38 protein-coding genes and 3 tRNA genes are annotated in these 41993 nt (G+C 62.5%); 20 read left to right on the top strand and 21 right to left on the bottom strand.

The annotated features are described in order from the left end of the window. Positions 1-2309: 2309 nt before the first annotated feature. The 8 genes from RTN46_RS02960 to rpmH form a co-directional block, all read right to left on the bottom strand. Complete coding sequence (locus tag RTN46_RS02960) at positions 2310-3710, bottom strand: ParB/RepB/Spo0J family partition protein (protein ID WP_312178933.1); 1401 nt, start codon at positions 3708-3710, stop codon at positions 2310-2312. A 101-nt stretch (positions 3711-3811) separates the two neighbouring features. Beyond that, the gene (locus RTN46_RS02955; RefSeq protein WP_396157240.1) at positions 3812-4945 is read right to left on the bottom strand and encodes a ParA family protein; all 1134 of its coding nucleotides are present in this window, start codon (positions 4943-4945) and stop codon (positions 3812-3814) included. A 113-nt stretch (positions 4946-5058) separates the two neighbouring features. After that, entirely contained in the window at positions 5059-5688 is a 630-nt protein-coding gene (gene rsmG, locus RTN46_RS02950) for a 16S rRNA (guanine(527)-N(7))-methyltransferase RsmG (protein ID WP_312178931.1), read from the bottom strand. A gap of 41 nt (positions 5689-5729) precedes the next feature. Continuing rightward, positions 5730-6269: a R3H domain-containing nucleic acid-binding protein gene (locus RTN46_RS02945; RefSeq protein ID WP_312178930.1), complete on the bottom strand. Its 540-nt coding sequence runs from the start codon at positions 6267-6269 to the stop codon at positions 5730-5732. Beyond that, entirely contained in the window at positions 6266-7228 is a 963-nt protein-coding gene (gene yidC / locus RTN46_RS02940) for a membrane protein insertase YidC (RefSeq protein ID WP_312178929.1), read from the bottom strand. The genes RTN46_RS02945 and yidC overlap by 4 nt, the downstream gene beginning before the upstream one ends. A gap of 9 nt (positions 7229-7237) precedes the next feature. Further along, positions 7238-7627 carry a membrane protein insertion efficiency factor YidD gene (gene yidD / locus RTN46_RS02935; protein ID WP_312178928.1) on the bottom strand — a complete coding sequence of 130 codons (390 nt, stop codon included), beginning with the start codon at positions 7625-7627 and terminating at the stop codon, positions 7238-7240. A gap of 27 nt (positions 7628-7654) precedes the next feature. Then, positions 7655-8002: a ribonuclease P protein component gene (gene rnpA / locus RTN46_RS02930; RefSeq protein ID WP_312178927.1), complete on the bottom strand. Its 348-nt coding sequence runs from the start codon at positions 8000-8002 to the stop codon at positions 7655-7657. Positions 8003-8063: 61 nt separating this feature from the next. After that, on the bottom strand, positions 8064-8201 hold the full coding sequence (gene rpmH, locus RTN46_RS02925) for a 50S ribosomal protein L34 (RefSeq protein WP_022892375.1): 138 nt from the start codon (positions 8199-8201) through the stop codon (positions 8064-8066). Between the two features lie 462 nt (positions 8202-8663). Here rpmH and dnaA point away from each other — a divergent pair, with 462 nt between their 5' ends. The 12 genes from dnaA to RTN46_RS02865 all read left to right on the top strand — a co-directional run bounded on the left by dnaA (position 8664) and on the right by RTN46_RS02865 (position 21777). Next, the gene (gene dnaA / locus RTN46_RS02920; protein WP_312178926.1) at positions 8664-10082 is read left to right on the top strand and encodes a chromosomal replication initiator protein DnaA; all 1419 of its coding nucleotides are present in this window, start codon (positions 8664-8666) and stop codon (positions 10080-10082) included. A gap of 589 nt (positions 10083-10671) precedes the next feature. Next, entirely contained in the window at positions 10672-11796 is a 1125-nt protein-coding gene (dnaN, locus tag RTN46_RS02915) for a DNA polymerase III subunit beta (RefSeq protein WP_312178925.1), read from the top strand. A gap of 68 nt (positions 11797-11864) precedes the next feature. Beyond that, entirely contained in the window at positions 11865-12827 is a 963-nt protein-coding gene (gene gnd, locus RTN46_RS02910; RefSeq protein WP_312178924.1) for a phosphogluconate dehydrogenase (NAD(+)-dependent, decarboxylating), read from the top strand. A gap of 100 nt (positions 12828-12927) precedes the next feature. Beyond that, the gene (gene recF, locus RTN46_RS02905) at positions 12928-14112 is read left to right on the top strand and encodes a DNA replication/repair protein RecF (protein WP_312178923.1); all 1185 of its coding nucleotides are present in this window, start codon (positions 12928-12930) and stop codon (positions 14110-14112) included. After that, positions 14096-14635: a DUF721 domain-containing protein gene (locus RTN46_RS02900; protein WP_396157235.1), complete on the top strand. Its 540-nt coding sequence runs from the start codon at positions 14096-14098 to the stop codon at positions 14633-14635. Before recF ends, RTN46_RS02900 begins: the two co-directional genes overlap by 17 nt. A 282-nt stretch (positions 14636-14917) precedes the next feature. Continuing rightward, on the top strand, positions 14918-16975 hold the full coding sequence (gene gyrB, locus RTN46_RS02895; RefSeq protein WP_312178922.1) for a DNA topoisomerase (ATP-hydrolyzing) subunit B: 2058 nt from the start codon (positions 14918-14920) through the stop codon (positions 16973-16975). Between the two features lie 109 nt (positions 16976-17084). Further along, entirely contained in the window at positions 17085-19718 is a 2634-nt protein-coding gene (gene gyrA, locus RTN46_RS02890; protein ID WP_312178921.1) for a DNA gyrase subunit A, read from the top strand. Next, positions 19715-20218 carry a DUF3566 domain-containing protein gene (locus RTN46_RS02885; protein ID WP_312178920.1) on the top strand — a complete coding sequence of 168 codons (504 nt, stop codon included), beginning with the start codon at positions 19715-19717 and terminating at the stop codon, positions 20216-20218. Before gyrA ends, RTN46_RS02885 begins: the two co-directional genes overlap by 4 nt. A 111-nt stretch (positions 20219-20329) precedes the next feature. Then, positions 20330-20403, top strand: a tRNA-Ile gene (locus tag RTN46_RS02880). Between the two features lie 44 nt (positions 20404-20447). Beyond that, entirely contained in the window at positions 20448-20567 is a 120-nt protein-coding gene (locus RTN46_RS02875) for a DLW-39 family protein (RefSeq protein WP_312178919.1), read from the top strand. A gap of 66 nt (positions 20568-20633) precedes the next feature. Continuing rightward, positions 20634-20706, top strand: a tRNA-Ala gene (locus RTN46_RS02870). A 138-nt stretch (positions 20707-20844) separates the two neighbouring features. Continuing rightward, complete coding sequence (locus RTN46_RS02865) at positions 20845-21777, top strand: DMT family transporter (RefSeq protein ID WP_312178918.1); 933 nt, start codon at positions 20845-20847, stop codon at positions 21775-21777. A 69-nt stretch (positions 21778-21846) separates the two neighbouring features. Here RTN46_RS02865 and RTN46_RS02860 read toward each other — a convergent pair whose 3' ends face one another. After that, on the bottom strand, positions 21847-22791 hold the full coding sequence (locus RTN46_RS02860) for a hypothetical protein (protein WP_312178917.1): 945 nt from the start codon (positions 22789-22791) through the stop codon (positions 21847-21849). Between the two features lie 153 nt (positions 22792-22944). Here RTN46_RS02860 and RTN46_RS02855 point away from each other — a divergent pair, with 153 nt between their 5' ends. Continuing rightward, positions 22945-23487 carry a peptidylprolyl isomerase gene (locus tag RTN46_RS02855; protein WP_312178916.1) on the top strand — a complete coding sequence of 181 codons (543 nt, stop codon included), beginning with the start codon at positions 22945-22947 and terminating at the stop codon, positions 23485-23487. Positions 23488-23562: 75 nt separating this feature from the next. After that, the gene (locus RTN46_RS02850; RefSeq protein WP_312178915.1) at positions 23563-24405 is read left to right on the top strand and encodes a rhomboid family intramembrane serine protease; all 843 of its coding nucleotides are present in this window, start codon (positions 23563-23565) and stop codon (positions 24403-24405) included. Between the two features lie 628 nt (positions 24406-25033). On the opposite strand, the gene RTN46_RS02845 is transcribed toward RTN46_RS02850, so the two are convergent. After that, the gene (locus tag RTN46_RS02845) at positions 25034-25291 is read right to left on the bottom strand and encodes a cell division protein CrgA (RefSeq protein WP_312178914.1); all 258 of its coding nucleotides are present in this window, start codon (positions 25289-25291) and stop codon (positions 25034-25036) included. Positions 25292-25510: 219 nt separating this feature from the next. Here RTN46_RS02845 and RTN46_RS02840 point away from each other — a divergent pair, with 219 nt between their 5' ends. Genes RTN46_RS02840 through RTN46_RS02830 form a run of 3 tightly spaced genes read left to right on the top strand, consistent with a single transcriptional unit; the run spans position 25511 to position 27153 of the window. Then, positions 25511-26332, top strand: a complete 822-nt coding sequence (locus RTN46_RS02840; protein WP_396157231.1) for a class E sortase — start codon at positions 25511-25513, stop codon at positions 26330-26332. Position 26333: 1 nt separating this feature from the next. Beyond that, entirely contained in the window at positions 26334-26504 is a 171-nt protein-coding gene (locus RTN46_RS02835; RefSeq protein ID WP_312178913.1) for a hypothetical protein, read from the top strand. Positions 26505-26508: 4 nt separating this feature from the next. Next, on the top strand, positions 26509-27153 hold the full coding sequence (locus RTN46_RS02830) for an aminodeoxychorismate/anthranilate synthase component II (RefSeq protein WP_312178912.1): 645 nt from the start codon (positions 26509-26511) through the stop codon (positions 27151-27153). Here RTN46_RS02830 and pknB read toward each other — a convergent pair. The 7 genes from pknB to RTN46_RS02795 are packed head-to-tail and all read right to left on the bottom strand — an operon-like array spanning position 27150 to position 36485. Continuing rightward, on the bottom strand, positions 27150-29054 hold the full coding sequence (gene pknB, locus RTN46_RS02825; protein WP_312178911.1) for a Stk1 family PASTA domain-containing Ser/Thr kinase: 1905 nt from the start codon (positions 29052-29054) through the stop codon (positions 27150-27152). The two genes, RTN46_RS02830 and pknB, sit on opposite strands and share 4 nt — an antisense overlap. Before the next feature lie 5 nt (positions 29055-29059). Further along, a complete protein-coding gene (locus RTN46_RS02820) occupies positions 29060-30853 on the bottom strand; it encodes a protein kinase domain-containing protein (RefSeq protein WP_312178910.1) in 1794 nt (597 codons plus the stop codon). Further along, positions 30850-32292, bottom strand: coding sequence for a penicillin-binding protein 2 (locus RTN46_RS02815; RefSeq protein WP_312178909.1), 1443 nt, complete (start codon positions 32290-32292; stop codon positions 30850-30852). The genes RTN46_RS02820 and RTN46_RS02815 overlap by 4 nt, the downstream gene beginning before the upstream one ends. After that, the gene (locus tag RTN46_RS02810) at positions 32289-33716 is read right to left on the bottom strand and encodes an FtsW/RodA/SpoVE family cell cycle protein (protein WP_312178908.1); all 1428 of its coding nucleotides are present in this window, start codon (positions 33714-33716) and stop codon (positions 32289-32291) included. Before RTN46_RS02810 ends, RTN46_RS02815 begins: the two co-directional genes overlap by 4 nt. Then, positions 33716-35227 (bottom strand): protein phosphatase 2C domain-containing protein, encoded by a 1512-nt coding sequence (locus RTN46_RS02805; protein ID WP_312178907.1) that lies wholly within the window; start codon positions 35225-35227, stop codon positions 33716-33718. Before RTN46_RS02805 ends, RTN46_RS02810 begins: the two co-directional genes overlap by 1 nt. 44 nt (positions 35228-35271) lie before the next feature. Next, positions 35272-35697, bottom strand: a complete 426-nt coding sequence (locus tag RTN46_RS02800) for an FHA domain-containing protein (protein ID WP_312178935.1) — start codon at positions 35695-35697, stop codon at positions 35272-35274. Between the two features lie 59 nt (positions 35698-35756). Then, positions 35757-36485: a DUF3662 and FHA domain-containing protein gene (locus RTN46_RS02795; RefSeq protein WP_312178906.1), complete on the bottom strand. Its 729-nt coding sequence runs from the start codon at positions 36483-36485 to the stop codon at positions 35757-35759. 539 nt (positions 36486-37024) lie between these two features. Between RTN46_RS02795 and RTN46_RS02790 the strand changes: the two genes are divergently transcribed. Beyond that, positions 37025-37107 (top strand) — tRNA-Leu (locus tag RTN46_RS02790). Between the two features lie 286 nt (positions 37108-37393). Here RTN46_RS02790 and RTN46_RS02785 read toward each other — a convergent pair. Next, complete coding sequence (locus RTN46_RS02785; RefSeq protein ID WP_312178934.1) at positions 37394-37753, bottom strand: DUF5997 family protein; 360 nt, start codon at positions 37751-37753, stop codon at positions 37394-37396. A gap of 148 nt (positions 37754-37901) precedes the next feature. On the opposite strand from RTN46_RS02785, the gene RTN46_RS02780 reads away from it, so the two are divergent. Next, on the top strand, positions 37902-38618 hold the full coding sequence (locus RTN46_RS02780) for a LysR family transcriptional regulator substrate-binding protein (protein WP_312178905.1): 717 nt from the start codon (positions 37902-37904) through the stop codon (positions 38616-38618). Positions 38619-38634: 16 nt separating this feature from the next. On the opposite strand, the gene RTN46_RS02775 is transcribed toward RTN46_RS02780, so the two are convergent. Next, positions 38635-39405 carry a metal-dependent hydrolase gene (locus RTN46_RS02775; RefSeq protein WP_312178904.1) on the bottom strand — a complete coding sequence of 257 codons (771 nt, stop codon included), beginning with the start codon at positions 39403-39405 and terminating at the stop codon, positions 38635-38637. A 145-nt stretch (positions 39406-39550) separates the two neighbouring features. Then, a complete protein-coding gene (locus RTN46_RS02770; RefSeq protein WP_312178903.1) occupies positions 39551-40069 on the bottom strand; it encodes a gluconokinase in 519 nt (172 codons plus the stop codon). 163 nt (positions 40070-40232) lie between these two features. Between RTN46_RS02770 and RTN46_RS02765 the strand changes: the two genes are divergently transcribed. Further along, positions 40233-40952: an FCD domain-containing protein gene (locus RTN46_RS02765; protein WP_312178902.1), complete on the top strand. Its 720-nt coding sequence runs from the start codon at positions 40233-40235 to the stop codon at positions 40950-40952. A gap of 78 nt (positions 40953-41030) precedes the next feature. On the opposite strand, the gene RTN46_RS02760 is transcribed toward RTN46_RS02765, so the two are convergent. Next, complete coding sequence (locus tag RTN46_RS02760; protein ID WP_312178901.1) at positions 41031-41528, bottom strand: DNA starvation/stationary phase protection protein; 498 nt, start codon at positions 41526-41528, stop codon at positions 41031-41033. Between the last annotated feature and the right edge of the window lie 465 nt (positions 41529-41993).

Genomic DNA, 41993 nt, shown 5'->3' with positions numbered 1-41993 from the left:
GCTCAGGGCTCAGGGCTCAGGGCTCAGGGCTCAGGGCTCAGGGCTCAGGGCTCAGGGCTCAGCATAGGCATGGACATAGGTGCAGCGCACGGAAGGGAACCCCCGATCTGAGAACCGCAGTACCTCCCAGAAAGTCGAGTACGTGGAAGCTTGTGTTTCACGTGAAACGCAAGCAGAGGGCCCTGGCGCGGCGCTAAGGATCAGACATCGCCTTGCCATTCCGGCGGCACAAGAATCCCTCTGTGCTGCCGGATGCCCGGATCATGTGAATCTTGCGACCAAACACTCGCCGAAGTGCTCGGTCATCGCTGATGGTCGAGCTGTGCAGCGATCCTATGAAACTAGGCCCCGGAGCAGAAGTACGGCATCCATGGGAGCCGGGCATCACCGGCACTTCCGCGGCTACCGTTTCACGTGAAACAAACGCGGCATGGCAGGCACATAAACAGTCGGGTGGAGCAAGCCGGCAATGCCTGGACCTGGGGAGGTAACCCGCCAGAAGGACTGTCCTCCGGGACACCGACCCATCACGTACCTCGGCACAAAGACCCAAAGACGGCTGCTCCTCTTTTCCTCAGACATTCCGTGATGCCCCCTCAACTGATACGCTGATGCACCACGGTTCCTCCGATTCCTCCGATTCCACCAAAAATATAGCTCCCCGGCTCTGACCGGGCTTTTTGTTTGTTCTGAATCCTGATTCTTCTTTGTTGCGCACAGCGCTCCAGTTCAGGCCGGCGGTACTGTGTGGCTGATTCGCCAAACGATTACACGTGCATCCAATGGAGAGGAAACTGGTGTCCGCACTGCCAGCCATCTAGCCATTCGACCATCCGTTCTTCGGATGCCCCCCACCCCCGGCTCATCTGGCGTGACCGCGGGTGGTGCCGCCGTCATTCCATGTAGCACCGGGCCCCTGGAGAACGTATACCGGTGTCGCACCCAACGCCTGCGGGAACAGGCTGCAGTGCAACCTGCCAAATTCGTGCTTCAACATGGAGAACACCTGCCATTTGCAGAAGCGTTCTGAGTGTCTGCTTGGCCGGAGGATTGGGAGTTCAAATGAAGGAAGGCCGCTGCCGTTTCACGTGAAACGGACCGTCCGCGTCTGTCCCGGATATGCTGCGCCCCTGTTCTTATGCCCGTGAAGGCTTTGCGCCTGGTAAGTCCGCCAGCGCGCAGGTTCTACGTCTTTCCGTCATCGGCGGATTCCACAACTATTCCTGGTTGCCAAAGGGTTGTTGTGACCATCGATCGGAAGTAGTGCAATCCAGTGAGCTGCCCCCAGTAGGTCGCAATCACACCCATCTAGGTCGCAATCACACCTATCCGAACGAACATGCATCCACGTAACGCGGTATGTGCGGTCAGGTATCGACACCACTTGGCCCTTTCCGGCTCCGCACAACGAGGTGTTTTACTTATGTGTTCCACGTGAAACGGACCTCCTGAGCTAGCCGTAAAGTCCCTACTGATGTCGGAATGGCATTCCACCCCGTCAGCCAGACACTTTGGAGACACTGTGCGGGCTTTGATCCCTTGGAACCCAGGACAAGAGTAGCCACAAAATTCGAGGCCCCTCTCAGTGCGGGGCACTAGGAATAAGCAGACCACGGGTTCTACCGATAAGCCGAGCAGTCTTGCCCTGTCGGCATTTCACGTGAAACGCCCTGTTCGGCTATGAGTGTTTCACGTGAAACGCTCCTAGTCGTACGTCAGTGGGAGCCAGACAGGGATGCGCGGAAGACGAACATCGAGGTTCGGTTCAGGGCAGACTTTCTAGTTTCCGCTCTCGCATTTGGTGGGTGGGCTGGCATCGCCACGTGCCCCTAGCTGTCCAGGCAAGGAGCTAGTGGAGATACCGTCTCACGATCTGCGCACGATTGTTCTGTCGAAGAGAAGACTAATGGGACGAGACTTGAGCCTTACACACAACTCGTATCAATTGCTCAGAGCCTTGAAGTTGGGCGTCCGCCTACGCTCTGAGCCGCGCGCCGACAGGTACTCACCACCTAGACAATTTTTGGGGAACAGTGGATCAGGGAAAATATCGGTTTCACGTGAAACATGGCCGTGTTTCGCGAGTGTTTATTCAATCCAATGTCCTGGATCACTCCCGTAAAAGCCAGAAGGCGCTCAAAGCGGGCTTGTTGCTTACCCAGGCAGGCAAAGGCGCATCACCCACCAAGTAAACGGCACCACCTACGGCCCCGAATACAGCAACAGTCCAGGAGTTGGCATGGCTAGTAGACCCATCCAAAAAAGAAGGGCGCCTGTTTCACGTGAAACAGGCGCCCTTCCCGAGAAGACTACTCAGCAGGAGTGGGATTCAAGACAGTCATGATGCGGTTCAGGTCATCGACGCTGGCGAACTCAATGCTGACCTTACCCTTCCGGGCCCCCAGTGTGATCTTCACATTGGTATCCAGGCGGTCTGAGAGCGAGTTTGCCAGGTAGTCCAGGCGTTCGTGGCGTGCACCAACGTTTGGCTTGGCGTCTTTCGCGGGACGGCGCAGGCCGTCAGACATTGACACAACTTCTTCGGTAGCCCGGACGGACATACCCTCCGCCACAATCTTCTGTGCCAGTTTTTCCATCTCGGCGGGATCATTGAGACCCAGCAGTGCACGGGCATGTCCAGCGGACAAAACCCCGGCCGCCAAACGGCGCTGCACCAGCGGCGGAAGCTTCATCAACCGAAGAGTGTTGGAAATCTGCGGACGCGAGCGACCAATGCGCTCCGCCAGCTCTTCGTGCGAGCATTCGAAGTCATCCAGAAGCTGCTGGTAAGCCGCTGCCTCTTCTAGCGGATTCAGTTGACTGCGGTGCAGGTTCTCCAGCAGTGCATCACGGAGGAGGTCTACGTCCTGGGTAGACCGAATGATCGCCGGCACAAAAGCAAGACCGGCTTCACGGCTTGCCCGCCAACGCCGTTCACCCATGACCAGTTCATAGGGGTGTTCCGCGTCGCCTTCGGCAGAGGGCCGCACCACAATCGGCTGGAGTACGCCGATCTCACGGATGGAGTGCACAAGCTCGGACATGTCCTCTTCATCGAAGACACTTCGCGGTTGCTTTCGGTTGGGGTGGATGGAATCAATGGCGAGCTCAGCGAAGCTGGCGCCCGGCACTTCCATCAACGTTTCACGTGAAACATCCGATTCAGGGGCGTCCGGAACCTCAGGTACAGCCGAGGGCTCAACAGGTGCCTCCTGAGCCATAGGCCCTGCTTCAGCGACGTCAGCTGCAGAAGCCGGGGTATCCGATGCAACGGAGCGCTTGCGGGCCGCAGCGGGCTTGCTGACAGGCCTAGCGGCGGCCTCCTCAGCAGTCTTGTCGACCTTCCCCGCCGGCTTCACGGGTGCATTGGACGCTTTCTTCGCCTCAGGCTCTCCGGATACGGGGAGCAGCGCAGCGTCGTCGACCGCAGCCTTGGCTTTTGACCGCGACGTGGTTGAGCGGGCGGATGCAGCACGGCCGGCAGGCTTTTTAGGCGCCGGAGCGCGGAGAGCCTCCTTGTTGATCCCGGCACCACGTCGGGCACCAGCGGCGCGGCCAGGCGCCACCTCATCGCTGGCGGCAGCGAAGAACAGATCTACAGGCCGTCCGCCGCGCACATTCTGGGAGGTATCAGTTGTCTCAGGAGTCTCGGCACTACTGGGAATCAATGCGCCCAGACCCCGGCCCAAACCCCGACGCTTCTCGGTCATGGGTAAGTCCTTCCCTTATGCACACAGCAAGCGGCATGGATTGATTGTGAGAGTATTCTACGGTTCGTCAGTTGGAACACCCGGCATCCCTGTCGGGGTGTCTAGGCTGAACGCTGGGCGATTTCAGCGGCAGCTTCCAGATAGGACAGCGCACCACTGGATGACGGGTCGTAGGTCATCACGGTCTGCTGGTAGCTGGGAGCCTCTGAGATGCGGACAGAACGCGGTACGACGGCGTTGAGCACCTGCTCCGGGAAGTGTTCGCGGACCTCGGCTGCGACCTGTGCTGCCAGGTTGGTGCGGCCGTCATACATCGTGAGCAGGATCGTGGAAACAACCAATTCAGCATTCAGGTGCTTCTGGATCATCTCAATGTTCTTCAGCAGCTGGCTCAGTCCCTCAAGCGCGTAGTACTCGCACTGGATCGGGATGAGGACTTCTTTCGCGGCGACAAAGGCGTTGACAGTCAACAGGCCAAGGCTTGGCGGGCAGTCAATGAAGATGTAGTCCAGCCGCTCTTCTCCGGCCTTCTTGCGCTCCGCGGCATAGACGTCGATGGCGCGGCGGAGCCGCTGCTCCCGGGCCACGAGCGAAACCAGTTCAATTTCCGCACCGGCCAGGTGGATCGTCGCCGGCGCACAGATCAGGTTCTGGATATCCGGGCATTGGGCAACAACCTTGCCCAAGGGAAGGTCATCGATCAGCACATCATAAATGCTCTCAACCTCGGCCCGGTGATCGATTCCGAGAGCCGTGGAGGCATTGCCCTGCGGATCAATGTCGATGACGAGCACGTTAAGGCCGGCAGTTGCCAGGCCCGCAGCCAAGTTGACCGTGGTGGTCGTCTTGCCCACGCCACCCTTTTGGTTACTAACCGTCATGATGCGGGTTTCGGCCGGGCGCGGCAGTACTCGTCCGCGGAGCCGCTCACGGCGCCGGTTTTCGCTGGCGAGCTCGCGGGCCAGTGGTGTGCTCTCGTCCATCAGATCCATAACGTCTACCGACTCCGACGGAACCACCGCCTGGCCGGCTACACCACCTTCACTGGTCTCGGGAACAGGCACAAGGGATGCGCCGGCAGACAACGTTGCAACAGCATCGCCTGTTTCACGTGAAACAGGCAAGGGAGCCTCTGGTTCTGAAACTTTTTCCGGTTGATTCCTTGAAAACGGGGAAGAGAACGCAGAACCCAGTGCAGCAAAGGGGGGAATTCGTTTTGCGGCAGAATCGCGCACACTCACCTGGACATGCTCACTTTCACAACATAAGGCATCACTGCCACTAGCCTATCGGCTGCCCCGCCAAAACCCCGGATCGGTCGGGGCATGTATAAAAACGCGTTCAGGCCCTACACCACAATCCGGACGACGGTGGTGTGTTCTTCAAGCACATCCTCGCCGGCCGTGACCACCGAGGTTTCCTTTCCACCCAGCCGGCGGATCTGCTTCGCGGCCTTTGCAATTTCTTCCGCGGCGCTGCGGCCCTTGATGGCCAGCACTTCACCGTGCCCGTTCAGCAGCGGAATCGTCAGCCCCGCAAGGCCGGACAGTGCGGAGACGGCACGGGCGGTTACGACGTCGACGTCGACTGTCCCAACCACCTGCTCGGCACGTCCACGGATCACCACTACGTTTTCCAGTCCCAGGTCATCAATGACCTCGTTGAGCCAGATCACCCGGCGTTCCAGGGGCTCAATCAGGGTCATCTGCAGGTCGGGACGGGCAATCGCCAGGCACAACCCTGGAAGACCCGCACCGGAACCGACATCGGCTACCTTGCTGGAGTCCGGGATCAGGTCCGCGACGACCGCACAGTTCAGCACATGCCTGCTCCAAAGACGCGGAACTTCGCGCGGACCCAGCAGCCCGCGTTCCATCCCGGACGTGGCCAGATGCTCCACATAGCGCTCAGCCAGCGGCAGCCGCTGACCGAATACCTTGACCGCCGCCTCGTGCTCGGCAGGCGTAATTTCAACCACGAAAACAGATCCTTGTCTTAGCGAAAATCCGGCCCTATGACCTAGGAATCGGTGAGGGACACCACAATATGGCGGGAGGATCCTTCACCCTCGGACTCGCTCAGAAGACCAAGCTCCGCAACGGCGTCGTGGACGATTTTCCGTTCGTAGGCGCTCATCGGAGCCAGGGCGATGTCCGTACCGGACGTCTTGGCCCGGGAAACCGCGTCTTCGGCGATCCGGTGCAGTTCCTCGCTGCGCTCCTTGCGGTAGCCGGAGATATCCAGCACCAGGCGCGAGCGGTTGTCCGTTGCTGTCAGCACCGAGAGCCGGGTCAGCTCCTGGAGGGCTTCGAGGACCTCACCGTCCTGGCCAACAAGTGACTGGAGCCCCGAGTCACCGCCGTCTTCGGAAACCACGGAAATGTAGGTGCGGCCGCTGCGGACTTCGATGTCGATGTCACCATCGATGTCGGCGATGTCCAGCAGCTCTTCGAGGTAGTCAGCGGCGACGTCGCCCTCTTCCTCCAGGCGGCCGGCAGCCCCGCTCTCAGTGGGCTCCGGCAGTTCTTCCACAGACTCTTCGACGTGCTCAGTGCTCATCTTTTCTTCCTGTTCTTGCGCTGGGGCTGCTGACGCTGGGCCTTGGACAGTGCGGGGACTTCTTCAACCGGCTCGGACTTCTTCTCGCCCAGCAGGGGAACCATCGGCAGTCCCTTGCGGGCGCGCCGCTCGGCGAGAGCCTTCGCTGCCGGGGAACCCGGCGTGGGCATCCGGCGGATGACGAAGAACTGCTGCGCCATGGTCCACAGGTTTGTGGTGGTCCAGTAGATGAGGACACCAATGGGGAAGTTGATGCCGCCGATGCCGAAGACGAGGGGCAGTACATAGAGCATCATCTTCTGCTGGCGCATGAACGGGCTCTGCAGCGCCTCTTCAGACATGTTCTTCGACATGATCTGCTTCTGCGTGATGAACTGCGACGCCGTCATGGCGATGATCATGATGACCGAGAGGACGACGACGGACACGTGGCCTTCGGTGCCGAAGCCGTGCAGCAGCGAAGAGGAAAGCGGCGCGCCGAGAATGGTCGCTTCATCGAACTGCGTGATGGCGGCCGGGGTCAGGGCACCAATACCCTCTCCGCCTGCGCTGGCGCTGGAGACGCCGTTGAGCACCTGGAACAGTGCAAAGAAGAACGGCATCTGGATCAGCATGGGCAGGCAAGCCGCGAACGGGTTAGTCCCGTGCTTCTTGTACAGCGCCATCTGCTCCTGCGTCATTGCCTGGCGCGATAGCTGGTCTGTCTTGCCCTTGTACTTCTGCTGGAGCTTACGCAGGTCCGGCTGCAGGGACTGCATGCCCCGCTGGGCCTTGATCTGCTTCACGAAGACAGGAATCAGCGCGGCCCGGATAACGATCACCAGGCCGATGATGGACAGTGTCCAGGTCCAACCGGATGCGGCATCCATTCCGAGGAATACGAATCCCTCGTGGAAGATCCACATGATCCATGACACCACCCACTTGAAGGGGAACAGTATCGTTTCGAAGAAACCCATTTACTCTCCTCAAGCCGCCGAGCGGCTGTCTTCGTCTGCTGGAATCACGGGATGATTCAGCACAATAATCCTGGGGACCGATTCCTGCGGCCAGGTCCGGTGGCCTTCGGGCACATGGTCCACTCCGCCGTCGTTCCAGGGATGGCAGCGGATAAGCCGCCGCGCAGCGAGCCACGAGCCCTTGACGGCACCGTGGACGGTGACGGCTTCAAGGGCGTATGCCGAACATGATGGAAAGAAGCGGCACACAGGACCGTAAAGCGGGGACACCACCTTGCGGTACGCGATCAGAAGTCCGATTAGAACAGTCCGGGGAAGGTGCCAGAAAAAACGCACAAGTGAAAGGAAAATGGCAGCGGTAAAAGACGCCTTCGCCGGTTTGCTACCGGTGCGGCCCATCTTTTGCCCCCTCCCTCACCTTTGTGGTCACTGCCGAGAAAGCTTGCCGATGCATGCAGAGAGGGCACCAGCGTAGTCGGCACTCAATTGCGCCCACGATGCCGATGCCGCCGACGGCAGTGCCCTGACAACAATGTCCAGCCCCGTGGGGTGGTCGGCCAGGCTCTGCGCTGCTGCTTCCCTCAGTCTTCTCTTAACGAGGTTACGTGTCACGGCGTTCCCGACGGCTTTCGACACAATGAACCCGACGCGCGTGGGCGCGGCCGGGTTAGGCACTGCGTATAAGACTACGTTCCGGCGCCCACTTCGGGCACCGGAACGTACAGTATGGGAAAAATCCGCCGACGAACGCACCCGGTTCCTCGCGGCCAACATTCAGGACGCCAGGACGGGGGGACAGAGCTGCGGAGGCAGCATCGGCAAACCTAAGGCAGTTTTATGCCGACAGTTCGGTACGGCCCTTGCCACGGCGTGCGGAAAGAATGGCACGGCCGGCACGGGTGCGCATGCGAAGGCGGAAGCCGTGCTTCTTGGCACGACGGCGGTTATTCGGCTGAAAAGTCCGCTTGCTCACGGTGGTTACTCCAAGACAATCTGCGCTGGCGCTTGCTGCATCAAGGGGGAAAGCGCAAGCGGCTGCTCATTTCATGTGACTGACTACGCTCAACCCGGACCTGGACCCTGATTCCCAGAACCCTGAAGGGCATGAATGAGTGCAGATAGCAGACACAAAGGACTACTCAACGTTAGGTGAGACCCCGTTGCCAGTCAAACTGGGAGTGCACGGGTTGTTCATACCGTTTCTTCCACACCTGTGGACAAGTGCCGCAGCCGGTTCCCCGAAGCGTAGTGTGAGTCCCGCCCCAAGTCACGCAGGGGCGCCGGATTCCAGCTACCGACAGCCGAATTGATGCTCTAGGCTTGGCGCTGGGTCATTTATCCACGACTGTGCATAACTCTGTGGATGAACCTTCGGGATCCAGGCCTGGATTCCGGTTTCTTAGAACTCCCTTCAGGGGCGTCACGAGAGGTTTTTGTGGGTACGGACGAAATCAACGATGTCGGCAGCTCCTGGCGCAAGGTCATCAGGACGCTGGAATCCGATGACAGGGTTTCTCCCCGCCAGCGCGGATTCGTGGTCCTGGCCCAAGCTCAGGGCCTGATCGGTACCACCCTTCTGGTCGCCGTTCCCAATGAACTGACCCGCGAGGTCCTGCAGACCCAGCTGAAGAACATCCTCGACGAAGTCCTTAAGACCGTCTTTCAGGCGGACATCCAGTGCGCCTTCGTGATCGACGCCGATCTGACTCCCGTGGCCAAGGCAGAACCGGAGCCCGAGCCCGAAGAACCTGCGCCGTCCCCCGTCCCGACCGGCGAGAGCGCACCGTCCCCGACTCCGCCGAGCACTTCGCATGAGTTTGGCCGGCTGAACCCCAAGTACGTTTTTGAGACTTTTGTCATCGGTTCCTCTAACCGGTTTGCCCACGCCGCTGCCGTGGCCGTGGCCGAAGCTCCGGCGAAGGCCTACAACCCGTTGTTTATTTACGGCGATTCTGGACTGGGCAAGACCCACCTGCTTCACGCCATCGGACACTATGCCCGGCACCTCTATACCGGCATCCGGGTGCGGTACGTAAATTCCGAAGAGTTCACCAATGACTTCATCAACTCCATCCGCTACGACGAGGGCGCCAGCTTCAAGCAGCTCTACCGCAACGTCGACATCCTGCTTATTGACGACATCCAGTTCCTGGCGAACAAGGATGCGACGCAGGAAGAGTTCTTCCACACCTTCAACGCGCTGCACAACCACAACAAGCAGGTGGTCATCACCTCCGACCTGCCCCCCAAGCAGCTTTCCGGCTTTGAGGAACGGATGCGTTCACGTTTCGAGTGGGGCCTGCTGACAGATGTGCAGCCGCCGGAACTGGAAACGCGTATTGCGATTCTGCGCAAAAAGGCCATCGGCGATTCCCTCAGCGCACCGGACGATGTCCTTGAATACATCGCATCGAAAATCTCCACGAACATCCGCGAACTGGAGGGAGCGCTGATCCGGGTCACGGCGTTCGCCAGCCTGAACCGGCAGCAGGTCGACGTCGGCCTCGCGGAGATTGTCCTCAAGGACTTGATTACGGACGACGGGGCCCAGGAAATTACTGCGGCTTCGATCCTCGGTCAGACCGCCGCGTACTTCCAGATCAGCCTGGAGGAACTGTGCAGCAAGTCCCGCACCCGGACCCTGGTCACCGCCCGGCAGATCGCCATGTACCTGTGCCGTGAACTGACGGATATGTCGCTTCCGAAGATCGGCCAGGAACTTGGCGGCCGTGATCACACCACCGTGATCCATGCCGACCGTAAAATCCGTGAGCTCATGGCTGAACGCCGAGCCATCTACAACCAGGTCACTGAGCTGACCAACCGCATTAAGCAGCAGCAGCGCGAAGCATAAAATCCGCGTCATGGCGCGGATGTAAGGGCCCCGAAGGGGCTCGAAATTAACACATGTGGACAAGGGTGTGGATAACCCGGTGGACAACTCCCAGTGGCGGGGATTGGCCTGTGGATACGCGGAATTACAAAATAGTTCCCAACAGCTGCACACGGCGGGTAGGCTGAGCGTCCACAGGTTATCAACAGGCTTAAAACGCCGGACCGCCACGATGAGACGACTTATCCACAGTATCCACAGGCGTTATTAACACTACGAATCTTAAGAATTTGGGTTCCACCAAATAACATCCGACCTTCTGCGCCAAACATCCGACGTTCCCTTCGGGCCGTCCTTCGTCCTGGAAAAACCTCCTGGACCGCCGTTGGTCCCTCCGTCAAAAGCAGCTGTGTCCCTTCCCAACGCGGGTGCTCTGCAGCTCTGTCTCCGCACCCCTGCGGAGACTGCCTGCCGGCGGTAAGCTGACACAGGGTATTGTTGTGATTCCCAACGGGCAGCCCGGGCGTCCTGGCCGCCCGAGATGCTCCCTCACGTGTTCATGAAATTTCAGTAGTACTGATAAGTACGTTGTGAAAGGCGGCACCCTGCAGTGAAGTTCAGAGTTGAGCGGGATGTCCTGGCCGAGGCGGTTACCTGGACAGCACGGTCCCTCTCACCCCGTCCGCCGGTCCCTGTCCTTTCCGGGCTGCTGATCAAGGCCGAATCCGGCTCCTTGAGCATTGCCAGCTTTGATTACGAGATCTCGGCACGCCTGCAGATCCCGGCCGACATCTCCGATGAAGGCACCATCCTGGTATCCGGCCGCCTGTTGGCAGAGATCTGCCGCAGCCTCCCTTCGGCCCCGGTCGACGTCGAAACAGACGGTTCGAAGGTGACCCTCACCTGCCGGAACAGCCGGTTCAACCTGGCCACCATGCCTGTTTCCGAATACCCCGAACTTCCGGCGCTCCCCGATGTCAGCGGAGTCGTGGACGGCGATGCCTTCGCCCAGGCGGTATCCCAGGTGATCATCGCCGCCAGCCGGGACGACACCCTGCCGATCCTGACCGGTGTCCGCATGGAGATCGAAGACGACCTCATCACCTTCCTGGCCACCGACCGTTACCGGCTTGCCCTCCGCGAACTCCCCTGGAAGCCGGCGACACCCGGAATTTCCACCAGTGCGTTGGTGAAGGCTAAGACCCTGAACGAAGTTGCCAAGACTCTTGGCGGCGGCGGAGACCTGAACATCGCCCTTTCCGGTGACAGCGAACTGATCGGCTTTGAAAGCGGCGGACGGCGCACCACCTCGTTGCTGGTCGACGGCGACTACCCGAAGATCCGTTCCCTCTTCCCCGATAACACGCCCATCCATGCCACTGTGGAAACGCATGCCCTGGTGGAGGCAGTCCGCCGTGTTTCCCTGGTTGCCGAACGCAACACCCCGGTTCGCCTGGCCTTCACGGACGGACAGGTAACCCTCGACGCCGGAACCGGTGAAGATGCCCAGGCTTCCGAAGCACTTGAAGCTTCCCTGGTCGGCGACGAGATCACGGTGGCCTTCAACCCGCACTACCTCAGCGAGGGCCTGGGCGCTTTCCCGAGCAAGTATGTGCGCTTTTCCTTCACCACCCCGCCGAAACCTGCGGTGATATCCGCGCAGGACGAACTCACCGGAGACGACCAGGAAGACTACCGGTACCTGTTGATGCCGGTGCGCCTGCCGAACCAGTAAAGGCTTTCAACGGCATCTCGAGAGCCTTTTCCGTCCACCCCGCGTGGACAATGGAGAGAGGAACCGACATGCACATTGGCCTTATCGGACTGGGAAAAATGGGTTTCAGCATGCGTGAGCGGCTGAGGCGAAACGGAATCCAGGTGACGGGGTTCGACAGGAACCCCGTCGTGAGCGACGTTGGGTCCCTGACGGAACTCGCCGCGGTGCTGCCGGCACCGCGCATCGCGTGGGTTATGGTTCCGAGCGGTGAAACCACGGCTGCGGTCATCAACGATCTTTCGGAGCTGCTTTCCGCAGGGGACCTGGTGATCGAGGGAGGCAACTCCCGCTACACCGAGGACCAGCTACATGCCGACAAACTGGGTTCCGAGGGGATCAGGTATCTGGACTGCGGTGTTTCCGGAGGCGTCTGGGGCAAGGACAACGGCTACGCCCTTATGGTCGGCGGCGACCCCACCGACGTCGCTGAGGCCATGCCGGTCTTTGACGCACTGCGTCCGTCCGGTGCGCGGGCAGACAGCTTCGTCCACGCAGGTGCCACAGGTGCCGGGCACTACGCCAAAATGGTGCACAACGGGATCGAATACGGGCTGATGCAGGCCTACGCCGAAGGCTACGAACTGCTCGCCGCGCAGGAAAACGTCAATGATGTTCCGGGCATCCTGCGAGCCTGGCAGGAAGGAACCGTAATCCGTTCCTGGCTTTTGGAACTGGCCGTCCATGCGCTCGAGGACGATCCGGGCCTCACCCGGGTAGCTGGTTATGTGGAAGATTCCGGCGAGGGCCGCTGGACCGTCGAGGAAGCCATGAAGGCCGAAGTTCCAACCCCGGCAATCGCTGCCGCCGTGTTCGCCCGGTTTGCCTCCAGGCAGGAGGATTCCCCCGCCATGAAACTGGTGGCTGCGCTTCGCGGGCAGTTCGGCGGTCATGCCGTGAAACCGGCCGAATCGGCCGTCGACGCCGGTGAGACCGGTGCGGCGCCAAGTGCTGCAGAGCAGGCGGTCGGGGACTCCGGCGGACCCGAATAGCTGACGGTAGGCTGGTGGCGGACCCGGAAACACAGGGGCCGGTGTCAGGCCGGAACGGACTTGAGTAAACGGACAGGATGGAAATACCAGGTGGAGCAGCGTGTACGTTGATTACCTTTCGCTGACGGGATTCCGCAGCTACGGGCAGCTTGACCTGAGCCTGAAACCCGGTGTGAGCGTCTTCGTTGGGCCCAACGGCACAGGTAAGACCAACATCGTCGAGTCCATTGGTTACCTCGCCTCGTTGTCCTCCCACCGGGTCAGTTCCGATGCCCCGCTGGTGGCCTTCGACGCGGAACAGGCCCTGGTCCGGGCCCGGGTAGTCCGCGGAAAGCAAGCGACGGCGCTGGAAGTCGAAATCAATCCTGGCCGCGCCAACCGGGCCAGGATCAACCGTGCCAATCCGGTCCGCGCCCGGGACATCCTTGGCATCTGCCGCACGGTGCTTTTTGCACCGGAGGACCTTGCCTTGGTCAAGGGCGATCCTTCCGCCCGCCGCAAGTTCCTGGATGACCTGATCGTTTCGCTCCTGCCCCGGCATGCAGCGACCCGCGCCGACTATGAACGTGTTCTCAAACAACGCAATGCGCTGTTGAAATCGGCCCGGACCAGCGGCCGGTTCACCTCCGCCCACGAGGCGACGCTGGAAGTATGGGACCACCACATGGCGGCCGCCGGAGCGCAGCTGGTTGCAGCACGCCTACAGGCCATGGATCGGCTCAGCCCCCACCTTGAGGGTGCCTACAAAGACCTGACCGACGGTTCAAAGGCTGCCCGCGGCGTCTACCGCTCAACCCTGCTGGGACAGGTGGACGACGACGGCGCCGCCGACGGGCCCGCGGATTCCGCCGACCTGCTGGGGCTGGGACAGGAAGAACTGCAGGAGAGATTCCTGCAGGCGTTCGCCGCCAACCGGAAGCGTGAAATTGACCGCGGGATCTCCCTGGTTGGGCCACACCGGGACGAAGTGGAGCTTGTGCTCGGGCAGGCACCGGCCAAGGGCTATGCCTCCCACGGCGAAACCTGGTCACTGGCGCTGGCCATGCGGCTGGCCTCCTACTACCTGCTGCGGGACGACGACGACACCCCCGGATCGGGTCCCATCCTGATTCTGGACGACGTCTTTGCCGAACTCGATTCCAGCCGCCGGGAGCGGCTGTCGGACATTGTGGCCGGCGCCGAACAGGTGCTGGTGACCGCCGCGGTGGCGGAGGACATCCCTGCCGCCCTATCCGGTGAACAGATACCGGTGATTCCGGGAGGCGTCAGTGTTGCCACCGGATGACACCCCCCAGCCGGATGGATCCGGCGATGACCGTCCGGATGCGGCCAGGGAACAGCTGAACCGGATGCGCGAGGCGGCTCAGTCACGCGGTAACCAGCGGGTGCCGGTGAGCCGCCGCAAGCAGGGACAACGCCGGCAGACCCCTTTTATCCCCGGGGAGTACACCGGACGGGATCCGCAGGGACTGGGCAAGGTCTTTAGCCGCTTCGTCAATGAGCGCGGCTGGAACTCACCCGTAGCCGTCGGTTCCGTGATTTCCCGGTGGGAGGAGCTGGTGGGCCCGGATGTCAGCGCTCACTGCAAACCGGAATCCTTCTCCGACACCACGGTTCAGGTCCGCTGTGACTCGACCGCCTGGGCCACGCAGCTGCGCCTGCTGCGTTCCACGCTGATTGCCCGGTTCGACGCCGAGCTGGGCGCCGGCGTCGTCACGCGCATCGAGGTGATCGGGCCCGCAGCACCGAACTGGCGCAAGGGACTGCGCAGCGTCAAAGGCAGGGGACCGCGGGATACCTACGGCTAGGGATTGCTGGTGTGCATGTGAAAAAAAGTCATTGATATATGACCGCGTTTATGCTCTCCTTCACACCCGCTGCGCGGTGCTTAGCGGGGTGAAAAACCCTCCGGACGTATCGGGCCTCATCGGACGGCAAGAAAATGGCTCAAAACCCGCTTTAGTGGCCGCTGGTGGGGTGTTTTGGCGCGCAAAGATACCCTTAGCACGGTAGAATTGGTAGCAGAGGCGCCCTCTCCCGCTGGACAGGGTGCCAAATTCTGACCGACACAAGAGGAGTCGACAGCACCTGTGGCTAACGACAATGAGCTAAACAACACGGAGCCCGCCCCCCAGGAAAACAGCGAACCTCAGGCCCCGCACGAATACGGCGCCAACGAGATTACTGTGCTGGAAGGCCTGGAAGCCGTCCGTAAGCGCCCGGGCATGTACATCGGCTCCACCGGTCCCCGCGGCCTGCACCACCTGGTTTACGAAGTGGTGGACAACTCGGTGGATGAAGCCCTCGCCGGCTACTGCGACCGCATCGATGTGACCCTCCAGGCCGACGGCGGCGTCCGGGTCACCGACAACGGCCGCGGCATCCCGGTGGATCTGCACCCGACGGAAAACATCCCCACGGTCCAGGTTGTGATGACCATCCTGCACGCCGGCGGCAAATTCGGCGGCGGCGGTTACGCCGTGTCCGGTGGCCTGCACGGCGTGGGTATCTCCGTTGTCAACGCCCTCTCCTCCCGGGTGGAAACCGAAATCAAGCGTCAGGGCTTTGTCTGGCGGCAGACCTTCGAAAACGGCGGCCACCCCGTTGGCGGGCTGCGCCAGGGCGACGCCACCGAGGAAACCGGTACCACTCAGACCTTCTACCCGGACCCGGAGATCTTCGAATCGACGGAGTTCGACTTCGAGACGCTGCGCGCACGGTTCCAGCAGATGGCGTTCCTGAACAAGGGCCTGCGCATTGTGCTCACCGATGAGCGTGCCGCCGATGAAACCGTCGCGGAGATAGCCGAAGACGACGCCGACTCCGCTGACAACGCGCCGAAGCACCGCACCGTGGACTACATGTATGCCAACGGCCTGCTGGACTACGTCCAGCACCTGAACAGCTCCAAAAAGGTCGACGTCATCCACGACGACATCATTGCCTTCGAAACCGAAGACAATGACAAGAAGATGGCCGTTGAAATGGCCCTGCAGTGGACGACGTCGTACTCCGAGAGCGTCCACACCTACGCGAACACGATCAATACCCATGAGGGCGGCACGCACGAAGAAGGCTTCCGTGCAGCCATGACCTCGCTGATCAACCGCTACGCCCGCGAGAAGAACATCATCAAGGAAAAGGATGACAACCTCACCGGTGACGACATCCGTGAGGGCCTCACCGCCGTCATCTCCGTGAAGATCGCCGAACCGCAGTTCGAAGGCCAGACGAAGACCAAGCTTGGCAACTCTGAGGTCAAGGGGTTCGTGCAGCGCGTGGTCACCGACCAGCTGGGCGACTGGCTCGAGCGCAACCCCACCAACGCACGCGAAGTCATCCGTAAGTCCATCCAGGCTTCCCAGGCCCGGCTGGCCGCGCGCAAGGCCCGCGAATCCACCCGCCGCAAGGGACTGCTGGAATCCGGCGGTATGCCCGGAAAGCTCAAGGACTGTTCCTCCAAGGACCCGTCCCGGTCCGAAATCTACATTGTGGAGGGCGACTCTGCAGGCGGTTCCGCCGTCCGCGGCCGCAACCCGGAGACCCAGGCAATCCTGCCGCTGCGCGGCAAGATCCTCAACGTTGAACGCGCCCGGCTGGACCGAGCCCTCGGCAACGCCGAAGTCCAGTCCATGATCACGGCGTTCGGCGCCGGCATCGGTGAGGACTTCGACGTGGAAAAGGCCCGCTACCACAAGATTGTGCTGATGGCCGATGCAGACGTGGACGGCCAGCACATCACCACCCTGCTGCTGACGCTGCTCTTCCGCTACATGCGCCCGCTGATTGAGCAGGGCTACGTGTACCTGGCACAGCCGCCGCTGTACCGCATCAAGTGGTCTAACCACCCGCATGACTACGTCTACAGCGACCGGGAACGGGACGAGACCGTGGCCCGCGGCCTGGCCAACAACCAGCGCCTTCCCAAGGAAAACGGAATCCAGCGCTACAAGGGCCTGGGTGAAATGGACTACACGGAACTCTGGGACACCACCATGGACCCGGACCACCGCACCCTCCTCCAGGTCACCATGGACGATGCCGCTTCTGCGGACCAGATCTTCTCGGTGCTTATGGGCGAGGACGTCGAATCACGCCGAAACTTCATCCAGCAGAACGCCAAGGATGTGCGTTTCCTCGACATCTGATGCTTTTCCCCGGCCGCTGCGGCGGCCGGGGAAAGCAGCGGCAGCCGGAGCAACTGGCCCGGCGAGCAATGAACGCACATGGACTTGAACTTAGAACGGAACAGAACCAATGAGTGATGAGACCCCGGAAGTCCCCGGCGGCGAACTCGAACCCGTAAGCGGGAACGTCCTCTCCGACCGTGTTGAGCAGATCGACCTGCAGACCGAAATGCAGCGCTCCTACCTGGACTACGCCATGGCGGTCATCGTCGGGCGTGCGCTTCCGGATGTGCGTGACGGCCTGAAGCCGGTGCACCGCCGCGTGCTCTACGCCATGTACGACGGCGGCTACCGCCCCGACCGCGCGTTCAACAAGTGTGCCCGCGTGGTTGGCGAAGTCATGGGCCAGTACCACCCGCACGGCGACTCGGCCATCTACGATGCGCTCGTGCGCCTCATCCAGGACTGGGTGATGCGTGCGCCGCTGGCCCTGGGCCAGGGCAACTTCGGCTCCCCCGGTAATGACGGCGCTGCCGCTCCGCGGTACACCGAAACCAAAATGGCCCCGCTGGCCATGGAAATGGTCCGTGACATCGACGAGGAAACCGTCGACTTCATGGACAACTACGACGGCCGCAACCAGGAACCGACGATCCTGCCGGCCCGCTTCCCCAACCTGCTGGTCAACGGCTCTTCCGGCATCGCCGTCGGTATGGCCACCAACATTCCGCCGCACAACCTGCGCGAGGTCGCTGACGGCGTGCAGTGGTACCTGCAGAACCCGGAAGCCTCCAACGAGGAACTGCTCGAAGAGCTGATCAAGCGGGTCAAGGGCCCGGACTTCCCCACCGGTGCAACCATCCTCGGCCACAAGGGCATCGAGGATGCTTACCGCACCGGCCGCGGCTCCATCACGATGCGCGCCGTGGTCAGCGTCGAGGAACTCCAGGGGCGAACCTGCCTGGTGGTCACGGAACTGCCGTACATGGCCAACCCGGACAACCTGGCCATCAAGATCGCCGAACTGGTCAAGGACGGAAAGATCACCGGCATCGCCGACATGCGCGATGAAACCTCCGGCCGCACCGGCCAGCGCCTCGTGATCGTGCTCAAGCGCGACGCCGTCGCGAAGGTTGTGCTGAACAACCTGTACAAGCACACCCAGCTGCAGGAAAACTTCGGCGCCAACATGCTGGCAATCGTCGACGGCGTGCCACGCACGCTGAGCCTGGATGCGTTCATCCGCCACTGGGTCACCCACCAGCTTGAAGTCATCGTCCGCCGCACCCGCTACCGGCTGCGTAAGGCCGAGGAAGTCGCCCACATCCTGCGCGGCCTGCTCAAGGCACTGGACGCCCTGGACGAAGTGATCGCACTGATCCGCCGCTCCTCCACCGTGGAAGAGGCCCGCAACGGCCTGATCCAGCTGCTGGACATCGACGAACTGCAGTCCCAGGCCATCCTGGATATGCAGCTGCGCCGCCTTGCTGCCCTGGAACGCCAGAAGATCCAGGACCAGCACGCCAAGCTGGAACTTGAGATCGCCGAGTACAACTCGATCCTGGCCTCCGAGGAGCGCCAGCGGCAGATTGTCAGCGAGGAACTCGCTGAGCTCGTGGACAAGCACGGGGATGACCGCCGCACCAAGATCCTGATGGGCTACGACGGCGACATGAGCATGGAAGACCTCATTCCCGAAGAGGAAATGGTCATCACCATCACCCGCGGCGGCTACGTCAAGCGGACCCGGAGCGACAACTACCGGGCCCAGCACCGCGGCGGCAAGGGGATCCGCGGCGCCGCGCTGCGCGGGGACGACGTCGTGGACCACTTCTTTGTCACCACCACCCACCACTGGCTGCTGTTCTTCACGAACCTGGGCCGCGTGTACCGTGCCAAGGCCTACGAACTGGCCGAAGCCGGACGCGATGCCAAGGGACAGCACGTGGCGAACCTGCTGGCCTTCCAGCCAGGCGAGCACATTGCCCAGGTGCTGGACCTGCCCGACTACGAAGCCGCTCCGTACCTGGTGCTCGCCACTAAGCGCGGGCTGGTCAAGAAGACCCAGCTTCAGGACTACGACACGAACCGGTCCGCCGGCGTTATCGCCATCAATCTGCGCGAAGGCGACGAAGTCGTTTCCGCACAGCTGGTCAGCGAGACCGACGACCTGATGCTGGTGTCCCGCAAGGGCCAGTCCCTGCGCTTCACGGCCACCGACGAGGCGTTGCGACCGATGGGCCGGGCAACCTCCGGCGTCACCGGCATGAAGTTCCGCGAGGATGATGAACTCCTCGCTGCGGACGTCATTACCGAGGACTCCTACGTGTTTATCGTCACCGAAGGTGGCTACGCCAAGCGCACCAGCGTCGAGGAATACCGTGTGCAGGGCCGAGGCGGCCTGGGCATCAAGGTCGGTAAGTACAACGAGGACCGCGGACACCTGGTCGGCGCGATGATCGTCCAGGAAGAGGACGAAGTCCTGGTGGTTATGCAGGGCGGCAAGGTTGTCCGCTCCGCTGTCGCCGGCGTTCCTGCGAAGGGACGCGACACCATGGGCGTTATTTTCGCCAAGCCGGACAAGAACGACCGCATCATTGCGGTGGCCCGTAACTCCGAACGGGATCTGCCGGTGGACGCGCCCGACGGCGAGGAAAGCTCCGAAGGCGAGTCTGTGGAGGTACCTGTGGATGAAGTACCGTTGTCTACAGATGAAACGGCTGGGCGCGACGCGCAGTCTGCTGAAGATGGAGGTAGCGAGTGAGCTCGACCAACTCTAACGCCAGGCCTGGCGGCGGCCCGCGGGTGAAGACCCCGGCACGGCCCGCCCAGCGGCCTGGGACGGGTCAGAGCGCGTCAGGTAACCGGCAGCCGCTGGTGAAGCCGGCTCCCAAGGCGAAGGCCCGCAAAGCCCGCCTGCTGGTGAGCAAGATCGACCCGTGGTCGGTGCTGAAGATGTCGTTCCTGCTGTCTGTCGCCCTCGGCGTCGTTACGGTGGTCGCGGCGATCGTACTGTGGACGGTCCTGGACCTGACGGGCATCTTCGACCGGGTAAATGACCTGCTTGGCGAAATCGCCGGTTCTGAGTCTGGCGGATTCGACCTGCGGGAGTTGGCTTCCCTTGGCCAGGTCGTCTCCTTCGCGACCATCATCGCTGTTGTCAACGTCCTGCTCCTGACGGCCCTGTCGATGCTCTCGGCTGTGCTGTACAACATTGCCTCGACCCTGGTCGGCGGCATCGGTGTCACCCTCACTGACGACTAGCCTTGCTTGGTTCCGGCGCAGGAATTGAGCCTGCGCCGGAACCGCGAGGAACCCGATTTGGGTTCCGGCCGGGGTTACGGTAAAGTCATATCTCGGCCCGGTGAGGTATCGGGGCGTATAGCTCAGGCGGTTAGAGCGCTTCGCTGATAACGAAGAGGTCCCAGGTTCAAGTCCTGGTACGCCCACGGAAGATCATTTCGATGATCGACCACAACGGCAAGGAGACACTGTGAAGAAGTTGTTAGCTATTGCAGCAGCGGCAGCAGCAGGCGTCTTTGTCTTCAAGAAATGGCAGGAAACTGCCGCGGAGAAATCCGCCTGGAAGGCATCGACCGATAAGGTCGAGTAGTTCCGCTAAGGAACGGTCTGGTTTGAACACCTTCTCAGGTGGGATATACTGGAGCAGTTCCAATTCGGGGGCATGGCGCAATTGGTAGCGCACCTGCTTTGCAAGCAGGGGGTTCGGGGTTCGAGTCCCCGTGCCTCCACCGAATGAAAGTCCCGGCCACTGCGGCCGGGACTTTCTGCGTTAAAGCACCGGCGCTTCTGCGCCTGCCTGCTGCGGTTTGCCGGTCCGAGGAACTGGTGCGGACAAAGTGGTAACCAGCAGGCCTTAATCTTTTTACATGACCATCTTCCTGGCCATGGTCGGTGTGCTGGGTGTCTCTGCCTCGGGACCCATCATGGCAGCAACAGCCGCTCCGGCACTCGCAATCGCCTTCTGGCGCAATGCCCTGGGAGCCGTCGTTATCGGCGTCCCGGCCGGACTGCGCCGCCGGCACGAGTTCCGCAGCCTCAGCCGCTCAGAACTGCGCTGGACGGGGCTGGCGGCCCTTGCCTTGGCGCTGCACTTTGCCTGTTTCATCACCGCCCTGCAGCTGACCTCGGTTGCTGCGGCCACTGCACTCGTTTGCCTGCAGGCGGGCTGGATCGCCCTGTTTGACCGCCTCCGTGGCCGCCGGGTGGCACCGCAGACCATGGTGGGACTGGTCGTGGCCTTCGCCGGCGTCGTCGTAATAACGGGATTCGATGTGGCGCTCTCCCCGGAAGCCCTGCTGGGCGACGCCCTGGCGCTGGCCGGCGGTGCGCTGGCGGGCCTCTACACGATCGCCGGAGCCAAGGCCCGGCGGACCATGTCCACCGGAACCTACACGACCCTCTGTTATGGATCCTGTGCCGTGATCCTGCTGGTGATGTGCGCGGGGTTTCGGCAGCCGGTCATCGGGTTTGAGCCGGCGGCCTGGCTCGGGATCCTGGCGGTCACGCTGATGGCACAGCTGCTTGGCCACACGGTGTTTAACCACCTGCTCGCGGTCATCAGCCCCCTGGTGGTGTCGATGATCATCCTGCTCGAGATCCCGGGTGCAGCCGTTCTCGCGGCCATCTTCCTGGGAGAGGAACTGCCCGGCGGCATTTATGCCGGCCTGGCGATAATCCTGGCCGGCCTCGCCGTCGTCGTTATAGGGCAGGCACGGGGACGCTCGGCCGTCAGCGGAGACCCCGGCGATGGGCCGGTGCCTCCGCTCCCTCCGGCCCTCGGGGGCGACATCGAAAAATAAAAACCGCTTTAACCACGGAAGGACCCCGGCAAATCCGGGGTCCTTCCGTGGTTAAAGCGGTGGAGCTGGTTACTTCTCGGGCTTGTCAGCCTTGGTCTCAGCGTTTGCCGGGCCCGGCTTCGGAGCCGTAGCTGAGGCTTCCTTGCTGTGCTTGGCGGCCTCGGCAACTTTCTCCCCGGCCTTGGTGGCGGAAGAGGCAGCGGCATCCTTTACGCCCTGGGCGGCTTCCTTGGCCTTCTCAGCGGCGGTGTCGACGCTGTCCTTGGCCTTCTCCATGGGGGTAGCAGCAGGCTTGGGGGCAGCGGGCTTGCTGCTCTCGGCAGGTGCCGTAGGAGCGGGGGAGGGAACGACGGCGGGCTTCGGCTGTGCCGGTGCGGGCGTCTTCCACGGATCTTCAACCGGGCGGGACGCGCGCCAGGCAGCCACTGCGGCTACAACTGCCGAAGCGACGATGCCGAAGACGAGCCAGCCCTTGCCGCCGCGCTTCTGCTGCTTCTTCAGCTCTTTGGCTGCCTTTGCGGCGGCCTTCTGTGCCTGCTTCAGCGCCTTCTTATTGCCGGTGACCTTGGCCACGGCAGTCTGGACGGGGACAGAGGCATTACCGAGACCGCGGGAGACGGAGTCAGCGGCATCCCCGAGTCGATTGGAGATGGTGGGGATGTAGCTGTCCACGACCCTGTCCTTGGCGTGGTTCAGGGCCGGGGTTGCCTTATCCAGGGTGGTCTGGATCTTCGGAGTGGCGTCGTCGACAACCTGGCTGATCCTAGGGCCGACTTTCTGAAGGCCGTCCTGGATCCGCGGCGTCATCACGGCAACACCCTGCGCGATCTCGTCGGCAGCACGCTTGAGTCCGTCCTGAATCTTGGGCGAAGCAGTTTCGATCCCCTTTTCAATGCGGGGAACTGCCCAACCGACGGCGGCCTCTACCCTGGGGGTTGCCCAGTCCCGTGCCGTTTCCACGCCTGCGGTGACATTCGCTTCGAAGTCACGGGCAATGCGGTCCTTCTTATTCAAAACTACCTCCCGGGATAGTGACGGTTCAGCCTTAGCCTACGTGCAATGGCTGTTCTGTGCTATCAGCAGGCCCCAGCGGCCGGAGCTTTTCACTGTGCGCTGAACAGGCCAATTTCCGCGCGCCCAAAGGGACGCCGTGGAAGAATGAGCTACATGACTGCTATTCCTACTGCAAAAGCGACCCTCCATACCTCCAAGGGCGATATCCGGATCAACCTGTTCGGCAACCATGCGCCGAAGACGGTCCAGAACTTCGTCGGCCTGGCAACGGGCGAAATCGAGTGGACCGATCCGGCCACGGGTGAGAAGACAAACCGTCCGCTCTACGACGGCACGATCTTCCACCGCATCATCAAGGACTTCATGATCCAGGGCGGCGACCCGCTGGGCCGTGGCACCGGCGGTCCCGGCTACCAGTTCGACGACGAGATCAGCCCTGACCTGGACTTCACCGCTCCGTACAAGCTGGCCATGGCCAACGCCGGCATCCAGATGGGCCGCGGCACGAACGGCTCGCAGTTCTTCATTACCTCCGTCCCCACCACCTGGCTGCAGGGCAAGCACACCATCTTCGGTGAAGTTGCCGACGATGAGTCCAAGGCCGTCGTGGACGAACTGAATGCGGTTGCCACAGATATGCGGGACAAGCCCGCTGAAGACGTGGTCATCAACAGCGTCACTGTCGAGCAGCTCTAGTCTGTTTGGCAGCGCACCCCGGCCGGGTCTCCGGCCGGGGTGTCCCCATAAAAAGCCCCTGGAGCCGAACACACCATGTCCTACGGAATTCCGGCCGGACCGCCGGCCCAAGAAGTACCCGTCTGTCCGCGGCATCCTGACCGTGTCAGCTACATCCGCTGCCAGCGCTGCGGCCGGCCCGCGTGCCCCGAGTGCCAGCACAGCGCCCCGGTGGGAATCCAGTGCGTTGACTGTTTCCAGGAAAGCCGCCGGAACGTTCCCGGATACCGCACCCCGTACGGCGGTGCTGTCCGTGCCGGAAAGCCGGTGGTCACCACAACGCTGATGATCCTGTGCGGTGTGGTCTATGCCCTTCAGTGGCTGGTGCCCGGCGTGACCGAGCTGTTCCTTTTTGCCCCGATTTTTGCATCCACCGAACCATGGCGCATGCTGACGGCCGCATTCGTGCACTCCCCCGGGTTCATCTTCCACATTGCGTTCAACCTCTATGCGCTCTGGCTGCTTGGGCGGTCCCTGGAACCCCTGCTGGGGCGGGTACGGTTCATCCTGCTTTACCTGATCTCGGCCCTGGGCGGTTCCATCGGGGTACTGCTCCTCGCCCCCGCCTTCCAGGCAGTTGTGGGAGCCTCCGGTGCGATCTTCGGCCTCTTCGGCGCACTGTTCGTTATCCAGCGCCAGCGGGGCGGCGAGATCAAGAGCCTTTTGATTCTGATTGGCATCAACCTGGTGCTTGGATTCGTCTATCCGAGCATTTCCTGGCAAGCACACCTCGGCGGCCTGCTGACCGGTGCCGCCTGTGCCGCGGTGCTGGCATACGCGCCGAAGGGCCCGCGCCGGTCGCTGGTACAGTTCGGCGGTCTGGCTGGGATTGCGCTGTTGCTCGTGGCCGTAGCCTTCCTTTGGACACCCAGCTTCTAGATTCCACGTCCCCTGCAGGCCTCCGGAAACCCGGGGGCCTGCAGTGTTTTAAGGCACTGGGGAACACTTGTCCACCGCTCGCCGGTGAGTTATCCACAGAGATACCCACACTGTTAGTAACTTACAGACGTGTAACTCAGGTGCCAGGAAGGGTGGTCAGGCATCAGATTTTGGAGTTTAGGCAGTGGGAATCCGGTTATCCACAGGCCTGACGTCAAGTTGTGCACACCCGGTGGGTAACTTCGGCTCAAAGTTATCCAGTGTCTCCCCAGAGTTACACACATGTAATTCCACAGCTGTGGATAACTCAGATCCCAGTGAAGACGCGGAATCGCCCTTGCTTGGCCACAGAGTTACCCACAGTTGTGGATAACTCTGTGCACACGGTGGGTAAAACAATCGATTTTGTCAGCCTGAGTTTTCCCCAGCTTTTCCACGTGTCGCTGTGGAAAAGCTGGTTGGCGTGGAGGACAGCTGGGGTCTGGCAGACCCAATCATTCTGAACAGGTTATGCACGGCTGTGGATAACGGGCTGTGGAGAAGTGGCACCGCTGTGGGTAACCCTGTTTAAAACAGGAATTCCCGGTGTGCGGACTCCGCGCACCGGGAATTCCTGTCTTTTTGCCGGTTAGCGCCAGCGTGTGGTCATCAAGAAACCCGCGATGGCGAGCCCGAAGCCAACGAGGATGTTCCCTGAACCCAGTGCAGGGATGGGGTAAACCGCCTGCGAGATGTAGAAAACGATGATCCAGATCAGCCCAACGAGCATGAGACCGAACATCACCGGCTTGTACCAGACCGGATTCGGCTTCGGTGTGGCTTTACCCTTGACCGGAGCGGGAGCAGCAGCGGCCGACGGCTTCTTACGGGACTTGGACTCGGGCACGGATCCTCCTAGGGGAACCGGCTCACTTCACGCCGGTGTGGTTATGGTCTGTGGGAAGGCCCGCACGCCTCGCCCGGCGGACCGGCTGGCGATATCCTGACTTGGTATCGGCGGCGAGCTGGGTGGCTTTGCAGGTTCCCTCTCTTCCAATCGTAGCGAATGACCAGCAGCAAAGTGCCCGGTGCCACCCGGGACAGTAGAGAGAGAACCGGGGGAAGCTTGCGTAGTTCGACGAATGACATCGCACCGCACGGGGCAGAGGTGCCCGAAACCCGCCGGGTGAAGCGGAACCGGGGCGGCGCCGCGCCGCGCCGCCGCGGCTCCATGGTGGTACAGGTATTTGGTGAACTGCTTATCACCGCCGGTCTTGTACTCGTTCTGTTCGTCGTCTGGGAGCTCTGGTGGACCAACATCGAGTCCGACCGCAGGCAGGAGCAGGCCATGGAGGAACTCTTTTCCGGGTTTGATACGCCGGCGGTACCGTCTCCCGGCCCTGCTCCCGAAAGCTACGGAGACCCGGCTGTGCTGCCGCCTCCCGATGCTGACGGGGACACCTTCGCGGCAATCTATATTCCGCGCTTCGGCCCCGAACACGCACGGCCGGTCACTCAGGGGGTGGGCACGGAGGTGCTGGACACCCTGGGACTCGGCCACTATCCGGAAACCGCCATGCCTGGTGAGGTCGGCAACTTCGCGCTGGCGGGCCACCGGCAGACCCACGGACAGGTCCTCGACGCCGTCGACACCCTGGTGCCCGGCGACCGCATCTACGTGCGGACTGCAGAGGGGTACTACACCTATATCTACCGCAACAGCCAGATTGTCCTGCCGGACAAGGTGGACGTACTGGCCCCGGTCCCGACCCAGGCCGGCGCGGCACCGGCGGAACGGATCCTGACCCTGACTACCTGCAATCCGCGCTTCGGATCCCAGGAGCGGTTCATCGCCTACGCAGTGATGGAATCATGGCAGCCGGCCTCTGCCGGTCCCCCGGCAGAGATCGCAGCAATTGCAGCTGGCAGCGCAGAAGGACAGGGATAAAATGTACGCTTGGATCTTCCGGCATCTGCCCGGCCCGCTGTGGGTACGCATCATCACCTCGCTAGCGCTGGCCGCGGGCGTGGTGCTGGCACTGATGGTTTTTGTATTTCCCTGGTTCTCGGAACTGAGTTTCCTGGGCCCACTTACGGATTCAACGATTGGCGGTTCCTGAGGTAATGAGCACCCGTATCCTCGTGGTCGATAACTACGACAGCTTTGTCTACACCCTGGTCGGCTACCTGCAGGAGCTGGGGGCACAGACAACCGTAGTGCGCAACGACGACGTGAGCTTGGACGAAGCCAAAGAGCTGGCAGCAGCCCGCGACGGCGTCCTGGTCTCCCCCGGGCCCGGGGCTCCGGGTGATGCAGGGGTGTGCATCGACCTCATCCGCTGGTGTGGAGAAAATGCGAAGCCGATGCTTGGCATCTGCCTGGGCCATCAGGCGCTGGCCGAGGCTTTCGGCGGCACCGTCACGCACGCTCCGGAACTTATGCACGGCAAGACTTCGGAGGTGGAGCACCACGGAACGGATGTCTTTACCGGGCTTCCCAGCCCGCTGACGGCAACCCGCTACCACTCCCTTGCCGCCGTCGCGGACCGGATTCCGGCGGAGCTGGAAGTCACTGCGCGGACCGCCAGCGGAATCATCATGGGCCTAAAGCACCGTGCTGCTCCCCTGTCCGGAGTGCAGTTCCACCCCGAATCAGTCCTTACCGAGGGCGGCTACGAGATGCTGGGCAACTGGCTGGAGGGGCTGGGGCTGGAGGGGGCCGCGGCCCACGCCGCGACCCTGAGCCCGCTCATCAGCTCGGGTTCCTAACCCTGGCCTGAATCGCCCCGCCGCCCACCGGAGTGCGACGGCGATGAGGACGAACTGGGTGAGGCCGATGGCGAAGGTTTCGCAGGTTCTTTGGCAACGGTCAGGGTGACCGTGCTGCCCTGCGGAACATCGGATCCGGGCGCAGCGCTCTGGTCCGTCACGGTACCGGGTTCCACGACCGTGTTTTCGACCTCGTCCACCACCACCTGCAGCCCGTAGGCAGGATCCGCAAGGTAACCCTTCGCCTCTTCGACATCCAGGTCGATGAGGTTGGGAACCGTGACCTTTCCAGTCGAGAGGACCAGGTCCACGGTGCTGCCGACCTGGACCGACGTTCCTATTCCAGGCTTGGTTTCAATGACCCGGCCCTCCGGAACAGTCGGACTGTTTTCGGCGACGGAATTTCCGCCCTGCAGTCCCAGCAGGCGCAGGACATCGCGGGCCTGGGCCTCACTCATGCCTGGCAGGGTCTCGGGGACCTGGACGGCCGAGGGACCCTGGGAAACATAAAGGGTGATATCTCCGTCCAGCACGGCGAGAGTCCCTGCTTCGGGTGCAGTGCCTATCGCCAGTCCGCTTTCCACGGTGTCGCTGTATTGCTGTTCGATGACAGGCGCCCTGAACCCGAGGCTGGTAATGGTATTGATGGCGTCCGTCTGGGTCATGTTTTCCACATTCGGAATGCTCTCGGTCACCGGAGGTGGAGGGGGCTGGTTCGCCAGATTGTAGGCAAAGATGCCGCCCGCAGCCAGGATCAGCGCCAAGGCAACGAACAGCGTCACCATCCATCCCCGGCCCCGTTTCTTCTGCCGGGGATTCTGTTCCTGGTCATTACCCACCCGAAGCCGGGACGGATCCTCGTCCTCCTGAAGGTCCTCGGCCGACATGCTCGTCAGCGGGCCACCTTCCAGGACCCGGGCCATGGCGCGGGTGCGGGGTTCTTCCTCCGGCAAGGGCTGGGCAGGAGCCTTGGGCATCTGGATGGCTTCGGTGGCGTCGGTCCGGTCCGGCTCCATCCGCCCATGGCGTGCGGCCTGCAGGGCTTCGCGGAACGCATGAGCGTTCTGGTAGCGGTCGTCACGGTTTTTGGCGAGGCCGCGTTCCAGGACGGAGTCCAGTTCCGGGGAGACCTCACGATTAAAGCTGCTGGCCTTTGGAGGGATTTCGCGCACATGCTGGTAGGCCACCGAGACAGGGCTGTCCCCCACAAAGGGAGGACGCCCGGCGAGCATCTCGAAGAACAGGCAGGCAGCCGAATAGAGATCACTCCGGGCATCGACGGTTTCACCGCGTGCCTGTTCTGGAGACAGATACTGGGCGGTGCCGATCACTGCCTGGGTCTGCGTCATCGTCGCGGCTGAGTCAGCGATGGCCCGGGCAATGCCGAAGTCCATGACCTTGACCTGGCCCTCAGCCGTCACCATAACGTTTGCCGGCTTAATATCGCGGTGCACGATCCCGGAACGGTGGCTGTACTCGAGGGCTGCCAGTACGCCGAGGGTGTAGTCAACAGCCGCTTCGATGCTGACCTCTCCGGCCTTGATCAGGTCCCGGAGTGTGCGGCCGGAGACGTATTCCATCACGATGAACGGCAGCCGGACTTCATCCTGGGAATCGCTTTCCGATTCCTGGTCTCCGGTGTCGTACACCGAAACGATTGAGGGGTGGTTCAGCCCGGCGACCGCCTGTGCTTCCCGCCGGAACCTCGACTGGAACAGCGGATCGCGTGCCAGATCGGGACGCAGCACCTTAATCGCCACTGAGCGGCCCAGCCGGGAGTCCCGGCCGAGGTACACGTCAGCCATGCCGCCACGGCCAATAAGCTCACCTACCTCGTACCGCCCGTTGAGGACGCGGTCAGTGTTCAGCGTAGGGTGTCCTTTCAGGAAATCCGCACTCATAGTGCCTACTGGTCTCCAGGCGCGGTAGTGCTGCCGCCTTCGGGCTGTCCCGCCGGGGGCCCGGTGGAGACGACGACCGTCACGGTGGTTCCGGACGGAACCGTTGCACCCTGGCCGGGATTCACGCTGATAACGCTGCCGCTTGGCACATCGTTTGAAGGCTGCCTGACGACGTCGGGCACCAGGCCTGCGTTGACGATCTGCGAGGTGGCGCTGCTTTCCGGCTGGTTCAGGAGCCCACCAGGCACACTGACCATCTTGGGGCCAGAGGAATAGGTGATGGACACGGCATCGCCGCGGGAGAGCGTACCGACGGGATTCACATCGAGCACGGTGCCTTCCGGCTGGTCCGACGGCACCGGGTTACGGCTCACGGCCAGGCCGAGGGCACTAAGCTCCTCGGAAACCTGGTTCACTTCGCGGCCCTGGTACTGCGACGCGTTGATCGTGATTTCCGCAGCCGAAGAGCTGGGGGTCGCGGACGGCGTCGTGGGGGAGGCGGAGCTGGAGGTCGGCGAGGCACTGCTTCGTGTGGGACTGGCCGACGTCGAGGAGGATGAGGCGGACGTCGACGGCGATTTGGTGGCCTGGTCGTTGCCGGCTGGATCGGAATTCAGGTTGACCACGATCAGGGCAATAATGCCGATCAGTACGAGGGACAGGAAAACAATCAGCGGAATCAGCCACTTCTTGCGCCGCGGTTCCTCGTCATCGCTGCCATAGCCGTCGTCGCTGCCATACCCGTCACCGTCGACGTCGTCGTCGGTCCATTCGCGGGATGCTGCCAGAGCGCCGGTCTCCTGGCCATTGGACGCGGAAGCCGCAACGGGCAGGGCCGAGGTGGAGGGAGAGGTGTCCACGACGCGGGTGGCCGAGGTGTCCCCGGGCATCGGTACCGGAGCTGTCATTGCGCCGGTGGCGGCAGCGCCGCCGGCTCCGAAGAGGAGCATGCCCGGCACCGCCTGCTCGGCAGCGCTGATGTCGCCGCGGCGGATGGCCGCGACGGCGCGGGCCAAGGCCTCGGCGTCGGAGGGGCGGTCCGCCGGATCCTTTGCCAGCATGGACATGATCAGGGCGCGTACAGGCGCGGGAATCGTTTCCGGCAGCGGCGGCGGAGTGTCATTGACCTGTGCCAGGGCAATGGCGATCTGTGATTCCCCCGAGAACGGGCGCGTGCCGGCGAGCAACTCGTAGCCGATGACTCCGAGAGCATAGATATCGCTGGAGCCGGTGGCCTGCTGGCCGGTGGCCTGCTCGGGCGCCAGATACTGTGCGGTGCCCATGACCTGGCCGGTGGCGGTGAGGGGCACCTGATCGGCGAGGCGCGCGATACCGAAGTCGGTGATTTTCACCCGCCCGTCGGGCATGATCAGCAGGTTTCCCGGCTTCACGTCGCGGTGCACAAGGCCCTGCTTGTGGGCGACGGCAAGGGCGGTGGCGGTTTGACCGATGATCGAGAGGGCACGGTCCGGCGACAGGACCTTTTCACGGTCAATGATGGTGGACAGCGGCTGGCCCGGGACGAGCTCCATCACCAGATAGGCCGAACCCTCCTCCTCGCCGTAGTCGAACACGTTGGCGATGCCCTCGTGGTTCAGCAGAGCCGTGTGCCGGGCCTCGGCACGGAAGCGGTTCAGGAAGCCCGGGTCCCCGGTGTACTCCTCCTTGAGGATCTTGATGGCAACGATCCGGCCCAGGACCAGGTCCCGTGCCTTCCAGACTTCGCCCATACCGCCGATGGCTATACGATCGGTCAGCTGGAATCTGCCGCCTAAGGTGATACCCGAAGTAGGCCTCACTTATTCAACACCGCCTCTAGGAGTTTTTGCGCGCTTGGAGTGGTCAATTGGGATCCGGTGGTCAGGTCAACGTCTTCCATGACGATCGAGATGGCCACCTGGGGGTCTTCTGCCGGGGCGAAGCCGGTGAACCAGGCGTTGTCGCCGCGTCCCTCGACTTCAGCGGTACCGGTTTTCCCCGCCACCTTGAACCCGGGAACTTGGGCGGCTGAAGCAGATCCGTTGTCCACCACGCTCACCATCCAGTCGGTCAGCTGGGCGGCTGTCCCCGGGCTGACGGAGGTGTTGAGGACAGAGGGTTCGGGTTCATTGATGACGGACAGGTCCGGGGCCCTGACGGCTTTAATCAGGTTCGGGGTCATCTGCACGCCATTATTGGCGATCGCCGCGGAAATCATGGCTACCTGCAGCGGGGTTGCCGTGACGCTGCCCTGGCCAATCGAGGAAAGGGCCAGTTCAGCCTGTCCCTCGGTTTCGGGGAACTGGCTGGCCACAACCGGCGTGGGGATATTGAGTCCCGCGCCGAAACCGAACTTCTCTGCCTGGTCAGCCAATGCGTCCTGGCCGACTTCCCAGGCGATCTGGGCGAACACGGTGTTGCAGGACTGCTCCAGAGCGAACTGGATCGTCGCTTCGGAGCGGGTCCCACACAGGCCGTTGGTGAAGTTAGGCAGGGAAATGTTCGTCCCCGGGAGAGGGAGTGCGGGCGGGTTCGGAATCACCGATTCCGCAGTGAACTTTCCCGTTTCGAGAGCGGCAGCGGCGTCGACGAGCTTAAACGTGGAGCCCGGGGCCAGGAGGGACTCTGTGGCGGGATTCCTATACGGGGAGAGTCCCGGGACAGTGAGCAGCTGCTCCATGTTGGCGTCAACTACTTCGGTGTCGTGGACGGCCAGCAGGTTTGTGTCATAAGAGGGTTTGGAGACCATGGCCAGGATGTCGCCGGTCTTCGGGTCCATCATCACGATTGAGCCCTTCTGCCCGTCGGGAATCAGGTCGTAGGCCATTTGCTGGAGCTCGGGGTCGATGGTGAGTTCCACGGAGGCACCCTGCGCCTGGGCGCCGGTGAACAGCTGGACCAGGCGGTCATAGAACTGCTGGTCGCTGTTGCCGGTCAGCTCATCATTCATGGCGGCTTCGAGTTGGTTGGCGCCGAGCGCAAGGGAGAAGTAGCCGGTCAGAGCCGAGTACAGCTCCGGCTGGTTGTAGACCCGCTGATAGTTGAACTGGTCATTGGAGGGGACGGATTCTGCAATCGGGACGCCGTCAACGAGTATGGAACCCCGGTTCTGACCGAAGTCCTGGTACAGACCGCGGTTGTTGATCGGGTTTGCGTTGAGCTCGGGAGCAGCGAAGAACTGCACATAGGTGAGCGACCCAAGAATGGCCAGGAACATGGCAAGGGCCACGATCCAGCTGTTGCGGATAGCCTGGTTCATGCGCGCCTTACCTCCGTTTCAGTTTTGCCGCTCCGCTTCAGGGGGCGGGCGGTATCTGCCGGCGATGCCAGTGCGGGCTCCATATCGGTGGACAGCCCGGTAGCCGCAGGCCGGCGGGCTGAATTGGAAATCAGCAGGAGCAGGGCAATGATGATCCAGTTGGCCAGCAGCGAGGAGCCGCCGGCTGACATAAAGGGTGTTGTGAGTCCGGTCAGTGGGATCAGGCGCGTGACTCCGCCGATGACCACGAAGCACTGCAAAGCGATCGTGAAGGACAGCCCGCAGGCCAGCAGCTTGCCGAAACCGTCCCGCGTGCCGAGAGCCGCCCGGAAGCCGCGGGATACGAGGAGTACAAACAGCAGGACGATCGCAACGATGCCGACCAGCCCGAGCTCCTCTCCGAGTGCGGCGATGATCATGTCGGAGTTGGCATAGGTGACCAGGTCGGGGCGGCCCTGCCCAAGCCCGGTTCCTGCCATCCCACCGCTGGCGAGGCCAAAGAGGCCTTGAACCACTTGATAGCTGCCGCCGGGAACGCGGTCGATAACTTCCGGTTCAAAGGCGTTGAGCCAGCCGTCGATGCGCAGGGCCACATGGCTGAACAGTTGGACGGCCACGAGGCCGCCCGCGGCGATCAAGGCCAGGCCGATGAGGACCCAGCTGACCCGGCTGGTGGCGACGTAAATCATGACCATAAAGAGGCCGAAGAACAGGATCGAGGATCCAAGATCGCGCTGGAAGACGAGGACCCCGATGCTCACCGCCCAGGCGGCCATCATTGGCCCCATGTCCTTAAACCGCGGGAACTGCAGCGGGCCGACCTTTCGGCCGGCAAGCAGGATTAGGTCGCGGTTGGTGGATAGATACCCCGCAAAGAATATAGCGAGCGTGATTTTGGCGATTTCACCGGGTTGGAAGGTGCCGAAGCCCACGTTGATCCAGATCCGCGCACCATTGATTTCCTGACCGATCGGGGCGGGGGCCAAAGGCAGCAGCAGCAGGATAGCGCTCACGATGAGGGAGATATAGGTGTAGCGGCGCAGGATCCTGTGGTCCTTGATCAGGAACATCACACCGATCGCAGCGGCCACGGCGACAGTGCTCCAGAGGAGCTGGCGATCCGCGGCATTGTCGCTTTCCGCGATGTCCAGCCGATGAATCATGGCCAGGCCGATGCCGTTCAATGCGGTCACGATCGGAAGTATTACCGGATCTGCATATTTTGCCCGGAAGCGCAGCACGATGTGGAAGGCGAGCACGAGGGCCACCAACGTTCCGCCCTGGACCCAGAAATCCGAGTCGAAAGCGCGGTCTTCGTCGATGCCGACAAGCATGTTCGCGCCGATGCCGACCGCGAGGGCGAGCAGCAGCAGGACGGCCTCAACGTTCCGGCGGGACTTGGCGGGCGCGGCGAGTTCTGACATTACTGTTCCCCTCCGCAAGTATGGGTTGTCCCTGGAGCGGCTTCCGGGTCAGCAGTGGCCCCCAAGGCGTCGGCGAGGACGGTCGGCGACGGCGACGGTTCTGTTTCAGACGGAGTGGGGCACAGGACTGCCTTCGCCGTGCCGCGCAGCTGGTCCACGATTTGCTCGGCGTGCACGAGGTCACGGGCCGGGACGGTGTCGTTCACCCGGCTGCGCCAGTATTCGGGGAGGCTGTCGACGGGAATGTTGGTCGTTTCGGCCACCTGGGAGAGTTTGATCGGTCCCAGGGTCTGCGAGACGCCGTTGTAGATAGCAACGCGGTTGTCGGAAGAACCCACGTAGTACCGCGTCTGGGTCCAGGCGTACCCGACCCAGAGCACTGAGGCCAGCAGGGCAGCCAGCACCGCGATCACAACGATGGGGATCCAGCGCCTGCGCTTACGTTTGGGCGGTTCGGCAGGTTCCACGCTTGAATCGGCGGTGCCGGCGTCGTTGGCCTTGTGCATCAACATGCGTGCGGCACGGCGTTCCGCGGTACGTTCGGTGACGATCGGAATCTGGCCGGTTTCGGTCGCCAGGGAAGCGGCTCCGACCAGGATGTGGGGGCGGGAAGCGAGATCCTGGCGGATCAGCTCGGCGCGGACAGGGCTGTCGGCGTCGCGATCCTCGGTGGAGGCCGCCTCAGCGGCTCCCTCACCGTCTGCGGCGGGAACGGACTTACTGCCGTCTTTTCCAGGTGCAGGAACGGCAGCGTTCTGGGCCGCGATTCCGCCCGTTACCGGAGCCGTTTCCCGGGGCAGCTGATTCACGCCGGGCATCTCGTCGCCGGACTCTTCGGCGACTTCGATGATGGCCACGGTGACGTTGTCCGGCGAGCCGCCGGCAAGCGTCAGGTCCACCAGAGTCTGGACGGCGTCCTCGATGTCGGCAGAATGACGGAGCACTGACTCAATATCACTGTCCCGGAGTACAGCGTTCAGGCCATCAGAGCACAGCAGCCACTTCTCTCCGGCAGAAACCTCGAAAGTAGCGAGATCAAGCTCCGGGCTGGCATCGACGTCGCCCAGTACCCGCATCAGGACATTTTTGTGGGGATGGATTTCGGCGTCTTCGGGCTTCAGCCGCCCCTCATCGATGAGCCTCTGGACAAATGTGTGGTCCACGCTGATCTGTTCAAAGACACTGTCCTTGAGCCGGTACGCGCGGGAATCTCCGATGTGCGCCAGGGCAATACGCTCATCCTGCAGGAGCATGGCCGTGACCGTGGTACCCATTCCGGAGAGCTCCGGGGAGGTAGTGACCAGCTCCGAGAGCAAGGAATTGGCGGCCTGGATTTCATCAGCGAGCACGGTCACGGCTTCGTCGTCCAAGTCCCGGCGGTCCAGATGTACCAGGTCCAGGACAGTCGATGCCGAGGCAACGTTGCCTCCCGCATGGCCACCCATGCCGTCGGCGACAACAGCGAGGTAGCGCCCTACGTAGGCCGAATCGTCGTTCTTGAGCCGCACCATGCCCACATCGGAGCGAGCAGCGTATCGAAGGACCAGAGCCACCGCTAAGGCCTCAATTCGATGACCGTTTTACCGATACGGATCGGCACGCCCGGGTCCACAGGCTGGGCGCGGGTCAGCTGGGAACCGCCGAGGAAGGTTCCATTAGTGGAACCGAGGTCTTCGATGAACCAACGGCTGCCCTGGGGGAAAAGGCGGGCATGCCGGCCGGAGGCATAGTCGTCCTCCAGCACAATCGTGGCCTCTTGGGCCCGCCCCAGCAGGATCGGGCTGGACGCGAGGTCCAAAGTAGTTCCACGCAGCGGGCCTTCGGTAACGACCATCTGGCGCGCCTGCACGCGTGCGGGCGCCGGTGCTTCACGCTCCAGGGCCGGGTTCTTGCGTACTTGGCGTGCGGTGGGTGTTCCGGTGCGGTTACGCGCACCAAGGACGAGGTCGCGCCGGATTGCTCCGACGACGCCAAGAACCATCACCCAGAGCAGGATGAGGAACCCGTACCGGAGCAGGGTCAGTGTCAGCGAGCCGTCCACTAGCGCCCTCCGGAACGGAGCGGAAGGAGGCGGAAGACGATGCGGGTCCGTCCCATGGTGATTGTGGAGCCGTCAGTGAGGATGGTTTCTCCCTGTACTTTCTGGCCATTGACGTAGCTGCCGTTGGTGGAGCCCAGGTCAACGGCGCGAACCGTGCCGTTTTCGGTTCGGATTTCGAGATGGCGCCGGGAGACGCCGGTGTCGTCAACGAGGATATCGGCCTCTGAGGAGCGGCCGAGCACTACCGAGGTGGCATTGAGGGAATAGCGCTGGCCATCGATGTCCAGGACAGGCTGCATGCGTGTGGGGCTCTGCCGCGGTGCAGGAGGCTGGGGGTGGCGGGGGCTGGCCACACGCGACTTCTCGGTCGTTGAGTCGATCTCCAGGGAACCGGGCTTAAGCGAGGAATCACGGGTGAAAGAGACCCGGACCGGGCCCTGCAGAGTGTAGCTCTGGCTGCGGGCGTGCTTAATGACGACGTCGCAGAGCTCTTCGGCGAGCGGCGCGCCCCATTCCTGGGCGCGGGCAAAGTCGTCATCGGAAAGACGTGCGGTGAAGACGTTGGGCGCGAGCGTACGGCCCTGACCCAGGGTCATGGACTTCTCATCCAATTCCCGGCGGAGGGCGATTGCCAGTTCGAGCGGTTCAACGCGTCCTGATGTACCGGTGGAAAACGCCCCGCGGACCATCCGTTCAATGCCGCGTTCGACGTTGTCGAGTAGGCCCATCTCCGCCTCCTTCCCTGTGTCTGGAACCTTGTGTCTAATCCTGCTGTGGCCCTGTTCCTACCTTGGTCCTGCCTTGTCCTGCCTTGTTCGTACCTTGGTCCTGCCCTGTGTTGGCCGCACCTTCCGGCAGTCGGACCGGTGGCCTGCCACAAGAATGTACCTGCAGCGCAGACCCTGCCGGAGTGGTGCAGCATGAAGGGCATGCAGGCAGGGCGTGCGTCTATCCATTCCGATACTACTGGGGTCGGCTGAAAAATGTCTTAACACCCTAGCGGTGTCCCGGACGGGTGAATCCCGTCCTCCGCAGCTCCCGGGGCCCGTTCCGAGGCGTTGCGCGGGCCACGAAAGCCGGTTTCTGGCTGAGTTTTCCGGTGCCATCCGGCCCTCTGCCGGGCTGGCCTGGAGCCGGAGTGAGCCCTGTTTAGGTGTTTGGCGGAATTGCCGGTATGCTTGATTCTGCTGTTCCCGAGGAATCGGAATGCAGGATCTCGCTCTTAGCAGTGATATTCACCGCATTTCCAGCTGAGGGAAGACACTTTGCGCGAGTGGCGGAACGGCAGACGCGCTGGCTTCAGGTGCCAGTGTCCGAAAGGGCGTGGGGGTTCAAATCCCCCCTCGCGCACGTTATGAAAATCACCCCGGTCAATTGGCCGGGGTGATTTTTTTGTGTGCCTTGCCACCCCTTGTGTGCTGGCCTGGGAGTGTGCTGGCCCGGGAGCGTGCTGGCCTGGGAGGGCCGTGACGGCGGCAACGAAATTCCTCGCTCGCAGAGCTCGGAGGAATATTAAAGCCGCCTTACCCGGACCTCCCACCCCCCCCGCTGGCCGGCAACCGCGCCAGGAGTTTGGCACGAGGGGTGGGAGGCCGCCTCAGCCGGGGGGGCGAGACGCAGGCCGGAGGGACCTGGGTTAGGCGCTGGGCTTCTTGGCTGCTTCTTCCTTGACGCGCTTCGCCTCCGCGCGGACCGCAGCGAAGCTTGCCCGCTCGGCCACGAGCCACTGGGGAGGGGACGCCAGCAGCTCGGTGATCTGCTCAGTAGTCAGCGGATCCGTGATGCCGCCCCGGGCAAGGCCTCCGATGGAAATGTTCAGCTTTTGGGCAACCACCGGCCGGGGGTGCGGCCCGTTGCGGCGCAGCTCGGCCAACCACTCCGGCGGGGTGGCCTGTAGTTCATCGAGTTGGGCGCGGGTAACAGGGTTGTCCTGGAACTCCTTCGGCGCGGCGGGAAGGTAGATGCCCAACTTCTTGGCGGCCGTCTCAGGCTTCATGGATTGGGAAGATTTTTGGGGGGTCATAACTCAAGGGTATCCGGCGCCCCTGCGGGCGGTGGTGAGCTAGTGTGAACAGGTGTCCCAAGAGTCCCCACCGCGCGCCGGATCGGCTATCCCCCCACTCAGAATCGCCTATGCTCCCGGGGTGACGCCGGGCAAATGGATTTCCCGCTGGTCCGAGCGGCGCCAGCGAGGGCTGGAAGCCGAACAGGTAGGGGAAGCAGACATCCTGGTCCGCTTGGAGAACGGTTCCGCGGACCTGGTTTTCATCCGTATTCCGGAAGAGGGATTTGAACGCCCGGAGGACCTGCACGCGATTCCGCTCTACCGCGAACAGCCTGTGGTGGCCGCGCCCAAGGACCACCCGGTCGCGGCGTTCGAGGACGTTGTCCTGGCCGACCTCGCCGGCGAGAACCTCATGGATGCAGCGGAGCTGGGGGGCGTAGCCATGGGACTGGAAGTTGTCGCTTCCGGAGCCGGACTGCTGATCCTTCCCATGCCTGTGGCACGTTTACATTCGCGGCGCGACGTCATCAGCCGGCCCGTGCACGACGTCGAGGGGACCTGCATAGCCGTGGCTTGGCGCCAGGACGCTGAGGACACGGATATTGAGGAGTTCATCGGTATAGTCCGCGGACGCACTGCCAACAGCTCCCGCCAGCCCTCAGTACAGGCCGGGCCTTCGAAGGACCGGAAAGCCAAGAGTGGGAACCCGGGGCAAGCCCAGCCGGGGAAGACGCAGGCTGGGCAGTCGCAGGCAGGCAGGGGAAAGGCCGCCAGGGGCAAGGCACCGCACAACAAGCCGAACAAGGGCGCCGGAGGTAAGCCTGCCCGCCGTCGGCCGGGCAAAGGACGCGGCTAAGGCCACCTGGAACGAGCTAGGCCACCCATCCGCGCAATACGGCAAACCCGGCCTCGATAACGCCGTAGATGGCATAAACAGAGACCGGCACCATGATGGCCCATTCCCGCCAGGACCCTGCGCGTCCGATGATCGGCACGGACAGGGAGCCGCTGGCCTTCCACAACTTGGAAAGCAGCGGCATCGAGGCGACTTTCCGGGGCCGCTTAATCCGCAGCGGCCATAGGACCATAACGCCCTGATGGGTCAGCAGGTCACCGATGATGTGGACCCCCACGCCGAGGCCGACGGCGACGGGAAGCCAGCCGTTGTTCTCCGGTGCGTAAAAGGCGATGAACGCCGAGAGCAGGATGGCGAGCAGCCAGCTGCGTGCGGCGCCGCCGGCGATCTTGAGCGCCTTCAGGGCAAAACCCATCAGCAGGATCGAGAGCAGGCCCGCGCCAATCTCCACGGTGCCCATCCCGCGGATCTCCGTGGTCAGTTCACCCAATGCACCGGCCAGGGCGACAAAAACCGCCAGCCCCAGCAGGGAATGGGTTCCGCGCCGGTGCCCACCGCTGACCCGTTCGGTGATGCGGGCGAGGATGCGGGTCAGGGGAGGCAGCGAGTTGGCGATAGTGCCGCTGTGGTGGTCCAGATCCGGTAGCAGCGCGGCGCCGGCGGTCAAAAGTGCCCCACTAACGACGCCGAGGGGGCTGACCGGGTACCAGCCCAGAGCATATGGGGCAGTTGAGGCTACGGCTACCCATGCCGCTGCGCCGCTCGCGGCGTGATGGCCACCCATCATGGTGTGTTGCTTTCCTTCCGGGCAAGACCTTGCGCCGGAACTCCGGCAGATATCCATGCTGTCACCTGCCACTGACATTCGAAGCCGCAGTGTTGAAGCAGCATGGCTTGGTCGCTGTTGATCCGGGTCTGGGAGCAGGGCAGCGCTACGGGGACGGCAGCAGAAGCCGGTCTAGGATCTCCGCCGAAATCTGTGCTGGTGTCCTGAGTATGTCGACGGTGATTCCCGATTCGTCGTCTTCCAGCGGCTCAAGGGTGGAGAGCTGGGAGGGGAGCAGGGAAGCCGGCATAAAGTGTCCGCGGCGGGATTGCATCCGCTCCGCAAGCACCTCGGGCTCGCCGTGCAGGTGGACGAAGTGGACTTGCCCCTCTGCCTGCGCCAGCACCTGACGGTAGCTTCGTTTCAGCGCCGAGCACGTGATGATGGTGCACCGGCCGTTCTGAGCCTGGGTGCTCATCCATTCCGTGATGGATGTGAGCCAGGGCCACCGGTCCTCATCAGCCAGGGGAACGCCGGAGCTCATTTTCTCGATGTTGGCCGCGGAGTGAAACTCGTCGGCCTCGGCGGCAATCCAGCCTAGGTGCTCGGAGAGCAGGGTAGCGGTTGTGGTCTTGCCCGAGCCTGCCACCCCCATGATGACAAGGTGCTGGGACGGAAGGTTCATGGTACTGCTCCTCAGGACGCCGTTGTCGCCGAAGATGGGATCCCCACGCTTCGATCCATGGTGAAATCAAAGGTAGCACCATAGACTGGGAGCGTATGCCCGCCGAAGGGATACGCGTGAACGGCCGGGTGCCGGCCCTTGACCTGACCACAAAGGATGCGCCTTGCAGGACAGTGGAGTTGTTGGGCAGGACAGTCCTGCTGCCGAGGTGATGAACAACCGGATCATCGAGGTGGTCGGCCGCGACATAGTGACCGGAGGCATGCCTCCCGGAAGGCGGCTCACGCTTGAAGGGCTGCAGGAGCAGTTCGGCGTCTCACGTACCGTGGTGCGTGACTGCATGCAGATCCTCGAGGCCATGAACCTGGTCTATTCGAAGCGGCGCATTGGAATTGTGGTCCTTGAACCGGCTCGCTGGAATGTCTATGACCCGCGCATCATCCGTTGGCGGTTGGCCGGGCCGGGACGAAGAAGCCAGTTCCGTTCCCTGACAGAATTGCGCATCGCCGTCGAGCCGTTGGCAGCGGCTGGGGCGGCACGCTCCGCGAGTGAAAAGCAGCGCAGGGATCTGCAGGAGTTAGCAGCCACGATGCGCAGCCGGGCCGGCGATCCCGATGCCTTCCTCGAGGCGGACATCGCCTTCCATACCTTGCTGCTTGAGGCCAGCGGCAATGAAATGTTTGCTTCACTCCGCGAGGCCGTCGCTGAGGTGCTTTCCGGACGGAGCACGCAAAACCTGATGCCGCAGGGGCCGCGGCCAGAGGCGCTGGACCTGCATGAACTTATTGCCGAGGCCATCGCACGGGAGGATCCCGCCGCGGCGAGGGCCCGGATGGCTGCCTTGCTGGTCGAGGTGGAAGAAGCCCTCCGGCTCCAGGACTGACACCCCAGACGGAACCGGCCGGGGGCCGCCGCATGGAAGCGTGGGCCCCGGCCGGGAAGCCGTGTGGATTTGGAGCGGCTAAAGCGTCGCCTCTTTATTCGCACCCTTCGGAGTGACAACGCTCGCGGTCGGCTTGATGTTCTCGGCGTCGACCATCCAGGCGTACTGCTCCAGCTTGCCGATGAATCCGTGCAGGATGTCTGCGGTGGTTGGATCCTCTTCATCTACCTGGTCGTGTACGTCGCGCATGGTCTTCACGGTGCCGTCCAGCAGCGCGACGACCAGGGTGACGGTGTCCTTGGTGTCCACGAGCCCGGAGGGGAACGGCGGCAGGGACGTACCTTCCGAAACGGCCTGGCTTCGTCCGTCCGGGACCGCCTGCAGGGCGCGCATGCGCTCTGCGAGTTCATCCGCGAAAAGCCGGGCGTCATCGATGATCTCATCCAGTTGCAGGTGGAGGTCGCGGAAGTTCTTGCCGACGACGTTCCAGTGAGCCTGCTTGCCCTGCAGGTGAAGTTCGATGAGATTCACGAGGACGGATTGCAGGTTCGTGGTCAGCTGCTTTGATGCCTTCATGTTTCCTCCTATGTTGACGAAAAATGCTGACTTCTAGGCGGGCCAAGGAGCGGATTCCGCTATCCCCGGCAAGCCGATGTAAGTAACCTTACCTTCAGTTTGTGATCTGTTGTCCAATTCGTTACGGTGGGAACCAAGGTGGAATAAGTCAACTTACTATCTGACCGTCCTACCTCAACCGGTTCAAGAAATTCATTGAGTCAGGGGATCTGAGACAGGGTCCTGCGTGCGGAATTGTGGATGCTGCCCCAACAGCGGCCACCTGCGCTCCGGACCTGATGGCTGCCCCAACAGCCGGCTCCAACTTGATGATGAGAAGACCAAACGGTTCCAGGCCAGCATTCGTGCGGCCTGCCCGAACCGGACGACAAGCCCGGTGTCCCTCCCCTATGCAGGGAAGGACACCGGGCCTTTTGTTTATTTGAGCTTGTCAGTGCCCCGGCACCTGCGGATCCCTCCGCAGGT

This window comes from Arthrobacter sp. (assembly GCF_031988865.1).
In the GTDB taxonomy this organism is placed as follows: Bacteria; Actinomycetota; Actinomycetes; order Actinomycetales; family Micrococcaceae; genus Arthrobacter_B.
This window is presented reverse-complemented; position numbering and strand designations above follow the sequence as displayed.

Coding starts and splice junctions, on each gene's coding strand:
- RTN46_RS02960 (WP_312178933.1), bottom strand. CDS start 3,710: ATGACCGAGAAGCGTCGGGGTTTGGGCCGGGGTCTGGGCGCATTGATT.
- RTN46_RS02945 (WP_312178930.1), bottom strand. CDS start 6,269: ATGAGCACTGAGCACGTCGAAGAGTCTGTGGAAGAACTGCCGGAGCCC.
- yidC (WP_312178929.1), bottom strand. CDS start 7,228: ATGGGTTTCTTCGAAACGATACTGTTCCCCTTCAAGTGGGTGGTGTCA.
- yidD (WP_312178928.1), bottom strand. CDS start 7,627: ATGGGCCGCACCGGTAGCAAACCGGCGAAGGCGTCTTTTACCGCTGCC.
- rnpA (WP_312178927.1), bottom strand. CDS start 8,002: ATGTTGGCCGCGAGGAACCGGGTGCGTTCGTCGGCGGATTTTTCCCAT.
- gnd (WP_312178924.1), top strand. CDS start 11,865: ATGCACATTGGCCTTATCGGACTGGGAAAAATGGGTTTCAGCATGCGT.
- gyrA (WP_312178921.1), top strand. CDS start 17,085: ATGAGTGATGAGACCCCGGAAGTCCCCGGCGGCGAACTCGAACCCGTA.
- RTN46_RS02865 (WP_312178918.1), top strand. CDS start 20,845: ATGACCATCTTCCTGGCCATGGTCGGTGTGCTGGGTGTCTCTGCCTCG.
- RTN46_RS02855 (WP_312178916.1), top strand. CDS start 22,945: ATGACTGCTATTCCTACTGCAAAAGCGACCCTCCATACCTCCAAGGGC.
- RTN46_RS02850 (WP_312178915.1), top strand. CDS start 23,563: ATGTCCTACGGAATTCCGGCCGGACCGCCGGCCCAAGAAGTACCCGTC.
- RTN46_RS02835 (WP_312178913.1), top strand. CDS start 26,334: ATGTACGCTTGGATCTTCCGGCATCTGCCCGGCCCGCTGTGGGTACGC.
- RTN46_RS02830 (WP_312178912.1), top strand. CDS start 26,509: ATGAGCACCCGTATCCTCGTGGTCGATAACTACGACAGCTTTGTCTAC.
- pknB (WP_312178911.1), bottom strand. CDS start 29,054: ATGAGTGCGGATTTCCTGAAAGGACACCCTACGCTGAACACTGACCGC.
- RTN46_RS02815 (WP_312178909.1), bottom strand. CDS start 32,292: ATGAACCAGGCTATCCGCAACAGCTGGATCGTGGCCCTTGCCATGTTC.
- RTN46_RS02810 (WP_312178908.1), bottom strand. CDS start 33,716: ATGTCAGAACTCGCCGCGCCCGCCAAGTCCCGCCGGAACGTTGAGGCC.
- RTN46_RS02805 (WP_312178907.1), bottom strand. CDS start 35,227: ATGGTGCGGCTCAAGAACGACGATTCGGCCTACGTAGGGCGCTACCTC.
- RTN46_RS02800 (WP_312178935.1), bottom strand. CDS start 35,697: ATGGTTCTTGGCGTCGTCGGAGCAATCCGGCGCGACCTCGTCCTTGGT.
- RTN46_RS02795 (WP_312178906.1), bottom strand. CDS start 36,485: ATGGGCCTACTCGACAACGTCGAACGCGGCATTGAACGGATGGTCCGC.
- RTN46_RS02785 (WP_312178934.1), bottom strand. CDS start 37,753: ATGAAGCCTGAGACGGCCGCCAAGAAGTTGGGCATCTACCTTCCCGCC.
- RTN46_RS02775 (WP_312178904.1), bottom strand. CDS start 39,405: ATGATGGGTGGCCATCACGCCGCGAGCGGCGCAGCGGCATGGGTAGCC.
- RTN46_RS02770 (WP_312178903.1), bottom strand. CDS start 40,069: ATGAACCTTCCGTCCCAGCACCTTGTCATCATGGGGGTGGCAGGCTCG.
- RTN46_RS02760 (WP_312178901.1), bottom strand. CDS start 41,528: ATGAAGGCATCAAAGCAGCTGACCACGAACCTGCAATCCGTCCTCGTG.